Below are 57,671 nucleotides of genomic sequence, written 5' to 3' on the forward strand. Positions count from 1 at the left end.
CGCGGCCGCGTCAAGGCACGACGGTGGTCGGCACCGCTGTCAGCCGTCGGCTGAAGCTCCGCTTTCGGCACGCCCCACAGATCCGCGCCAGGGCGGACCGTACGGCCTGCCCCCGGCCCATGCGGTGACATCGCCCCTCGGGTTCCGGCACGACTTCCGTGGTGCCACCTGGACGCTCGGTACATCGGGTCTCTGCGAACGACGCCACCTCCTGCAACCACACCGTACGGCCGGCCTCCAGCTTCTCCAGCGCGTGAAGCAGCGCCGTCTCGTCGTTCCTGCGGTCACCTGCCGTGCTCAGGTGTGCCCACGTTCCGTGAAATCCGGGTGGGCAGGAGCAGCCCACCGCGTCCCTCAGAGCTCGGTAGCGCCTGCCGAAAGGGAGATCACGGTCACGAACGTGCCTGGCACACACGCGGGGACTCATGCGCTGATCATCTCTCAGCCGCCAATCGTCGATTGGTATGGCGCTGAGGTTTTGAACTGCAAGAAGACCGATTCACACCGTCACGGCTACGGATACGAGGTGGTCGATGTCCAGGCCGCGGGCGCCGTTGAGGCAGCGGTCGTCGCAGGGCGAGCACCACTCCCCACCGGTCAGCGCACATCGCACTTCCTGGACCGGTGCGATGACCGCCTCGGCCTTCGGCACTTCGGCCCGGGTGTTGCAGCCGTCCTTGTCGGCGTCGATCCAGTGCCGGAATTTGGAGCACTCGTAGCCTGTGCGGTCCTCGCCCCGCACCGGCAGCCGGTCGAGCGCGTCGCGCACGGGCAACGCCACCGTCTCCCCGGTGCGGGTCGCCGCGGGGCCTCCGCCAGCCGGAGCACCCGGACGGTAAAATATCCTTTACTGGGACGGAATGGACGAAAATGGCACTACAGGACAACGGTACTGAGGGCCGACCCGACGGCGTGCCCGAGCCGTACACCATGACGACCACCGCCGTCGCCATCGCCGACGAGCGGGGTGTGATCACGGGGTGGAGCGAGGAAGCCCGGAGCCTGCTCGGTTACGCACCCGAGGAGGTCGTCTCACGCCCCGCGGCCGATCTGCTCGTCTCGCACCTCCCCCCGTCGGCCCTGCGTCGCCTGGCGGAACAGGAGCCGTGGTGCGGTGCCGTCCCGGCTCGGCACCGGGACGGCGGGACGGTGGACGTGACGGTCCGGGCCTGTCCGTGCCCGGACAGGGACGGCCGGACCCAATGGGTCCTCACGGCCTCGGCTCCGGACCGTCCGGGCCTGCCCGGGGACAAGGACACCCTGCTGAGGGAACTCACCCTGTCCCAGCTCCCGGTCGCCGTGGCGTTCTACGACCAGGACAACCGGGCGGTGGGAGCCAACGACGTGATAGCCCGGATAGTGGGCCTGCCCGAGGAACAGATACGAGGGCGCAGCCTCATGGACTTCCTGCCCAGTCCGGCATACGACGAGTTCACGGAGCTCCAGGACCAGGTGGTGCGCACCGGGGAACCCGTACACGTGGTCCGGCACCTCCGGGCACCCAGCGAGTCACGGGGACGTTTCTGGTCCGTGTTCCTCTCTCCGTTGAAGAACCACCTCGGCCAGGTGCAGGGATCGTCCGTCGCGCTCCTCGACATCACCGAGCAGCATTCGGCCCGCCAGCGGCTGCTGCTGGTCAATGAGGCCGGCAACCGCATCGGCAGCACCCTGGACGTCACTCGTACCGCGCAGGAACTGACCGACGTGGTCGTTCCCCGGCTCGCGGACTACGCATCCGTCGACCTGCTGGAGTTCATCCATCGCGGCGAGGAGCCGCCCGACGGCCCGCCGCGCGGCCCGGTCACCATGCGCCGGACCGCACGGCAGGCGGACACCGACGCCCTCCTCGGCACCATGCTCCGGCTGGGGAGCACGGTGGAGTACCCGGCGTCCGCGCCCACGGCCGAGTGTCTGGCCACCGGCCGCTCCGCGGTGTACGAGGTGAACGACTCCTCCATGGCCCGATGGACGGCCCAGGACCCCGAGCGGGCCACCCGGCTCCTCCGGTCCGGGGCGCACTCGGTGATGGTGGTGCCGATGCGCGCTCGTGGTGTCACTCTCGGCTCGGTCTTCCTGGGCCGCACCAGGCACCCGGAGACGTTCGCACAGGACGACGTCCTGCTGGCCGAAGAGATCACGGCCAGGGCCGCGGTGTGCATCGACAACGCCCGCCGCTACACCCGTGAGCGCATCACGGCCATGACCCTGCAGCGCAGTCTGCTGCCCATGACACTGCCCTGCCAGCCGGCGGTCGAGGCCGCCTCCCGCTACCTGCCCGCCGGAGGCCGGGCCGGCGTGGGCGGCGACTGGTTCGACGTCATCCCGCTCTCCGGCGCCCGGGTCGCCCTGGTGGTCGGTGACGTCGTCGGCCACGGGGTCCAGGCCTCCGCCACCATGGGGCGGCTGCGCACGGCCGTACGGACCCTGGCCGACATCGACCTGCCGCCCGACGAGCTGCTCACCCACCTCGACGACGTCGTCATCCGCCTGTCCTGCGAGGCCGCGGCCGACGCCGACATCGCCGGAGACATCGGCGCCACCTGTCTCTACGCGGTCTACGACCCCGTCTCCCGCCGCTGCTGCCTGGCCCGTGCCGGCCACCCGCCGCCCCTCGTGGTGACCCCGGACGGCGAAGCGGCCTTCCTCGACCTCCCCGCGACCCCACCGCTCGGCCTGGGAGGCCTGCCCTTCGAGGCACGCGAGGTCGAACTGCCCGAGGGCAGCCTCCTCGCCCTGTACACCGACGGCCTCATCGAAGCCCGCGGCCATGAGATCGACGAGAGACTCGGTGCGCTGCGCCGCGCCCTCACCCGGCCCGCGCAGGCGTTGGACACGCTCTGCGACCACGTGCTCACAACGCTGCTGCCCGTCCCTCCCGATGACGACATCGCCCTGCTCCTCGCCCGCACCCGCGTCCTGGGAGCCGGTCAGGTCGCCACCTGGAGCCTGCCGTCGGAACCCGTCGTCGTCGCCCAGGCGCGCAAACAGGCCACCGACCAGCTGACAGCCTGGGGGCTGGACGAGTCCGCCTTCGTCACCGAGCTGGTGGTCAGCGAGCTGGTCACCAACGCCATCCGCTACGGCCGGCCCCCCATCCAGCTGCGGCTGATCCACGACGGCAGCCTGGTCTGCGAGGTCTCCGACGCCGGCAGCACCTCCCCTCACCTGCGCCGCGCCCGCTCCTTCGACGAGGGTGGACGCGGACTGCTCCTCGTCGCCCAGTTCGCCTGGCACTGGGGCACCCGCCGCGCCGCGCAGGGCAAGACGATCTGGGCCGAGATACCTCTGGCGGCCTGAGCGGACGTGGCCGGCCGAACCGCGTGAACAGATCCCGGGACGGACACACCGGAACTGCGAGAGGCCCGTGGCAGAGGGCTCCCGGACATGGCGCGTGCGCAGAGACGCGGGAGAGAATGCCTGATGCCCCGGCCTGCCGGCGGGCGTGGCGCCTTCGTACCGCGGCTTGAGAGGGTGGCCTGTACTTCTTCCTCCACGCGGGTGAACCCGGGCGGCATCCGGCCGGGCGGCCGCCAGGGGCCGCTGCCCCTTGATCGTGATCAAAACCCTGATGCGCTCCGTGGCGGTCTCCGCCCTGGCCCTGCTCCCCCCGGCCGCTCCTGCGCCGGCCTCCGGCGGGCCCGGCCCAGCACGCGCCGGCATCGACTGCCCGTCCGGCTACGTGTGCATCTGCCCCGAGATCGAAGCGGTGGAGACCGCCTCCACCAAGGCGTTCGTGATCCTGGACGGCACGCCGCTGCCTATCGACAGGATCGCCGCCGGCCGGCCTTTCCGCTCCGGGAAACACAAGAAGCACGGCATGAACGTGCAAGTGATCGCCTACCCGCACGGACGACTGCTGTGGGCATCTCCCGCGCCGCCCGGAGCGGTCCACGACATCGAGGCCGCGCGAACCCACGGCATCATCGACGCCCTGGAAGGAGTCGGGGTGGAGTGCTGGGCAGCATCAAGGGCTACCGAGGTGCCGGCGGCATCGTGCGAGTCCCTTGCCGGGGACGACGGGAGACACTGTCCGCTGGCCGGCAGGCCGTCGACCGCTCGCACACGAAGATCCGTGCGCTCGTCGAGCAGGCCATGGCCACCCTGAAGACCCGGCGGCTCCTGCGTAAGCTGTGATGCTCCACCACCCGTATCACCGGTCTTGTCCAGGCCGTCCTCGCCCCGCACCCGGTCTGCCCGGACACTGCCGCTGGACGAGTACGACGACCAGGGGGCCTTCAGTGCGTCGGCCGCACCGCCCCCTCGCCAAGACGGACATCTCGTCGTGGCGGTCGTCCACCGTCGGCGTCCCGGTCGGCTCGAACATGAGGATGGCGGCTCCGGACGACGGGACTTCCCGTCGAGCGCCAAGGAGAACTCGTCATCGGCTCTGTCAGCGTCCGTGCCCCCGAAGGGGCAGCTGACGGGACCGAAGCGGACGGTGTCCCGGCTGTCCGGCTGCCGGCGCCTCCACCGCCGTTACGAGCGCGAGCCGGAACACTTCCTCGCCTTCACCGCCATCGCCGCAACCCTCATGTGCCGGCGCCGGTCGGCCGAGTGCAACGGCGTCTGAAACACAGAACCGCAGAGTTCGTCGGACCGATGCGTGCTTCGGGGCCGGGGCTCCCCATGGACGCGGCCGGTCACGACTGGCTCCCCGGCGTCATCTCCGCCGTTCGAGGTCGGCGGACACCTCCCGTGCGGCGCGCGCACCCGACGCCAGGGCACCCTGCACGGAGCCGGTCGCCCGGTAGTCCCCGCACACGTATCCACCCGGGCCGAGGCGGGTGGTGCGGCTCAGGGGCCAGGGGGGAAGCATCGCCGGCAGCGCAGCCTCGACCGTGTGGGCGGCGACCTGCTGCCAGGCGCTCGTGTCGGCACCGTACAGCTCGGCGAGGCGCCGGAGCACCGCCTGCGCCCTGCCCGGGAGGTCCGTTCCCAGTACGGAGGTGGAGATCAGCCCGGTGCCGGGAGGCGCGTAGGTAGGGGCCACCGCGCTGAGTACGCAGGTGTTCAGGATCGCTCGGGTGCTGTCCACCATGAGGGTCGGTTCGGCCATCGGTGTGCTGTCGGTGGCGTGGTAGTAGGTGGTGACGGTGCGTGTGTCCGGCACGGTCAGGTCCGGCAGCAGGCGGACGGCGGTCGCCGGGTCCGTCGCCACCACGACCGTCCTGGCCGGTACTTCGCTGCCGTCCCTCAGCAGTACTCCGGCGTCGGTGACCTCCGTGACGGGCGTGTCGAGTCGCAGGACGCCGTCGGGCAGGCCGGCGGCGAGCTGGGCAGGTACGGCTCCGACGCCCTCCGCCGGCAGGCACAGGGACCCTCGCACCATGCTCCGCCAGACCAGGTGGAAGAAGCGCGCGGAGGTCTCCAGCCGATCCTCCAGGAACACACCGGACAGGAACGGTCGCAGGATGTCGGAGATCACGGCGTCCGACACCCCTGCCCGGGCCAGAGCCGCCGAGGTGGAGCCGTCCCGGCACCGTTTGGCGACGGAGGCGGGCAGCACGGCGTCCCGCACGGTGAGTGCCGCCAGGGCTGCCAGGTCGCGGGCCGAGAAGACCCGCCCCGGCAGCAGAGCCCCTGCCGCGCCGGGCTCCCTCGTCGGGTCGGCGAGACGGACCGGCCCGTCCGGTGTGTGTGCGATGATGCCCGCGGTGAACGGCCGCAGCCGCAGGCTTGCCAGGTCCAGGCGTCGCTTCACCTGCGGATACGAGGTGTTGAACACCTGGAATCCACGGTCCAGCAGGAATCCGTCCTGCCGGTCCGTGCGCATCCGTCCGCCCACGCCGTCGGACGCCTCCAGCAAGGCCACCCGCCATCCGGCACGGCACAGGTCCAGCGCGCACGCGAGGCCGGCCAACCCCGCACCGACGACGACGGCGTCCGGTGCCCGGCGGTGTTCGTCGGTCATGCTGCTCCTCGCTCGACGCGATACGTGTGGCGCACGGAGGTCGCGGACTCCTTGCTCGGCCCTCCGCCCCGGCCAGTACCCGGGACACTCCGGCACAGGCCCCTGTCCGAACACGGCACCGATCGACGGCGAGTGACGCAGCCGCGACCGCCGGTCCAGCGGACCACGTTCCGCGGGCCGATGCCAGGCGCCACGGCCAAGTGCCCCGAACGACGAGACGTCACTGAGCGGCCAACGACTCCAGGGCGGCGACGGCCTCGGCAAGTCCCACCGGACGCGCCAGGCCGGCCACCGCCTGCCCTGCCCAACCCGGTCCGAGAGTCAGGACGACCGGCCTGCGACGAGCTCCCCGCACGCCCCACTCCATGCCGGCCACGTGCTGGGCCAGCGGCCTGCTGGCGGTGGTGCGGGACTGCGCCCACAGCCCCACGGCGGCCGGCCCGGTCCTGCGCACCGCGGCGACGAGCGACTCGACGGGCAGGGCACCGCCGAACATACGCACCGGAACACCCTTCTCCGTCAGCGCGGCGGACAGCACTTCCAGCGGCAGCGTGTGGTTCTCCCCCGGCACGCAGGCGAGCACCGTGGTGGCGCCCGGGCGACCGGCGACAGCGTTGGGCGCGGTGCGCCGCAGCGCGCCGGAGACGTGCCAGGAAAGGAAGTGCTCGACCTCGACGTACTTCTCCCCTGACGTCTCCCACTTGCGACCGACGGCCTGCAGCGTCGGCACGATCACCTCGGTCCAGGCGGCGACCAGCCCATGTTCGGCGATCGCGGTGAACAGCAATTCGTCCAGCGCGGCGGCGTCAAGGCGCAGGGCTGCCCGGGCGATCCCCCTGCATTCCTGGCGTACGTCGCCGAGCCGCAGCCCGCTCCCCGCCCGGCTGCGGCCGCGGGCCGGCGACCGCGGTGCCGCGTCGGCCGTCCGTCTGCGCGGGGCCGCCGTCAGTGGCTCCCCGCTGCGCGCCAGGCGTGCGGCCTCGGCCGGCGGCAGTCCCGTCGCCGTCCATGCACACATCCGCTCCAACCGCGCCACGTCCCCCGCGGTCCAGCGCCGGTGCCGGCCGCCTGTGTGCGCCTCGGGGCCGAGCCCGTACCGGCGGTCCCACGTACGGACCGTGGTGGGGGCCACCCCCAGGCGCCGGGCCACCTCGCCGGTGGTCAGCCCGCCGGCCTGCGGACCGCCCTCGCCGTCCCGGTCTTCACCGTTTCCCGTCGTCGCGCTCATGCCTCCACTGTACGACGCACAAACGACGCATGTTGATTGCGTCGTTTGTGCGTCCAAGACTGGAAGCACGCGCACGGCACACCGGCGAACTCGCCGTCCCCGCCCGACACACGGCAGGAGGAACCAGGCCATGAGCACGAACACGCGACCGACCACCGCCCTCGTCCCGCCCAGGGAGGAAACACGGTACGAGGAGGACCTGGCCCGTGGACTCGTCGCTGCCGACGAGGAAGCGTTCGCGGCCATCTACCGGCACTGGGGCTCACTCGTCCACACCATGGCCACCCGGTCTCTCGGCGACACCCACGAGGCCGAGGACGTGACCCAGCAGGTGTTCGTCGGCGCCTGGCGCGGACGGCACGGTTTCCGGCCGGAGCGGGGCGCACTCGGCGCCTGGCTGGTCGGTATCACACGCCGCAAGATCATCGACGCTCTGGCGGCCAGGACACGGCGTCAGACCCTGGTCGAGTCGGCCGCGCACGACAGCACGCCCACCCGACCCGTCCAGGCCCCACCGGACGACGTACTGGACCGCGTGCTGCTCGTCCAGGCCCTGTCCCGGCTGCCTCACGCGCAGCGAGAGGTGCTGTGCATGGCCTTCTACGAAGACCTGACCCAGGCCCAGATCGCGGAACGCACCGGTGTACCCCTGGGCACCGTCAAGAGTCACGTCCGCCGGGGTCTGCACCGGCTGCGTCTGACGATCGACCAGGGCAGCGTGCACGGCACGGACACCTGATCGAACCGATGAAGCGATCCCACGAGCGCATCCACGGCACCCCGAACCCACGAAACACAACCGAGGCTCCGCAGTTGGCGGAGACTCCAGTCGAAGGGATGATCCCCCATGACCTCCCGGACCCCCATCGCCCTCGCCGCCTCGGCCGGCGCCTGCGCTCTGGCCCTCGGCGTGACCGCACCCGCCGTGGCGGCTTCCGCCCAGGCTCAGGACGAAGCCATGGTGTCCGTCTTCCACGGCATCCCCGGAATGACGGTCGACGTCTACGCCAACGGCGACGAACTGGTCAGCGACTTCAAGCCCGGCACGGTGACCGACCCGCAGTCCCTCGACGCCGGGACCTACGACATCCAGATCTTCGAGTCAGGCCAGGGCCCCGACGGCACACCGGCCCTTGAGAAGGAGGTGAAGGTACCCGAAGGCGGCAACGCCACGGTCGCCGCCCATCTCTCCGCCGACGGCAAACCCCAGTTGACGGCGTTCACCAACGACGTCTCGAAGGTGGACGCCGGCAAGGCGCGCCTGACGGTCCGCCACGTCGCGGCCGCACCCGCCGTGGACGTACGGGCCGGCGGACAGCCCGTCTTCACCGACCTGACGAACCCCGACGAGGACACCGCGGCAGTCGACGCGGGCACCGTGAACGCCGATGTCGTCCTCGCCGGCACGGACACCGTGGCCATCGGACCGGCCGACCTGAACCTCGAGGAAGGAACGAGCAACGTCGTCTACGCCTGGGGCAGCGCCGAGGACAAGAACCTGGCTCTGGCCACCCAGACGTTCAGCGGTATGGAATCGATGCCCAACGCCGTTCACGCGGGCGGCAGCGGCGCCGCCGTCACCCAGAACTCCTCCGACCAGTGGCTGGCCTGGGCCGCGACGGCCGGAGCGATCACGGTGACCGGCGTCCTGGTGGCCCGCCGAGTCGCCGGCCGGCGTGGCTGACGCCGCGCGACGGCTGACCGGGTCGACGATGGCGGCTGCCGCTCTGGCAGCCGTCCTCGGCGTTACGGCACAGCCGCCCGAGTCCGCCCCGGCCCCGTCCGGCTTCGGATCCGCGCCTTCGGAACAGAAGACGGCTGCGGCCCCGGTGCCCGGCACACCGGAGTCACGAGCCGAGCCGGCTCCGGATGCGCCACCCGACCACGTGCGGATCCGCCATGTGGGTCTGGACGCCCGCATACGGCCGGTCGGCGTGACCGAACGGGGAGCCATGACCGTCCCCGACGACCCCTCCGTCGCCGGCTGGTACCGCTACGGCCCGGTCCCGGGAAGCCACCAGGGATCGGCCGTACTGGTCGGACACGTGGACAGCGACACGGGTGCTCTCGGCGAGTTCGCCGCGCTCTACGAGGTCCGGCGCGGCGACCGTGTCGAGGTACGGCGAGCGAACGCAGCGCCGGTGGTCTACCGCGTCGTCTCCCGCGCCACCGTACCCAAGGACGAGCTGCCGCCCTCCGTGTTCCGCCGGACGGGTGACCCGGTTCTCACGCTGATCACCTGTGCGCCACCGTTCGAACCCGAGCGGGGAGGCTACCTCGCGAACCTCGTCGTCACGGCCGAGCCTGTGCGGGAGTGACAGCACTTCGTCACATGCGCCACCGGCTTGTACACGCAGAGACAACGAAGCCCGAGACACAGGAGGGCGCAGTGGGCCATGTCGAGCCGTCGCACCTGGTGGAGCTGGCACTCGGCCACACGAGCAGCGACGAGGACGTCGGCGCCCTCAGGCACGTCGCGTCGTGCCCCCGCTGCCGTGCGGAGCTGAAACTGATGACCCGCGTGGTGGCTGCCGCGCGCGGCGCGGAGGTGTCGGACCTGCCGGCAGCTCCGCCCGAGCGCGTGTGGCAGCGCATCGCCCATGAGCTGTCCCATGAGGCCGACAGGCCCCCGCGCCCCAGGGGGCGCCATGTCCGCGGGTCCGCCCCCGAGAGGGTCTGCCGCGTCCGGCGTGAGCGGGCAGCCGGCACCGCAACGCGCGGGGGCTTTCTCCTACTCGGTCTGGTCGCCGGCGTCCTTCTCGCCCGGTGGCTGCGATTCAGGGCCGGTCGCGGGCCCGGCCGGCGGCTGCCGTCTCCGTGGTGGCACCGCGCGTGCGGAGAGGGCGTCTGATCAAAGTTCACGCTGTTGTGACGGTCATGTCCGTTTCGATTCGCCACGTTGGCGTGGATCCCCCTTCGGCTCGCGGGGCATGTTGCTGGCCATCGCCCGGTGGATCATCGCCCGGGATCTCCGTGGGAGGGCTTCGTGGTCCCGCGCCGGACGGCGGTGCCGCATCAGCCGGCCGAGGGTCCGCTCGGTCACCCACCGTTTCGGCAACGGTTCGAATCCCTTCGTCCGTGGCCGCTGCACCACCTCCACATCGATAGCCGGACCGGCGCCGTGGTCGAAGAGGCTGCTCCGGTGGCCGTCGTCGGCCCGGGCCTTCGACACGGTGGGGTGGGCCGCGCCCAAGTCGTCGAGCAGGAGCTTGCCGCCGGTGGGGTCGTGCACGGACGCGGCGGTGACCAGCACGGCCAGGACCAGGCCGAGGGTGTCGGTGATGACGTGCCGCTTGCGTCCTTCGGTCTTCTTGCCGGCGTCGATGCCCTGACCGGTCTCGGCCACGTTCGCCGAGGTCTTGACGCTCTGCGCGTCGATCACGACCGCGGGACCGGCGGGTCCTTCGGCCGCGGACGGTCTGCCACCGCGGCCGATGCCGAGGGGCCGGTTCGTCGTCGCACGGCTCCCGGTCCGTCGCCATGAGCAGGCGCCGGGTTCTGCAGGCCAGGTCCCGCTCACGGCTCGCGTGACAGCGGCGACCCGATCAGCCACGACCGGCACCCCAGAACCCGCTCCTGCCTGTACGGACGAGGTATTCGGCAAGGGCAGGTCCTGGAGGTTGTCGACGGTCGGTGCGGCCCGGCGGCTGTCGCTGTCCGCCCGATGCCGAGCCGTCCGCGCCAACGCACTCAACAATACGATACGTATCGTCTTGCCAGTTGGCTCGTTGTGGCGTACCGTCCTGCGCATGGGTTCCCTGTGAGATCACCGGCGCCGACCGCGTAGAGCAGTGCTCCGCCGTCGCCGCGCTCGCCGTACAGCCATCCACCCCTATCCGGCCCGGGCTGAAGCCCGCGCGGCCAGGAGGGATCTGATCTTGCACACCTCACAACTCACGCTCGGCCACGTCACCAAGCGCTACCCCGGCCGCACCGTTCTGGACCAGGTCTCCTTCACGCTGAATCGCGGCGAGAAGGCCGGACTGATCGGTGACAACGGCGCCGGCAAGTCCACGCTCCTCAGGCTCGTCGCAGGTCAGGAGCGCCCGGACAGCGGCGAGGTGACCGTGACTGCCGCCGACGGCGTCGGCTACCTGCCGCAGACCGTCCCCCTGCCCCCGAACGCCACCGTCCAGGACGCCGTCGACCTGGCCCTCGCGGACCTGCGTGCCCTGGAGGCGGAGCTGCGCCGGGCCGAGCAGGCGCTCGGTGACGGCGAGGACCCGGCGGCACTCGCCGCGTACGGCGTGCTCCTCGGACGTTACGAGGTCCGGGGCGGTTACGAGGCCGACCACCGGGTGGGCATCGCGCTGCACCACCTCGGCCTGCCGGCTCTCCGCCGTGGGCGCCGACTCGGCACCCTCTCCGGCGGCGAGCGCTCCCGTCTCGCCCTGGCCGGCGTCCTCGCCGGCCGCCCGGAGCTGCTGCTTCTGGACGAGCCGACCAACGACCTGGACGATCAGGCCGTGGAGTGGCTGGAGGCGCAGCTGCGGGCGCACCGCGGCACGGTGCTCGCGGTCACCCACGACCGTGTCTTCCTGGAACGTCTGACCACCACAGTCCTGGAGGCCGAGGCGGGAAAGGTCACCCGCTACGGCGACGGCTACACCGGCTACCGTACGGCGAAGGCGGCGGAGCGCCGCCGCCGGCTACAGGAATACGAGCAGTGGCGGTCCGAACTGGCCCGCAACGAACGGCTGGCCGTCGGCCACGCCGCCCTCCTCGACGCCGTCCCCCGCAAGGCGCCACTGGCCAACTTCGGCCACGGCGGCTTCCGGGCCCGCGGCCGGGCGCACGGCGCGATGGCCCGCATCCGCAACGCCCGCGAGCGCATCGAGCGGCTGACCGCGAACCCGGTGGCACCGCCGCCGGACCCGCCGGCCTTCACAGCGCGCATGGCGACGGCACCGGCCGTCGCGGAAGGAGGCACCGGAACCGCCTCCGCGGAGCTTCCCGCCGCTCAGCTGTCGGACGTACGGGTGGGAGATCGTCTGAGCCTGTGCTCCCTCACCCTCGACCGCAGCGGCAGGCTTCTCGTCACCGGCCCCAACGGAGCCGGCAAGACAACACTGCTGAAGCTGCTCGCCGGTGAACTGCGGCCGGACGAGGGCTCGGTGCGAGTGCCCGGCCGGGTGGGCCACCTGCGCCAGGACGAGACGCCGTGGCCGCCGGATCTGACGGTGGCCGAGGCGTTCGGACTGGGGCGTGTGGGCTCTGCCGACGAACACGCCGATGCCCTGCTCGCCCTCGGCCTCTTCCGCCCCGCGGAACTGCGGTCGCGCATGGGCAAGCTGTCGTACGGCCAGCGCCGCCGTGTGGATCTGGCTCGACTGGTCTCGGAGCCCGCCGACCTCCTGCTGCTCGACGAGCCGACGAACCACCTGTCACCGGCGCTGGTCGAGGAGCTGGAGGAGGCGCTGACCGGATACTCGGGAGCGGTCGTGCTGGTCACACACGACCGCGCACTACGGACGCGGTTCCAGGGCCAGCATCTGGAACTGCCGGGGACGGCGGGAATCGGGGTCGGACGACAACCGGTCGTGCCTTTGCCGACTGTCTCCGGCCGGGGAGCGGCAGTCAACTCCGGCCGACCGCGATCGAACTGATCGCCGTTCTCCGGCCGACCGGGACGCTCAAGGCAGCCAGCCAGTCACAACAGCGTCAATTCGCCGACGGCCACCAGTGCCAGGAGGAGGAAGCGGCCGCCCTCCTCCACCTGGCCGAGGGCTCTCCCTCGAACACGTGCGGCTCGGCCTGGCCATGGCCGGCCTGCACGTGGCACCGCACGAACCGCTCACGGACAAGGACCGGGCGGTGTCGTGGTCCCGATCGGTGACGACGTCCAGGTCGTCGTCGACCGGCTGCCCCGCGCCCGGCCCGACCTCGTGGGCGCGCCACTCGCCGGCCTGGGTTCGGGTTCGGGCACCGCGCTGCAGAGCTCCGGTGGGCGGTCACCCGGCGCGGGTGCAGAGCACCAGTTCACGGGCGCAGGAGCAGCCCGCCCCGGCGGCGATGTCGCGCGCGCAGCAGGGGCTGGCGGGGCTGTGTGCGATGGCGCGGCGGAACAGGTCACGGGCGCGGTCCATCACCATGAGGCAGGCGGCCGAGGCGGCCCCGGAGGACTGGCCGGCGATGGTGACGTTGTCGGGGTCACCGCCGAAGGCTGCGATGTTCTCGCGCACCCAGCGCAGGGCGGCGACCTGGTCGAGCAGGCCCCGGTTGTCCGGGGAGGCGATGTCTCCGTCTGCTGGGACACGGCCGAAGCCCTCGAAACCGATGCGGTGGTTGAGGGCCGCCGCCCGGGACGGGCGTGGTGGCGTGCGGATCACCGTGTGCAACGCCGGGGCAAGCGGTCTCGATCTTCAGAAGGGCGTGGGAGAAGGGCACGGGAGAAGGGCGGCATGGACCGGTGTGGATTCGCGCAGTCGATGGTGCCGCTGGCGAGGGAGCTGCCGGCACGGGAATCCGTGAAGGCATTCATACGCGGTGTCCGCACTGCTGTCCGCCTGACGGAGGGAGACGGACCGCAGGGCATCGGCAGTTCGGCTTCGCGGTCGGTCACTGCCTGTGCCTCTCCCTGCGGGCCTGCTGGAAGGCGTCGGAGATCGTCTCGGCGGCTCCGGACAGAAGACCCTTCGTCGCACCGCGGGCCCCCGACTCCTTGATGCGTCCCGGCAGTTCGGCCAATCCGGCCGGCTTGCGCGGGCCTGCCTCCAGGTCGAGACGGTTGCATGCCTCGGCGAAGCGCAGATAGGTGTCGACGCTGGCCACCACGACGCGCACGTCGATCTTCACTATCTCGATGCCGACGAGTGAGATGCGTACGAAGGCGTCGATCACCAGGCCCCGGTCGAGGATCAGTTCCAGCACGTCGTAGAGACCGCTGGACCCTCCCCCACCGCCCTGCTGCGCCACTACGGTCACCGCGACCAGTCCCTTCCCTCAGGTGGTGTGGGCCCGTTCCGGCGACCTGCCGCACGCCCGTTCCGGCGGAGTCCGGGATGCGGACGGGGGCCTCGCACGGCCCACGGTTCTCGGCTGCCCGGCGGGCAGCGTCCTTCTTGCGGATTACCCCTGCTCCGCCACTCAAACGGACGTCCGGAACGGAGCCGGTCCTCCGAGCCGGCGGGAAAGGGGCGGACGTGCTCGGTTCAGCCCAGCCGTGGACGCAGGCCCGGGCCGTGGCCGGTGAGCAAAGTCGGGGACAGGCCGGTCCGCTCCTCGCCGGGCTCCAGCAGGGTGTTCGCGGCCCCGACGATCAGCGGATCGAGCCTGCCGATCACGTCCGTGTCCTTGGCCGGGCAGTCGCACCGGTGGAGCAGGCTCCGGATGGCCTCCAGCCGCCCCGCGGTGCCTGGCCGGCCGTCGCGCAGGCCGGGTCCTCCAGTTCGTCCCGCGTCGCCGCCTCTTCTCGCAGGCGCCGACGGCGTGCTGGTGGGCAGCCCCCGGCACCGACCGCGGCGTCTGTTCGCCGACCGCGGCCACGACTACGACAAGTACCGACGCCTGTTCCGCGCTCGTGGCATCACGCCGAAGACCGCCCGCAAGGGCACCGCCCACGGATCCGGCCCGGGCAGGACCAGGTGGGTCGCCGAGCGGACCTTCGCCTGGCTGCACCGGTTCAAACGCCTGCGGACCCGCTACGGGATACGAGCCGACTGATCGACAACCGACTCCGGAACCGGTCGACAATCGCTGTTCCTCGAGATGAACGAAGCCAGCTCCCTGACAACTCACCCACCGTCCTGACGCAACGGTGTTGCACTCAGCGGGACGCCATCACCGCTTCTGTCTCAAGTGTCCGCTGGAGCGGGTGGAACCAACTCCCGCCCGGTGATCCAGTTCGTGTCCGAGGACGTGGAAACCAGCATGCTTCGCGACGACGTTTCGGAGAGCGATCAGCCGCACTGGCTTGATCGCATCGCTCACCCGCTATCGGCGTCTCCTCACGGACAACCCACAGGCACCCCTCCCCCGTCCTAGGTGACGCGAGAGGCGCCCGAGACCGACGGGACGTCTGCGCACGGGGTTTTGAGGAGAGGACCATTGATCCGTGCCCGGCGAATATGTGTGACCGCCGTGGCGGTGCTGGCGGCCCTGGCGGGCTCACCCGGACTGGCACAGGCCGAACAGCCTTACAAATCAGGTTTGTTGAGCACGACGGACGACAATACGCTTCCGCCGGGGTGGCGGATCGACGGGGAGGGCGGGGCGCGTGAGCTGGTCTGGCGTACGCCGAAGGCCGTGCCCATGGGGGACGCGCGGGTCGAGTTCCGTACCGGGGACCGGCTGCTCGGGGCGCCGAAGCCGGCGAGGGACGGAAGGACCTTCCGGCTCGCCCTCGGCGGGACGCGACCCGAACAGCTGACGGACCTTCGAGTGACGGCCGCAGGGCGCCGGCTGGACGCGGCGGCCGACGACACGCACAGGTCCGGCTCGCGCGTGGCGCGGATGCCCGCGCAGGCGCCGGCGAACGGCGTCGATCCGGGCAGACCCGGCTCGTACCGCACGGTCACCGGGGAGTACGACCTCGACCCGGTGCGCCTGCCCGGGTTCGACACCCCGGTGGAGATGACCGCCGAGGTGGTGGCGCCGAAGGGGGCCGCCGGCAGTCGGCCGCTCGCGCTGTTCCTGCACGGCCGCCACGGCACCTGCTACAAGCCGGGCTCCGAGGACGACGTGACCGGCGACTGGCCCTGCGCGGACGGCTACAAGCCGATCCCGAGCCACCTGGGCTACCTGCGCGACCAGCAACTGCTGGCCTCCCAGGGCTATGTGACGGTGTCGATATCGGCGAACGGCATCAACGCCCAGGACTGGGAGGCCGAGGACGCCGGAGCGCAGGCGCGTTCCTCGCTGGTACGGCAGCACCTCGCCCGCTGGGCCGACTGGACCGCCCATCGTTCCTCCGCCCCGGCCGTCGTACGCGAGGCGGCAGAAGCGGACCTCTCCCGTGTCCTGCTCGTCGGCCACTCACGCGGTGGCGAGGGCGTCAACCGGGCCGTCATGGACAGCCTCTACCCGCCGCCGGCCGCCGAGGACGGCTACCGGGGCCCGGTGCGCTGGAAGGTGCGCGGGACCGTGCTCATCGGACCGACGATCTTCGGCCAGAACCCAGTCGCCGACGTGCCGTCCGTGACGCTGCTGCCGGGCTGCGACGGCGACGTGTCGGACCTGCAGGGCGAGAACTTCGTCGACGGGACGCGCGGGATCAGCCGGGGCACGGCCCTGCACAGCGCGGTCTACATGGTCGGCGCCAACCACAACTACTTCAACAGCGAGTGGACCCCGGGTGAGGCCGTCGCACCGGCCGGGGACGACTTCGGGACCGACCCGGAGCAGCCGGATCCGGTGTGCACGCCGGGTGCCGCGACCCGGCTGACCGCCGCCCAGCAGCACAAGGCGGGCGCCACGTACATCGCCGCCGCGGCCCGGCTCTTCCTCGCCGGGGACGATCGGGTGCGTCCGCTGCTCGACGGTTCCGGCAAGCGGGCCCCGTCCGCGGACCCGGCCCGGGTGCTCACCCACGCGGTCGGCGGCCGTCGCAGCGACGGTTTCCTGCCGGACGGCGGGGCGAAGGTGACCGGAGCCCGGCTGTGTTCGGCGATCGACCCCGATCCGGCCGTGGCCTGTCTGGACCCGGAGACCCCCGGATCGTCACCGCACTTCGCGTGGTGGGAGACGGACCAGGAGACCGGCCGCAGCGCGGTGGACCTGGAGTGGTCCGCGCCGGGCACGGCCGCGCGCATCACTCCGGCCGAGCCGCTCTCCCTCCACGGCTCCCAGAAGCTCGCGCTCCGGGTTTTCGTACCACCGAACACGACCGGCACGAAGTTCGACGTGTCCGTCACCGACTCCTCCAACCGTCGGGTGACGCTGGGCTCGGTCCGGGTGGACGGGCTCCCGGGCTCCCCGGACACCGCCTCCTACTGGGCTCAGGAGCTGCGCGTCCCGCTGTCGGCCGCGACCCGGGCAGGACTCGACCTCAGGCATGTCAAGTCCCTTGAGTTGACGCCCCGTTCGCAGTCCGGGCGGGCCTGGCTGATGGACGCCTGGGGCTGGGCGCCCGGCACTTCGGCGGTGAAGGCGGCCGCACTGCCGCGTGTCGACGTGGGTCGCACGATCGTCGAGGAGGGCGACTCGGGCACCCGCACCTACCGGGTCCCGGTCGAGGTCTCCGGGCACGGCAGCGGGCAGGTCCGTGTGTACGTCCTCGACCCGGACAGCGGCCGGACCGAGACCCGCCTCGTGACCGTACGGCCCGGCAGCGACGCGATCGACGTGCCGGTCGAGGTGAAGGGCGACACGGCCTACGGCTACGACATGGAGCACGACATCGCCGTCAAGGCCGTCCACAATGCCGTCGTCGGCAAGCACCGGGGCGGGCTCACCGTCGAGAACGACGACCCCGAGCCGGTGATCACCCTGTCGCCGGTCGCGGACCGGGTGACCGAGGGTGAGACGCTGACCTGGCGGTTGTCCGTGGATGCGCCCATGGCGGTGAACTTCTGGCAGCCGGTGCGGGTGCTTCCGGTCACCGAGGGCGCCGAGCTGTCCACCAAGGACGTGGACCCGCAGTGGCTCATGGACTGGTCCGGTGACGTGCCCGATCCCGAGCGGCCGCTGTCCGACGCGAGCCTGTGGGTGTGGTTGAACATCCCGCCCGGGAGCACCGGCGTGGACTTCGTCGTGCCGATCGTGCGGGACCAGGTCGCCGAGCCGACCGAGTCGATGCGCCTCGCACTGACCGACGACAACGCCGAGCCGCTGCCCGACGGACCGGTGCTGACAGGGACGGTGCTCGACGAGCCGTAAGCACGATGTACGAGGGATCGTGAGCGCCCTCCTGTGCGGGGTCCGGCCTGTCCGGGCCCCGCGCTTCACGAGGTCACGCGGATCCCGACCGTCCCGTCCAGCCCCCGGTGCAGCCTGCTGCCGCAGAGCGTGAACTGGCCGAGGATGCCGTACTTGCGGGCCAGGAGCTGCCGGCAGCGGGTGGTGGCCGGGAAGTCCTGGGCATCATGGTCGACGACAGCAGGACCGGGGCTCTGCGCCCGGCACCGTCCGTTCCCTTTCCCCCTCTTCGCCCCCGAGCGGTCCGGCCTGGGCGGCAAGGTCGCGTTCCAGGTCGTCCAAGGCCCTGCGGGCCGCCTCGATACGTCGACGCAGGTGTTGTCGGTCCGCCTGGTGCGGAGCCGGGTGGCGTGCCGCCGGCGCTTCTCCTTCCCCCTCGTCCATGTCCCGGGCCTCCTCGAGGGAGGTGAGGACGACGCCGATGAGGACGTTGACGAGGACGAAGGAGGCGAGCAGGACGTAGGAGGCGTAGTAGAGGAGGCTCCAGCGGGAGATCTCCAGGCCCGCGTGGATCGCGTCGCCGATGCCGTCGAGCATCATCAGGAGGAAGAGGGTGAGGACGGCGCGGCCGATGGAGCCGTAGTGGTCGGGGTCGTGGTGGCCGAAGAAGACCCAGCCGACCATGGCGTACACGTACAGAAGCAGGGCGCCGACGAGCAGAAAGCTCAAAGTGCCGGGCAGGCTGCGGGCAACCGCGACGAGCACGATGCGCAGCTGGGGCAGGAAGCGGGCCGTGCGCAGGACCCTGGCCAGTCTGAGCAGCCGCAGCACCGTGGTGTTCTCACGAACGACGGGCAGGAAGGTGCACAGGACCACGGCCAGGTCGAAGAGGTTCCACGGGTCCTTGCAGAAGTCCCGTGGGCGATCGGCGTGGGCGGTCACGCGCAGCAGGATCTCGACGGTGAACGCGGCCAGACAGGCGTGCTCGGCGAGCCGTAACCAGCGGTGCCACTCCTCGACGACTCCGGAGTACGTCTCCAGGCCCAGCAGCGCGGCGTTGGCCAGAATCAGGGCGAAGACGGTGAGGGCGAACCAGCGGGCCTCCGTGATGTCACGGCAGCAGTGTGCGAGTCGTCGGCGCCCGGGCGGGGTGATGGGTTCGGCCACGTGGTCTTGGTGCTGCGGCATCCTGCTGCCTTGTCTCCTCTGCGCCTGCAACGATCCCGTCCCGGCCGATTCGGCCGGACACGGGATCGTTGAGTGATCATGCTCCAGAAGAGACTTCTACAACACTGTAGTTACCAATGCGCGAGCACCCCGGGAAACCCGGGGCGCTCGGCCGAGGTCTGCCGTTACGCGGACTGCCGCTGCAGGAAGCGCGCCGGCAGGTCGACCGCGTCGGTGACCGAGGCGTCGTCGGCCGGCTCGGACACCGGGGGCCGGAGCACGGGCGCCGGTGGCCCGGCCCCGAGCTCGGGGCGCCACTGGCGTCAACGGCGCGAAGTTCCCCCGCTTTTCCGGTTCGGGCGGGCCCCGCCTCACGGTTGAGGCGACGTTCACTCCGGCTCCGAGCGGCCCCGGGAGGCCGGCCTCGGCAGGGCCAACGACGGTCGCGGGCTTCGGGGCGGGGTGATGTCGCGAGACGGCCGTGAGGGAGAACGGTGCGCATGACGACTTGAAGAGCACCGGCCGGGCGGCAGCTCTGGGTCAAGGCCACGACCTGGGACACGGTCAGGGACGGTGATCGCCGAGTCCGTGCTGCCTGCGGGACAGCCGTCCGCTCCTACCGGTTCCGTCTCCGTCCTCCCGAGTCCCCGATGTTCGAGCGGTGCGTCGGCTTGGCCTGGTGTCCCCGGTGCCGGATCCACTCGGGTGCGACGGTCCGCATCCCTCGGGCACGTGTCCTCGTCGACGCACTGGCCTCCCTCCCCGCAGACGAGCGTGATCGACTGCGTCGCAGCGAGACGAAGCTGATCGACCACCTCGATCGCCAGGGCAGCCGGTAGTCGTGACGCACGTCCAGACGTCTTCGTCCGGCCTCCGAAGGATCCGTTCGAGACGATGGCCACGCTGTTCCTTTCCTCTCTTCGGTCAGAACCCGGAACGGCATCTCGACGCCTCGCCGGTCCGGTCCCGGGGATCCGAACTCATCGACGCGGAGAAGGTCCACGCGGCCGTAGCGGGCGATCGTTCGGGACAGCTGTTTCTCCTCAGCGGCCTCGACGAACTCGTTGACGAGCTTCGCGACCAGGGCACAAGTTCAAGGAGCCCCTCTACGCCCCACCGCCGCCGTGCCGCACGGTCCGGGCGGGCCGGCTCGGCCGGAGGACGGGCCGCGGCTTCTGCAGCCACCCCGGTACTGCGGCATCCGGCAGGCCCTGAGGAGCCGCAGCCGGACGGGAGGCCGACCGCTCCCCCTGTGGACACCCACCTCGTGACCTGGATGTTCCCCACCGGTGCGAGCACGGACAGGGCTGCGGCCGCCCCTTGGGAAAGCGGCCCGTGCGGCAAGACGTGGACCGGTGACGCGCCGGTTTCCCCGGCAGAGCGGCAGACGCCCCGTCCTCGTGCGGGGGCCGTTCTCGATGCCCTCGTCCGCCGCCTGTCCATCTCGACCGGCAGGCCGGCCCGTCGGCCGGAAGCTCCAGGCTCTCCCGGATCAGGGCCGCCGACGGAACGGAGCGAGGGTGGCGCGGACGAGGTCGGCGGCGCCCCGGTCGGGGACGAACTGGGCGATCACGGCCAGGTGCTGGCGGAGCTGGAGGATCGGCATGCGTTCGCGCCAGTCGCGGTCGAGCCCGGTCAGCTCGGCATACAAATCGAACAGCACGTGCGCCTCGGGCGGCGGTGCCGTGGTCCACAGATGGGCCAGGTCGATCTCGGCCCACGTGTACGACACGGCCGGGTCGATCAGCGCGGGTTGCCCGTCGGGGGTGGCCATGACGTTCAGCGCCCACAGGTCGCCGTGCGTCAGGCACGCGGGTCCGACCGGCAGCAGCTCGGGCAGCCGGTCGCACAGTCGCTCCAGCGCCGCCCGGTCCTCGGGGTCCAGCGCCTCCTCGACACGAGGCTCGCCCAGCCAGCGCAGCAGACGGTGCCGGGCGAAGAACTCGAACCCGTCGTCCTCCCAGGTGTTGATCTGCCGACGGCGGCCCAGCCAGTTGTCCTGGTGCCATCCGAATCGAGGGTTGCGCGTGGTGGTGTGCAGGTGCGCGAGCGCATGCGCGAGCTGTTCCCAGAAGGCTTCGGTGCGCGGCCGGGGCCGCAGTACGGACAGCACGAGCAGGTCGCGGTCCGCGAGGACGATGTCGGGCGTGACGACGCCGCCCGTCTCGCGCAGCACGGTGAGCCCTTCGGCCTCCGCGGCGAAAGCGGCGTCTGACGGCGGCTCGCCGAAGGCCTTGGCGAACACCGATGTGCCGTCACCTCTGCGTGCGATCCCTGCGGTCGCGGCGAGCCCTCCAGCGGCCGGCTCGACCGCGACGACGTCGTGCAGACCGGCCGCGTGCAGGTGTGAGAGCAGGAAGGACGTCGGTTCTGTCACGGGTGTGCTCCTCTGTGCCAGTGTCCGTCGTGGAAGTCGGCGCGGTGCGGATCCGGTTGGCGCCGGGTCAGGTCCGCCCGCCGGTAAGCGGCGGCCGGGAGGCGTACTGGCCCCCCGTCCCTGCGCGCCACGTCGTCTTCGGTGCGACGGACGACCAGCCCTCCCGGAGGGTGCGGCGGTCTCCGCCTCCGGTTCCTTCGCCCTCTGGGCTCTGCTGCCGTACTGCCGCACCTCGCTCGGCGCCCGGGCCGCGGGATCGACGCCGTCCGATCCGGAGGGCGAGGTCACCGCACGTCCGTGTGGTGACAGGCGTGCCCCGGCGGGGATCTTCCGGTTCATGGCCCGGGAGTGTCGCCCGGATCGGGCGCGGGGTGCGCGAAGGAATGGGTGCCGTGGAACGCCGATCAGGCCAACTCGTGGATCCTCGCGCGGGGACAATGCGGTTCCGGGCTGTCACGGCGGGGCTGTCGCAGGCCGACGACGACGCCTGCCGCGACGAGCAGCGCGCCGGTGACGTCGGCAGGTCCCGCCTCCCCGGGGCCGAGCACGACGGTGGTGAGCAGCGCGCCCACCGGTACGAGGCCGGCGAAGAGGCCCGCGCGGTCGGCGCCGAGGCGGCGCAGCGCGTCGTACCAGAGGAAGAAGGCGGCCGCGGTGACGATCGCGCCGAGGTAGGCGAACGCGGCCCCTTGGCCAGGGGTGGGCAGCCGCAGCGAGGCTCTGCCGTCCAGCGCGAGACCCGCGGTCAGCAGCATGGGTACGGACAGAACGGCGGGATAGGCGGCGACCCTCAGGGGGCCGAGTCTGGGCAGGAGCGGGATGGCGAGCAGGGAGAAGGCCACCTCGCCGGCGAGTGCGCCCAGGGACAGCAGGAAGCCCTTCGGGCTGCCCGAGCCGAGGCCGGCGGCGACGGCTGCGCCGAGCGCCACCACGATCGCGGCGCCGACGGTACGGGGGGCGGGGCGCCGGCGTTCCATCAGTGGCCCGACCAGGGCGAGCACGAGGGGGACGGCCCCGACCACGGTGCCGATCATGGCGGGGCCGGCATGCCGGGTGGCTTCGACGAGGAAGAGGTTGAACCCGGCCAGTCCGGTGGCGGCCAGCGCGATGAGGAGCAGAAGGTCACGAGAGGTCAGACGGACACGGGGCGGGCGCCGGCGGCCCAGGACAGCGAGCAGGATGGCCCCGGCGAGGGCATAGCGCAAGGCCTGGCCGGTGAAGACCGGGTAGTCGGCGATGGTGGCGGAGACCGCGGTCGAGGTGCCGACGAGCAGCATCGCCGACGCCGCGGCGACGGGAGCGGAGGATCTCATGCGGTGCCTTCCGGGAGCGTCGGGGCGGTGGCCGGGGTGGCCAGGACCTTGCGGGTGATCCGTTCGGCGACGGCGGCGACCAGGGTTCGGGGGCGGCGGGGCGTCAGATGGGCGGTCAGAGCATTGCCGAGTCCGGGGGCGACATAACCGCGGTCACGCTCCAGCGCGCGCAGTGCGGCGCGTACGACGGGCTCCGGGATGGTCATGGCGCCGGTGACGGCCGCCCGGCGGGTGCCGATGGTGTCGAAGAAGGCGGTCTCGACCGGGCCGGGGCACAAGGTGAGCACGCGGATGCCGCGCCGACGGTACTCCTGCCGCAGGGCCAGACCGAAGTTCAGCACGAAGGCCTTGGCCGCCCCGTAGACGGCGAAGTACGGAGAAGGCTGGAAGGCGGCGTTGGAGGCTACGTTGACGACCGAGCCCCGGCCGCGCTCCAGCATGCCGGGCAGCAGTTCATGAGTGAGGTCCACGAGCGCGACGACATTGACCATCAGCTGGTCGTGGTCGCGGGCCCCGGATATTTCCTCGAAGCGGCCACAGGTACCGAAACCGGCGTTGTTGACCAGCAGGTCGACGGTCAGAGCGCGGGCGGTGAGCTGTTCGGCGATGCGGCGGGCCGCGTCCGGCTCGGCCAGGTCCTGAACCAGCACATGGGCGCGGATACCGTGCTCGGCGATCAGACGCTCGGCGAGGGCGACCAGCCGGGCCCCGGAACGCGCCAGAAGGATCACATCGTGTCCGCGGGCGGCCAGCTGCACGGCGAACTCCGCGCCGAGGCCGGACGACGCGCCGGTGACTAGGGCAGTGCTGTTCACGGTTTCCTCCGTCGGTCGACAGCAACTGGGATTACAAAGTATCAGTAATTCAATTAGTTGCAACAGCACTGTTTCAGATAAGAATGATGTCGCCTCAAGGATGTACTGTTTCTTCAGGCAAGTGGTCTGACAGGAGGCATGATGAGTGAGACAGCGGCACGATCACTGCGGGCGGACGCGGAGCGTAGCGTGCGCGCGATCCTGGAGGCGGCCGAGAAGGTGCTCGCCGAAGAGCCCGGCGCCTCCATGGAACAGATCGCCGCAGCCGCGGGAGTGGCCCGCACGACGATCCACCGGCGGTTCGCCAATCGGCAGGCGCTGATCGAGGCCCTGGCCGCATCCGCGGCCCGCCAGCTCGCCCGGGCGGTGGACGACGGCAGGCCGGACACCGCGCCGCCGCTGGTGGCGATGCACCGGATCACAGCCAACGTGCTCCAGGTCAAGAGCGCCTGGGCGTTCGCCCTGGAACTGCCGGCAGACCCGGACAGTGAGGCCTTCGCCCTCCACGAGGACATCGCCCGCCGCTGCACCGCCGTGCTGCAGCGGGCCCAGGCGGCCAAGCTCATCGACGAAGCCGCCGACCTCGACTGGGTACGCCGGGTCTACTACGCGCTCCTCGGTGAATGCCTGCACGGCAACACGGACGACGCCGACCCGGACGCCCTCGCCACCCGCATCATCGACACCCTGCTGCACGGCGCAGGCCCACGCGCCTGAACCGCGAACCGCGGCATCCACGGGCGACCCGCGACGGCTGCGGCGCCGTCACCCAGGCCCGCAGCGGTACTCGGGAGGCGCCCTCGTGCGCGAAGTGCACCAGCCGCGCCCCCGGCCTCTGGGGCCGCTGCCCGGTCCGCACCATCACCCGGCAGCCCCTGGAGGCTGCGGTCGGAGTTCCTGGTCTCCCGGGGAGGACTTCATCCCGACATGCCGCCCCGCTACCGCAGCGACCTGGCCACAGCCTTCCTCATGCCCCCGCAGGCCCCGTGGACACAACTGCCTGATTCGTCGACGGTGCCGTCCGCGACGGGGTTTTTCGTGCCGGGCAGTTCCAGGGGCATCAACGGATCTCGTTCCTGGCCGGTTTCCAGTGATCGCTCGCACCGGCAAGCGGCGCTACATGCCCGAGGCCGTCGTCGCGGCCGAACGGCGTCTTTCCCGCCGCCGCGAGTCCGAGCAACGAGCTCAGGAGGCCGCCCGTCCAGTGACAACCGATGACGAGGCGTGGCTGGCGTTGTCCGCAGCAGTCGAGTGCCCGGCCCGGTGACCACAGCGGCTGCGCACCCCTCACGCTCGGCTCCCGGATGCCGGCGCATGCATGGAGATGCTCGGCCTGGTGCGGGCGAACGTGCCCGACTCGTCGTGCCGGAGCGCAGCCGGTCCGCGGCCCGGCGTCCTCGTTCCGAAGTCGCTGTCGGGACGGGTCCTTCGACCGATGCCCGCTCCGGCCGACGGGGTGATCATGAGGGCTGTCCGCTCGAGCCGAGGAGGAGCCGTGCAGGAGGAGCAGGTGGACTGGGTCGAGGTCCCGGCCGGAGTGCTGCGTCGGGGCACACCGCTCGAGGAGGTGGCGGAAGCGGCCCGCCGCCACGCGGACACCGGGGTGCCGGTGGAGTGGTACCTGAAGGAGGCCCCGCGCGCGGAGATCCACGTCCCGGCGTTCCGGATCGCCCGCACACCGGTCACGGTCGGCCAGTGGACACGTTTCACGGCGGCCGCCGGCCGGCCGGTCCCGCAGGCGCGGGCGGACCACCCGGTCATCGGGGTCACCTGGGAGGCGGCGACGGCCTACTGCCGGTGGCTCGGGGAACGGCTCGGCCTCGATGTGCGGCTGCCCACGGAGGACGAGTGGGAGCGCGCCGCACGCGGTGACGACGACCGGGAGTTCCCGTGGGGCGAGGAGTACCGCACCGGCCTGGCCAACCTGGTGGACCTCGGTATCGGCACCACGACCCCGGTCTGCTCGTTCCCCGAGGGAGCCGGCCCCTTCGGGGTGCTGGACATGGCGGGCAACGCCGACGAGTGGACCTCCACCCTCTACGCCCCCTACCCGGGCGCGCCCGCCGCGGTACCGGCCACCGAGGACTGGGCCTTCGACCGGCACATCACCCGGGGCGGCTCGTTCCGCCACGACCGGGACCTGGCCCGCTGCGCCCGCCGGCACGGCGCCTACGGACCGGACCTCGAAGCGATCGGCGTGGGCTTCCGCCTGGCGGCACCGGCCGCGTAGGACCGGGCATCGTGCCGGCGCCGCATGACGCACGGCATCTCCTCGAGACCGCGCGTCCTCGGCCGTACCGGCCCGTGCACGTTCCGGGCTCCGGCAGGATCCTCGTAGCCGGAGATCATCTCGGTGACGCGGTCGACCGGTCCGCATAGCGGCGAAGGCGGGCGACCGGAACCACGCGTTGGCGGAGGAGCTGGACGCCGGCGCGTCCGGACATCAGGCGCTTCTGCAGGTTGACATCGGTGATCCGGCCCTCGTGGACGCCGGAGTCGTAAGGGGTGATGATTCCCCGCGCGACGGCGTGCCGGTCTTCATGCAGGACACCGGCGAGAGGGGCCGGTCCGCTGTTCGTGAGGTCGTTCAGCCGACTTGGCAAAGGTGCGGCGTCACGGTCGTCCAGCATGGCCGCGAAGCGGCGGGCCAGGTCGTGGGTGCGCCTGAGCTCTGGGCAGTGGTCGAGGAGCCGGGACAGGCGGTCGTTGATGTGCAGGTCGGGGTGGGTCGTGACCCAGCGGGTGGTCTCGTGTGGTGAAGGTGGTCGTTCATGTGGCTCGTCCAGGAGCTGTCGTCGAAGTGTCAGGCCGACATCATGACCGAGGGGGTGATGGCGGCCTGATCGAGGACCTGTTCCTGGGCCGTGCCGGCGGCCAGGTGGTGCGGAGGACCGACACAATCAGGTGAGGAGGTCCAGGAACAGCCGCACGGCGGCGAAGGCCCCGGCGACCCCGCCCACCGGGGATGCGAACAGGCCAGGTTCGCCGTGGCCCTGCAGACGGGCTCGGCTGGGTCGTACCGGACGTAGACGATCTCCGCTTCGGTCCACTGCCCTTGGGTGAGGAGGCGGAAGTCGGTCCACGCCTTCACAAAGGCCCCACCCGGGAGCCCTGCCGGCACAGGGATGAAAGGCGCCATGACGAGCTGGTCCAAGTTCACGTGGGCAGGCTGTAGCGCCCCTCGGACGCGACAGGCCGTACCGTCACCGCCTCCGGGTACATCGTCACGTGATTCGGGTGGTGGATCATGGCCGGGTGATACGTCGCCATGAACTGTCCGATGTGGAACGGGAGTTCGTCCGGCCACTGCTGCCGAAGTGGTTGCGGGGCCGGAAGCGGCCGGACGACCGGACGGTCCTCGGCGGGAAGGCGATCCGCACCCGGCTGCGTCGGCGGGGCGTCACTCACACGATCCCCGAGCGGGCGGACCAGGTCCGCGACCGCCTCCGGCGCGGCAGCCGCGGTGGCCGGCCCTGTCACCCGGCTCACCGTCCTGCGCGCCCGCCGCCTCACCGCCCGCCGCGCGACGCGCCTCCCGCGACTGCACACGCTCACCGGCATCCGCCTGACCTCGGTCTGCCACCGCCCCCGTCTGCCCGCCGCCCTGCGCCAGGCCCTGCAGAGGGCCGACCACACCATCACCACCGTTTTCCAGACCGCCCGCAGGGAATCAACGGGCCGGCTTGATCTCCGTGGCGCGGGTCGGCGCGGATGCGAGCTCCTCCAGTGCCTTCGCACGGGTGAGCAGCCGCCTGCCGGGGCCGTTGTCAGACAGGGACGATCCGGCCGTTGTCGATGCGGAAGTTCTCGGTCGGTGAGCAGCCGATCGACGGCGTGATCAGCACGCTGACGGCAACCGGCGCGGGTTCCGTACCGGAGGTGGAGAACTCGCACACCGCGTGACGGCCGGTCAGCGGGAACCAGAACCAGGAATCCGCCTTGCCGACCAGAGCACGGTCCGACTCCCTCCACGCGCCGTTCTCGAAGGTGAAGACCTGGAGGCGCACGGATGCCGCGAGCGGGTCGGTCCGCGACCTCAGAGCGGTGAGTGTGAACTTGAAGTCCTCGCCCAGGACCGATGAGGCGATCCGCCGGCGCTCCGCCGGCCGGGGCCCGGTCTGCGTCTCCTTCCCCTGACCGGCCGTCGGGCGGGCCTGCGGGTCGGTCGGCGACGGGTTCGGAGGGCCACCGGCGGTTGCGCCGATCGTGGCCGTGACGGCCGTGGCGGTGGCCGCCACGACGACACCCCAGCCTGTGAGCGTACGGAAGTTCTTGATCACGACGTCTCCACGTGTGGTGATGGGTGTGTGTTCCCGAGGTGCTGCGCACCGTCTTCGAACCGGCGCGCCTCACGGTCGACCGGGGCTGTGCCGGCACCGGTCCGAATGACGTCCCTCCGCCCGGTGACTCGGGGAAAGACGACCGGGAAGGGCCTGTGACGGGACTGTCCGATGCCTGGTGCGGGTCGGAACCGTCGTTCCCGTCACCGCGTCCCGGGCGGCGTCGGTACCACTACTTGCCGGGGAAGGACGGACGCACGGGCGTCGGCGCCTCGGCCGGACCGCGACCGTCCTCGGTCCGGTGGGGCCGCACGTCGGAGAGTTCGAACGTGAGTTGCCAGGTCGCCGGTGTCAACACCCGCTGCGTCACCTGACCATGAGCCCGACGGAACTCCCCGGTGCCTCCGGTGATCGCGTTGACGACCGGAACCGGTACCGGAATTCCGGCTTGCTCGCCCTGAACGGTGATCTGACCTTCCGGCAGCACCGCGGTCGACGCACACTGTCCCGCGTTGCGTTCGAGGTCGGTGATGACGCAGAACCCACCGATGCGCCCGACGACGCGTTCCTCGCGTCCCTCGGTCGACGTCAGGTTCCCGCTGAAGACGAACTGGTCGCCGACACTGCGGCCCGCCGCCCCCAGATCGAGCTCTTCGCCGACGTGCAGCCGAGCTTCTACGCGGATGGTGCGGCTCTTCGCCGAGGAGCCGTCGTCAGGGCGGGGCGCCGCAGCCGGGGCCGTCTCCGGGGGGCTCACGTCGGCCGACGCGGGCCCGATGAGGGCGAGCCCGGCAGAACAGCCGAGTACCGCAACGGCGAAGAATATGAAGGGTCGGCCGGCGAAGCCCATGGTCGCCTCCGTGTTTGTGGGAATGAACAGGGCCAGTGCCGCCAGGCTTCGTCCGAAGTCGACGCGGCCGGACGGTGGCGTGTCGGGTCGGTTGACGGGGGGAGGGGCGCCCGGGCGGTTCCCGGGGCCGTGGGCGGGAACGGACGGGAAGACCCGTGGAATCACCGGGAATCCTCGTCACGCTCACCCTGGTGGTGACGCATCTCGTCCGAGTTCGTTCATGACGGGCCCTCCGTCTGGCGGAAACGCTAACGGCGGCCGTGGCGACGTGCTCAGCAGAAGGACGGCAATGGGGCCATTGGGGTGCATTTCCCGGGGTGAAGGGAAGAGGTCTTGCGTGTGGCGGGTCCGTCAGGGCACGCGGACGAACGCCGCCCTCGCCGGGGACCGGTGAGACCTCACCGGCTCGCCCCTGTCCTGCCCGGTGGAGCGGTTCCTCGTGCGCGTCACGAGCGACGGGTGACCTCCCGGGCCGCCTTGGTCATCCGAGGACGTCGTCCACCGCGTTCTCCGGATCGGCCGCGTCCCGGGCCGGCGCATGGGCGTCGGTCACGAACCTCGCGATCGTCCGGCAGGCCGTTGTGATCCACCGCAGGTCGAGATCGCCGGCGCCTCCGGGTGGCGCAGCCTCATCGACTCCTCGTACTCCCACAGGGCCGGTGATGCGTGGACCGTGCGCCAGATCGGAGCGGCGCCGTCCCCCGCGCGATGCCGCACCAGGGCCTGGACTTCGCGGCGCAGCACGAGGACGAACGGCCCGTGCGGTGACCGCCCGGGTGAGGCGTTCCCCGCCGGTCCCGAATCGGGAATTACATCCCTGATTATCTATTCATCCCCCGGCATCAGCACGTCTCTACCGCGCTCATAGATTTCGATCGCGCCAGAGGAGTGATCCATGAATTCCTCCCAGAACCCCGGAGCTTGCCAAACAGCAGGCGCCATTGTGAGCGACCCGTCCCACTCTGTGGATACCGTCCACGATGGATGCATCTTCGGGTCGACCACTTCGAAGAGGCGCGAGTCGAAGAGGGGTGGAAGTTCGCCTCTGCGAAACTCGATCCTGAAGTAGTTCGGTCCGTCCGTCTGACAGTACGCTTCGAGGACCACGTATTCCTGCCCCTGACGCAGGACGTCCGCCCCTTGCCGAACACTCCGGTCATGCCCCTCGGCGCCGGTGAACCTTACTTTCACGGGGCGCTCCCCCTGCGGTTCATGACGACCTTGTAGTCGAAGTCGTACATGATCTCGCCGGAAACCCGGTTCATGTAGTAGTGCACTTGATAATCACCGTACGGGCTTTGGTGTGTTTCCGTGCTGTATTTGCCCCATTGTGAAGCCCCTCCACGTTCTGCGAACCGAGCCTGAAGCGCCTTGTTCTTCATTTTTGTCCCGGGCATCGCCAACCTGGAACCGGCGACGGCGTCGGGCGTCAACTGGCCGCCCTGGGTGAAAGGCGAGTTCGCTGACTCCAGCCGCAGCTTCTGAGCAAGTTTCTCCCCGTGAAGAGATCCTGACGGGACACCGCAGTTGTTGTTGTGAACGAGAACCGGCGTCTCACCCGCCAGCACATAGTACGTGTGCAGGTCGTCGACGGTGAGGTCGTGTGTGCGTTGCGGGCCTTGCTCGTCGCGGACCTCGGTCACGGCCGCGCCGGCGCCGTTCGGGGTGCGTAGTTCGTCGCCGATCCGGAGATCACCGGCGTTCCTCCACCGCTGGTCGTCCGCAAGCCGGAACGGGTGGTTGTCGGTCGCCATGACGGTGGCCGGGCCCTGCTCAGTGGTGACGGTGAGCCGGGTGAAGTCCTTGTCGCCCTCGGTGGTGAAGGTGTTGGACACCGGCCGCGTGGCGGTCGGCCCTGACCGTGGGTCACTGGCGGCGACCCGGTCCCCGATGCGTACGTCCTCGATGGCCCGGGTGGTGCCGTCCGCCAGCAGCACCTGGGTGCCGGAGGGGAAGCTGTGCGGCTTGGCGCAGGCCGCGACGTCCCGTTCCCACTTCGCCTGGTCGGCGAGCTTCTTCGCCTCGACCTCGGCCAGTGCTCGGGCGTCGATCAGGGTGTTGGCGCGCAGTGGGTAGGTGAGGCGGACCCTGCAGCCGCACGCCTGGGCGTCGGCTTCGGCCTGTGCCTTGACGCGGGCCGCGACCGAGGCGTAGAGCGGTCCGGCTCCCGGGTCGGAGCACTTCAGGGTGCCCGAGACGTCGTTGCCCCGGACGGGGAAGGTGCGCTGTGGGCTGGTGCACTGGCCGGCGGGCTTGCCGTCGATGGAGAAGGTCGCACTCATCACGGCGGTGACCTCGCCCTTGGTGACGCGTTCCTTCCGGGCGATGGAGGAGACCTCGCCGGTGAAGTTCTGGGTGGCGGTGCAGCCCGATGGGCTGCAGTCCATCTCGCCCGCGCCATCGAGGGTGAAGGTGATGCCTCTGTCGGTCGCGTCCTCGAGCTGGCCGGCGTACTCGACCAGGGTGTCGAACATCTTGTCGGCGGCGTCGGCGAGGACCGGGGTGAGGTCCATTCCCTCGCCGTCACCGGACGCCAGCGGCCCGGTGGTGACCCTGCGGGGGGCTGTCGGCACCTCTCCGTTCTCAAGCTGCTCCCTCATGTCGGAGAGGTCTTCGCGGACGTCGTAGGCTTCCAGCCGCAGCACACGGTGCGGCTTCTCCTTCGTCACCAGCAGGCGACCGGCCGAGGTGTCGATGCCGAGCGCGGGCGTTCCGTTCACGCTCAGCGGCCGCTGCCCGGACGTGCTCGACGTCTTCGACTCGTCCGCCGACGAGGGTGATCTCCCCAGGTCGTCCAGGGCCTTGGTCAGCACGGCCGCCAGACTCGAGGGGGCGATGGTGCGGGCCAGCGCCTCGTCCATGAGCTCGGAGCCGTCGTCCGTCCCCACGGTCCACTCGCTCGGCGGTGCTTTCTCTCCCGCCGCTACGTCCTCCCTGGGGGCGGGGTCGACCTGCCACCGCGTGAACGTCTTGCCGCCGATGCGCAGCACGTCCCGGCCCTGGTCGGTGCGCCCGGAGGAGGGGGTGCTGAACTGGCTGCCGCCGGCGGTGACGGTGATGTCGTTCTCGGTGATGCCGAACGCCGAGGTGTCCTTGTAGCGCAGGCCGGGGGCGTCGACCAGGGAGTCGACGGCTTCCTTGAACGGTTGCAGGTCCCGTTGTGTCCTGGCCCGCTGCTCGTCGGCCCCGGAGTCGTGCCCGCCCAGTGCCGTCAGTCCGGCGACCAGCGCCAGGACGAGGGTCGGAACGCCGCTCAGCAGCACAAGTCGCCGGCGGCTGGTCAGCTCCTGGAGCCGGCGGAACCCGGCTCCGCGTGTCTGCCTCGGCGGATGACCGGGCCGCGGCAGTGTGTCCGACGGCGGCCCGGGCTCCGCGTCTTCCCTGGGGTTCGGATCGGTCATGTCGTTCCCTTCGATCGGTCGGTGTTCCGTAGAGCCGGCAGCCCGTCGCCTATCGCCGGCACGAGGCGATGATCAGGAGCAGGAGGAGTGCGATCCCGATCATCGGGAGGCAGCCGACGGCTTCGGGATTCTTCCGGTTGATCTCGACGCTGCCGCCCGGGACGAGTCGGGGATGGCGGTCGGCGTAGTGGGCGACCGAGAGATCCTCGGCCTCGGACTCGGTGGTCCACCGTGTGGAGAAACCACATTCGCCGCACCGGTAGCGGTATGCCATGTCGGCTCCTTGATGCCGCAGGTAGGGGTGGAGGGGTGGTGTCACGCCTGCCTCGGCGTGACACGGAGAACGGGCCGGGGGCCGGCCGGTGAGGGTCCGTCATGAATGACCGGCCCGGGAGCGGCCGTGGTGAGGCCCCGTCTGCGCGGTGCCCGGTCGTCGGAGGAGCGGGTCGGGACCTGGCCGGCCGACACCGGGAGCCGGGGGTTGAGGGGCGGGGAACGGCCCGGCCGGGCCGTTCCCCGCCCCGTGCCGTTCCGCGCGAGGCGGACGTGGAGTCAGGGGCGCTGCGCCACGTCCTCGCACAGAGCCGTGTCCAGGAGTTCGTGCAGTTGGTCGGCCGGTGGGTTGACCTGGAACAGCGCGTTGGTCACGACGGACGCGTGCCGGCCGTTCTCGGCGACCATGGTCTGCGACATGTAGCCGGGCGCCCCGCCGCTGTGGCCCCAGGCCACGATGCCGCAGGACAGCTCCTTCCTGCCGATGCCGAGGCCGAAGCCGACACCGGGTCCGGCCTCCCGCACCTTCTGCATCTCGGCCAGGCCCGCGGCCGAGACGACCCTGCCCGCGAGCAGCGCCCGGTAGAAGGCGGTGAGGTCCTCCAGCGTCGAGATCATCGCCCCCGCGCTGCTGAAGAGGGACGGGTCGTAGGTGAGGACGGGCGTCCAGAAGTAGAAGCTCCCGGCGCGTACGCCGTGATAGCCGCTGACGGCCGGGGTGGGCAGGGCGCGGTCGCCGGGGGCGGGGAAGACGGTTCGGCTCAGGCCCAGCGGTTCGATGACGCGCCTGGTGACGGCCTCGTGCACCGGCTGCCCCGTCACTTTCTCCACGAGCATGCCGAGGACCAAATAGTTGGTATTGGAGTACGTGAAGCCGGTCCCGGGTGCGGAGACCGGTGCATGGCTCAGCCCCTTGCGCACCAACTCGGCCAGGTCGTACGTACCGTCCGGGTTGGATACGGGCTTGTCGACGACCGGCTGAGGGGTGTACGCGGCGAGGCCGCTGGTGTGCTGGAGCAGCTGGCGCACGGTGATGCGGGTGCCGTCGTAGCCGTTGCCGGTGACCACACCGGGCAGGTAGTCCGCGATGGCCGCGTCCAGCGAGATCTTGCCCTCGTCGACCAGTTGCAGCACCACCGCCGCGGTGAAGGTCTTGGTCTGGCTGCCGATGCGGAAGTGCTCGTCCGACCGGATGGGCCGGTCGCTGTTGAAGGTGCCCGTACCGGCCGACAGCGTCCAGGATTCGCCGGCTCCCCCGGCGTGGATCGCGGCGCCCGGGCCCGCGTCCGCCTGGAACGCCTTGAGCGCCGCGAGTGTGGCGGTGTGGTCGTCCTCGGCCGTCCGGGCATGCGCCGCCGGGGCAGCCGGCGTCAGCATCGCCGCGCACACGGCGCCGGCCACGAGGGAGAGTTTCGTCCTGTTCCGTTTGATCACCATGGTGTCCACTCCTTGGAGAAAGGTCGCTGTGACGTCAGTTCGTTGCCGCTGTCGCGAAGGCGGCCTCCAGGCGCGGGACGTAGTCCGCGAACGCGGGGGCCCAGCAGCCGTAGTTGTGGCCGCCGTCGCAATCGGGGGAGAGCGATGCCCCGTTGCCGTAGTCGACGAGCCGGCCGGGGATGCCGAGCCGGTCCAGACGGGCCTTGACGGTGGCGGCGGCGGTCGCGGTGTGGGCGTCGATCAGGCCCCGGTCCCCGGTGTAGAGCGTGACCTCGGTGTCGTGGAGCTTGGACAGGTTGGCCGAAGCGGCGGGATCGTAGGCGTTCCAGAGGTGGTCGGCACCCAGAAACGGGTACGGCGAGCCGAAGACCGCGTCGCTGTCGACGTACGGGCCGTAGCCGGTGCACTTGCCGGTGCCGGACGAGGCGGAGGAACTGCTCACCGCGCACCAGGCGCCCGTGAGGTTGAGCTCTGTGGCCAGGACCGCCGCGCGGACCTCTGCCATGGCGAAGTCGATCCCGCCGGACAGCGAAGCCGTGTGGCCGAACAGGTCGGGCCGGACCTGGGCGTAGTGCAGCGCGCCGGAGCCGCCCATGGACAGACCGACGACCGCCCGGTGCGCGCGGTCGGGAACGGTGCGCAGGTTGGCGTCGATGTAGGGGATGACCTGCTCCAGGTGGAAGGTCTCCCACCTGGCCGCTCCCACCGCGGTGTTCTGCATCAGCCAGTCGGTGTACCAGCCCCTGAGGCCGCCGTCCGGGACGACGGTGATCATCTCGTCGGAGCGCAGGGCGGGGGCGCCCACCGCGTCGTTCACGCTGCCGCCGCCTCCGTGCAAGAAGTACGTGACGGGCCACCGCTTATCCGGGTCGGCGGCATATCCGCGGGGCAGGAAGACGCGGATCCTGTGCGGGCCGGACACCTGCGGTGTGGTCACGGTGATCGTGAAGTCGGTGCTGGAGTGCACCTCGGTCGCATCGGCGACCTCCGTCAGGCCGAAGCCGTCGGTGAAGTCGGGGACGACCGGTGTGTCCGCCCGGGCGGCGGGGCCGATGAGGGCGTTCGGTAGCAGGGCCGCGAGCAGTACGCCGATGGCGCGAAGGCGGCGAGGCGTCAGAGATCTCAACCCGGCGTCTCCTCTGTGTGATGGGACCGGCGAGGCCGCCGGCTCGACAACGGTGGCGTTCGCGCAGCTCAGGGAACAGGCCAGGAGACCGGCCATGTGTGACCGGTCGTCACGCTACGCTCTAGCCGGCCTTTGGTACCCGTGCGAGCTGGGAGCCCGGATTGACGGACGAACTAGGCGCGCTCCTACGCCGGTTGCGCAAGCGCACTCGCCTCACGCAGGAGCAGTTGGCGGAGCGGTCCACGGTGAGCGTGCGCACCATTCGCAGGCTGGAGACGGGCAGGTCCACCGATCACCGGCTGAGGACACTGCACCTGCTGGCGGACGCCCTTGAGGTCGGGACGGAGGAGCGGAGGCAGCTCACGGGCACCCTGGACAGGGTGCAGCAGGGAGCGGTCGCCGAGCCGCCGGAACCGGCACCGGCCGAGTCGCCGGGACCGGCACCGGCCGCACCGGCCGAGTCGCCGGGACCGGTACCAGCCGCACCGGCCGAGTCGCCGGGACCGGTACCAGCCGCACCGGCCGATCCGCCGGCCGGCGGGCTCGCCGATGCCGCTGCCTCGCTGGCCCGTGAGGTCCGGCGCCGCTGGCAGCGCGAGGAGGGGCACCGCCGCGTCCACGATCCTTTTCCGCTCCCCGTGCGATGGCAGCCGGTTCCGGCCGAGTTGATGGACCGCCCGGAGAACATCCAGCGTCTGCAGCCGGGAGCCACGCCCCAGGGGCTGGATCTGAGCGGCGACCTGCGGAGCGTGGTCGAGACCTACCGGAGCATCGCGTCCAGGAGACTGGTGATACTCGGCCGGGCCGGCTCCGGAAAGTCGGTGCTGGCCATCAAGTTCGCCCTCGACCTCCTCACGGCCCCCGCCGCTCCGGCCCGGGTGCCGGTGATCTTCAGCATCGGGTCGTGGGACCCGACCACCACCACGTTGCGCGACCTCCTGGTCGACCGGCTCCTACGGGATCATCCGCACCTGGCCCGCCAGGTTCCCAGCGGCTCGACGCTGGCCGCCGCGCTGGTCGACGCCGACCTGATACTGCCGGTCCTGGACGGGTTCGACGAGATCGCAGAAGCCCTGCGCGCAGCGGCTCTCGAAACGCTCAACGCCACCTCGCTTCCGCTGGTCCTGACCAGCCGCAGGGACGAGTACGCCCGTGCGGTCCGCGCGGTGCACGCACCGTTGGTGTGGGCCGCCGGCATCGAACTCACCGACCTCACCGTCGAGGACCTCGCCGCCTATCTCCCCCGGACCGACCGGCTCGTCGCCCACGGCGGCGAGGACGGTGGTGGGGGTGTGTGGGATGCCGTCCTGGAGCGGCTGCGGGTCCGTGACACGCCGGCGAGCACCCGGCTCGCCAAGGTGCTGCGCACCCCCTTGATGGTCATTCTGGCGCGGACGATGTACAGCGAGGCACCTGGGAAGGACCCGGCGGAGCTGCTCGACACCGCACGCTTTCCCACCGCGAGCCACCTTGAGGAACACCTGCTGGCGGGCTTCGTACCCACGGTCTACCGGCGCCGCGCCCCCGAACGGGTCGACGTCGGCCGCAGGCGGCGGGACCGGGACCCGGGCCAGGCCCAGCGCTGGCTCGGCTATCTGGCGCACAGTCTGGCCCAGGGCACGCACGACCAGCAGGACCTCGCCTGGTGGCGGCTCGGTCAGAACCTGCGGGTCTCCACACGCGTCCTGCACACCGTGCTGGTCTCCGCGCTGTGCATGGCCATGGCCACCTGGCTCGTGCAGCTGCTCGCCACCGCCTCCGGGCACGTCGAACCGGCAGGGCCGGGACCGTCCTTGTTGTACGGGGTGCTGGTCGGGGTGTTCTCCGGTACCGCCTTCGGCATCACGTACTTTGCGCTGGCCGTGTTCGGCCGGACCACCGCCGTTCCGTCCCGGGTGCGGCTCAGACTGTCCGCCGCGGACCGTCGGGCCGGACGGAGACCCGTCCGCACGTTCTTCACCCGCTTCGGGTTCATGCTGCTGGGGGGCTCGGTGCTGGGAATCGGGTACTCCTGGGCCGTCGCCCTGGTGAGTGTGCTGGACAGCGAACTCACCCTGTCGCACACGGAACTGATGAAGATCGTGCTCATCAACACGCTGCTCTACGGGCTGATCATCGGCCTGACGGCCGGGCTGGTCTTCGGGCTCCTGGCGGCGTTCGAAGCGCCCATGGACATCACCGCCGCGGCCACGCCGATCCGGCTGCTGTCCGTCAACCGTACGACGGCGGGCCGACAGCTCCTCGTGCTCGTTCCGGCACTCGGTCTCGGAGTCGTCCTGTGCGGGTACGCCGTGGTCCATCTGTTCCAGGGACTGCTGGGAACACTGCGCTGGCCGCTGCAGGAAGCTGTTCTCCTCGGGGCGGCCGGAGGGCTGGGCGGGTCGACGTCCTACGTGCTCGCGTTCACCGCGTGGGGACAGTGGCTGACACTGTCCCGGGTCTGGCTGCCGATGACGCGCAGACTGCCCTGGGACACGGTCGCCTTCCTGGAGGACGCCTACCAACGGGGTGTGCTGCGCCAAGCCGGTGCCGTCTATCAGTTCCGCCACATCAGGCTGCAGCGGCACCTCGCCCGGTCCTACCGTCATCGGCACACCGACCGCACGCCGGACGACGCCGGTCAAGCCCGCTGACGGGCACTGCCACGTCGACTGACCGGGCGGGACGGTCTTCCGGCCGGTCGTACTGGGAGGGGTCGTCCGAAACGGTCCCGGACATCAACGAACGGCCAGGTCCTGTCCGTAGCGACCGGCCATGCCCATGGGGGTACGGCCGTCCGGGTCTGCGAGCTCCGGATCAGCCCCGAAGGCCGGCAACCCCAGCACATTCAACGACGTGGAAGCCATCACGACCCGCGCCCTCCCGGTCAGCATCCGTCCGGCGGCCGCCGACACTCCGACACACGCCTGAACTCCCGGTGACGGACGCGGGCGTCATCAGAAGCCGTATCTCAACCGATCCCGAAACGTGAGCTCCTCCGTTCCTCACCGGGCCGGCCAATCACACGCGGGGCCGCTGTCCTGGCCGTTCAGGTGCCGGCACCGGGAACCGCCGAGGACCGACACGAGCGGCGGGCCGGACGTGACGGATCGGAACTTACCGGCGCAACACACCACTTGACGGGTGAAAGGGTGGTAAAGCAGGGTGTGGAAGACCTGTTCATTTCGTGGGGTGCTTCACCGGAACGACACGATTGGCAGGCGGACTTCCGTACAGTGTTCCCGCTGCACGCCGGGCCGTCCGCCGTCCCGGCAGGTGCACGTCCGTTCGGGCCGCCTCCGCGGCCCTCGGACGTGAGGGGGATGTCGATGTCCGTGGAAGCGGAACGGCGCGGGGCGATGGCGGTCCCGTCCGGCGAGGAGGGCCCGGCCGGGCCGCCTGACCTGCACAAGGAGTTACGACTGCTGGCCGGTGAACCGCAACTCGCCTTCCAGCGGGCCACGCTGGAACAACTCGCCGTGGCCGTCGAGCACGGGAAGGGCCTTACCGCCTGGTCCGGCGGCGGGCTGGTAGCCGCCTACGCGGGCGAGGGCGCCCTGGCCCCGCGGACGGAGGGCGCGGCCGTATGGGCGCGACGGCTGGGCTCCGCCACAGCCGTACTGGCGTACGCCCCGCTGGTCCTGACCTGGTCCGGGCTCGGTCTGGCCATGTACGCCCACCACGAGGCACGGCAGGACCCTTCGGCGCGGCTGCGGGGTACCTTCCTGGAGATGTGACAGCAGGGCTTCGCCGGCCACCTGCCCGGTTTCCTCCGGTTCGACGCCCTGGTCTGGTACACCATCACCCTGCTGGTGCTGGTGGTGGCCGTCACGCTGGCGTGGCGGAGCACGCAGCACCGGGCGGACGAGCAGGACCGCGGGCTGCTGCGGCGGCCGGCCCACGCGCTGGCGCGGGTCGAGGCGGCGGCGGTGGCGGCGGCCCACACCGAGCCCCGGCGGTTCACCGAGGAGTTGCAGGGGGCGGCCGCGGAACTGCGGGCGCTGCTGGGGTTGTCGGACCGCGCCGGGGAACTCTCGCAGAAGCTGCTCGGCCAGGCCGTGGCCGCATCCGCCGAGGCGGTCTCGGCGACCCGGACCATGGACGCGTCGGCGGCCGCGCTGCGCGAGGCGGTGACCTCGGTCGCGGCCGCCTCCCGGCAGACGGCCGCGGCTGCCGGACACCTGACCCGCGGGGCGGACGGCTTCGGGGAGGCGGTCCAGGCCTCGACGGCCACGCTCACCACCGGCATGGTGGCCGCCGCGGAGGAGGCCGCCCGGCGGATCGTCGAGGCGGTGACGACGGCGTCCGGACATCTCACCGAGACGAGGAGGCCGCCCGGGAGGTGCTGGCCCGGGCCGCCGCGAAACTCGGGGCGCGGGTCGCGGCGCCCGTATCGCTCGCCGTCGTCGGTGAGTTCACCGTCGGCAAGTCCCTGCTGCTGGGCGCGCTGCTGGGCCGCCCCGACCTGCTGCCGGTGGAGGAGCGTCCCGCCACCGGCAACATCACCGTGCTGCGGCTGCGCGAGGGCACGGCGGGGGCGGGCACCCGCCTCGGGGACACATCGAAGATCCACTTCATGACCCGTGACCGGCTCGCCTCCTGCGTCCGGGGAGTCGGCGATGCGGTCTGCGGTGCCGAAGGCGGTCGTGTCACCGCCGGTGGCGGCCAGGAACTCGGCGCCGAGGATCACGCCCGGGCCCGGCATGCTGGTGATCACCTCGAAGTCGCGTTGCTCGTGCAACCGGGCTTCGATCGCTTTGTCGATCTCGGCGGTCTGGCGGTTGGGGACCACTGGGTTAACGCAGCGAAGGCCGTGTCCACCTTCTCCGGTGTCTCGCTCCCGCAGGGCAGCTGATGCTGCTCGCCCGGCAGGAGGTTCGGGTGTCTGTCTCGGTTGGCGAGCGTCGACGTTGCGCTGCCCGGTTCGTCCCTGTGGGTGAGGATGATGCCCCATGTCACGAACCCCCACCGTCGACCAGGCCGGTCTCGTTAAGTACAGCCTCCGCAACGCCGGACCGCGCCCAAGGCGCTCCACGGACGACGCCGTCTGAAGTCTTCCGCTGACGGCGTCGTCCGTCGCTCGTTGCCCACCCCGTGGCCAGGTCCCGCTCGAGTGGAAAGACTATGGAACGGCTGGAATCCTAGGAGGGGGAACCCGTCGCTCAGGTTGAGGAGCGGACCATGGGCCTGTTCACCGGACAGAGTTGGCATCAGTGCGGCAAGGTGATCACCGCGATGCGACACGAGGGTGCAGATCCGGCGCACAAGGACTAGGCGGACGAACCACGCGCCGCGACAACTCACAGCGCTGCCCTGAAGGCCAGCTTCAACATCGAGCCGTACTTATCGAGAACTTCGATCAAGCGAGTATGGAAGATGCCAAATGGCCGAGATACATATCGATACCAGCAAGCTTACTTACACGCACTTTGCGATACCTGAGCAGAATACGGGGTGGATCGAGGGGGTCAACGCTCCGAGTCTCATTTTGAACCCAGGAAGATACAGCTTCCAGGTAGCCTCACGATTGCCAGCAAGCTTTCAATTTACGGTCACCCCCGATGGGTTGATTGACTATCCCGTACTGAACGATGGCTTTCTCGATGGTCGCGGTACGACCACCCTGGGAGTCAAGGGCTTCACGATAACGCTGGATGGGACATCCCTCTCGCATGCCCTCTTGCCGCTCAACGTAGCTGGGGTGGGTACCTTAAGCCGAGAGCAGGCTCACGAGCTGACCCTTCCACCGGCGGTTGGGTACGGATTCCAGCCGACCTCGCGAACCGTTGCTGATTTCCGGTTCGATGTGACCACGGACGGCAAGGTGGTCATTGATCCACGCTATTCCGGGTTCGCGCAGGCCAGCGGGCGCAACCTGACCATTCGCGGGTATACCGTGTCGGTCGACGGACGGCAACTGTCGCATGACTTGTTGATGGCGAACATGTATGGCCCTTCGACCGTCCTACACCGGGACCGAGTGGAGGCATTCACCTGCATACCAGCGGCTGGATATGGGTTCCAGCCGACCTCGCGAATCGAGGCTGATTTCCGGTTCGATGTGACCACGGACGGCAAGGTGGTCATTGATCCACGCTATTCCGGGTTCGCGCAGGCCAGCGGGCGCAACCTGGTGATCAACGGCTATCGGGTCTGCTTGGACACTAGCGAGCTCACGGAGAGCCTCAGCCCGTCACTACTCAACTACACAGGTGGGCCACTCTTGCCCGGGCTGTCCACATTGACCGTTATACCCGCCAACGGCTACACACTTTCGGAGCAAGACGGTAGGGTCTTCCAATTCAGCCTCGACGCCATGGGGATTACCCAACTCACAAACGCACCCGGCGGGGTGACCATAATGTCAGATCGCAGAATCTGTGGCGTCCCAGACGACATTGTCACTGACCTTCAAATTAAGTTGTATGGTTCTCCGAAGAGTCGGTGGTCGCGGAGAAATCTTACCTATTCGATCGATCCCGCGAAGGCGATGGGGCTCACACCTACCGAGATTTACGACATCGTGGGAAACGCCTTCTGGCAATGGGAGGCAGCAGATTATCCATTGATCACCCTAGAACCCGCAGCTGGCACCGCTGATATCCAGGCTTCATTCGGCGGCGCCGAGCTGAATAAGGATTTCGGCACCCCATTGGGAGTGTTGGGGTCTGGCAAATTTCCCGAAATTGGAAGGCTGTACTTCGACTCCGCAGAACAGTGGACAACGGAGAGACTTAGGAACGTCGCCCTCCATGAAATCGGCCATACCCTCGGCCTGAGGCATTCGAACGATCCCGCGTCGATCATGTTTCCTGTCAGCACGGAAGCACAATCGATAGACCCAGAGTCTCGCGATGCGCTGCGCCGGCTCTATGGATGGCACGACCAGGTACACCTCAGCGATCGGGCAACGAGCGATCGGCCGGCGCTAGCAGCAGCGGGGCGTGTGAGTTTCACTGTCTCAACCGTAGCGCTACATATGGTCTGGAAAGGCAGCAGGGATGACCATAGTTTCTATGAGTCAACGCTCGTGAATGGTGACTGGAGCCCACAGAGCCCTATCCCAGGACCATTTAGCTCGACGCACAGCCCCGCGCTCACGAGCTACGCCGTCGGCGACGGAGTCTCAGGATTGATTATGACATGGAGGGGCAGTGAGGGTGACGATAGCCTTTACTGGGCCAAGAACGACGGCACTGAGTGGACAACGCCCCAGCCTATCCCGGACGTCGGATCGAGCCACCGCCCAGCCACCGCCAGCTTCGGCGCATCGATCCATATGGCCTGGAAGGGCGTCGAGGACGATGGCGGCATCTATTGGTCGAGGCTCACGGAGGCGGGATGGGAACCGCAACGAAATGTATCCGGTGTCGGGACCTCTGATTCGCCTGCCCTAGTCGCCTTCCGCGGCAAGCTATTCATGTTCTGGAAAGGCTCTCGTGACGATACCAATATTTGGTTTTCGTCGCTTGATGAGGATAGTACCGAATGGCAGGCGCAACAGGTCGTTTCCTATGTGAGCTCAGAAGCACCCGGGGGTACCTCTGTCAGCACCCCTGTTCATGTTGGCACGAGTCGCGGGCCATCTGCCACAGTGGATGGGAATCGAATCATGCTGGCGTGGAAAGGAGCCAAGGATGACGGGGGGATCTATTTCAGCATGTTCGATGGCAACGGGTTCACAGGACAGATCAACGTCTTCGGAGTAGGGACATCCCAGGGCCCGGCAGTGTGCAGCTTTGGCGAAACACTATTCATGGCGTGGAAGGGAAGTGAAGCCGACAATACTATCTGGTGGTCGCAGTTGTAGACGGGGTCAGCCCGGCCCTTGCTGGTGAGCTCGCGTACTGGTGCAGACGCAGCTGCAGATGACCTGAATGCCGTGAACGCCCCAGATGACACGGCCAGTTCGATACACCCAAGCAAACCCACGTCTGTAAGGGAGGGCCACGGCCGCGTCGCCCGTTGGTTCGGCATCGAGCGCCCTCCGCAAGGCGCGAACCCGCAGCCTTTTGCCAGTGGTGCCAGAAAATGAAGAGCCGCTGGTCAGCCGCCCGATACTTTCTGCTGCGGCCTTTGTCGGCAGTGAGCCGGTGGCCGAGGCCCGGGACGCTGCCCGGCGCTTTCTGATCGAAGTGCAGGCCGGTCACGGCATCCCGGTACGACCCGTACCATGGGCATGGTGCAGCTGGTGGTCAGTGAGCCGGTGACGAACGCATACAAATACGCGTTAGGACCGTGTCTGCTGGACCTGGAGGTCGACGGCGGCGCCGTGGAGATCAGCGTCTGGGACTCCGACCCGACCATGCCCAGAGCCCGCGCTGCTGACCCCGGGCCGGGTCGGACAGCACGGGCTCGAAATCGTGATGGGCGTGTGCCAGAGCTTCGAGGTGCGTCGCGAGCCGGTGGGCAAGCGCATCAAGGCCGCGGTCGTGCTGGCCGACGATCCCGGCGGAGACTCGGCCGGTCGCCAGCCCTGACATCAGCGCCGGGGCAGGGGGACGACTCCCTGGGCGTCGTCCCCCTGCCCTTGATCCAGGACCGAAGCGACCGTACTCAGCTCGCGGCGGAGCCGCTGGACGTCGTCGTCCTTGGCCGCCAGAATCGACAGCAGCAGTTGGTGACGTTCCTTGAGCTGCGTGAGCTCGGTGTGGGTGCGGGCGAGTTTGCCGGTGAGCCGCTGGTTGAGATCACGCAGCCGGGCGATGCGGGCCTCGCGCGGGTCGGGCTGCTGACCGGCTGCCCAGGCGGCTGCCCGCCGCTTCTCGAACTCGTCCTTGAGGTGGCCCCAGGTCCGATAGAGGGATGCGCGGGAGATGCCCGCCTCGCGAGCGAGCGTCTTGACGTCGCAGGCGCCGCCGGGCGGGATCTGCCCGGCCAGTAGCCGGTCGATGGCCGCGCGGATGCGCCGCTCGATCTGGTCGCGCTGCTGGTGGCTCAGTGCCATGTCATCCGGCCTTTCCGGCTGCCGTGTCGATCTCTTCGAGAACCCGCATGGACCGCTCGTGCTCGGCCCGTAGCCGGGCCTTCTCCGCGGGCGGGATGCGCGGGCTGGCCACCAGGACGGCGCCGTTGTCAGCTGTGGTCTGCCAGACGGAACGGTGAACGAGGTGGTGGGTGGCCTGGGGGCAGCGGGAGCTGTCACACAGCCCGGTCAGCGGAGCTGCGGCGGACTTGGTGCCGGCAAGCTTGAGACACAGGGCCTTCGCCGGGTCCTCGAACCAGCAGTAGTTCGCCGCGGACAGGTGCAGGGCCGACGCCTTCTTCTTCAGCAGCAGCTCGATCTGCCGGTCGGTGACCACCTTTGCCGGGCCCGGCTCGTGGTTGGCCAGTTCCTGCTCGACGGCGCAGAAGGAAGCCAGGAGCGTGTCGGCTCCCGGGCCGGCGGGCATCTGGCCTTGTTCGAACTGCCGGTATGCCTCGACGGTCCGCTTGAGCTTCTCCTTGGCCTCCTCCTTCTTCCATTCGTGGTGGAAGACGGCCTGGGCGCCGCCCGGCCGACCGGCGTATCCCTCGCTGGTGGCCACCTGAAGGTGCTTGAAGTGGACCTTGGTGGCCAGGAGTCCCCCCGGGCGGGCGGCCATCTCGACAGACAGCGTCCGCCGCAGGCGGCGGGGGTGCACCGGCTCGTCGGGGATCGGCTCCAGGCCCAGGCGGCGTCCGGCGGGCGAGGCGACCCACTGCCGCAGCCAGGTCATGGCCCCGTTGGAATTGAAGCCGTTGAACGCGCCGAACAGCGGCTGGCCAGGTCCGGAGTCGGTGAGCTGCTCGGCCAGGGCGATGACACGTACGACTTCCTCGACGACGACCCACTCGTCGACCTCGCCGCCCCATAGGCGCCCTTTGACGACCTTGCTGACCAGGCGGTGCCGGGCCAGGCCGGTGCCGTCGGTCTCGTCCGTGCGGCGGCAGCCGACCGTCAGCTCCATCAGTTCGCTGGACCGCATCCCTGTCAACGCGGAGGTGGCGACGGTGCAGGCGTGAGCGGCGATCCGGATCAAGGCATCCGAGGACCTGTTCGACAGGGGCAAGGACCAAGGGATCAACTCGCCGGTGTCCGCGCGAGGGGCGTCGGCAGGGTCGCGACACCACAGGTACTCGGTGCCGACCTCGGCGACCGCCTCCTCCAGCAGTGGCCGGGCCTGGGCGAAGAGGGCCTTGTGAATGTCGCGGTGTCCCGTCGGCCGCAGCAGGTGCTGGAAGTTGGCTGCCAGCAACGGATCCTTCGGGTCCCACCCCGAGCGCAGGCGCTTGGTCACCTGGAAGTCCTCAATCCGCGGCAGCGGCTGGCCCGTCCGCAGATGTTCCTCGACGAGCGCGCCAAGCCGGTCGCCGTCCCGCAGATTCCTCGACCACTCGACGTTACGCCAGGACTCGCGTTCGGCCTGCAGCTGTGTCCGCAGGTCCACGATGTGCGGTCCGAGCACGTCGACCAGGTGCAAGCACGCCGTCAGCAGCGGCCGCAGGACCTCGTCACCCAAGGGCTCGGTTTTGATCACCACCTGCGGCCGGGACGGTGCCCCGGTCACGACGCGGGGCGATCGTGGGCCCCAGGGCCGGAAACCGGGCCGGTGTCGGTCGGCCGACAGCAGTTCGCCGTAGTCAGTGATGTCCTGCATGGCGGAGACCACCGTCCGCAGCGAGGAGCCGGCCTTGTTCCGCAGGACAGCGCCGGTCTCCTTGTCCCGGACGACGCCGTACTCGCGCAGGAACGCCTCGCAGTGGTCCTGGGTGACCGCGGCGAGCGTGGTGAGGCGGCGCTCGTGCAGCCAGTTCAGCCAGAACGTGAGGTGGTAGACGCGGGCATAGATGGTGCGAGGGTGCCGCGGGAGCCGGCGGGCCCGCGGCAGGGCGAGGACGCGCTCGTCCTGGGTGGCGATCCAGGCCAGGGCGAGTTCCTTGGCGACCACGCGCCAGGGCCGGTGGGTGATCCGGTCGAACAGCACGTTCTTCTCCGTCACCTTCATCTGCACCGGTGCATCGGCCCAGCCGACGAACGACCACACGTCGTCCTCAAAGCGCGGCCGCGGGCAGCCGCTCAGCCAGTTCAGACGGGCGATGGCGGCGATGTCGGCGCCGGCGAACACCGACCCGTGCGCAGGCTCGGCGGAGACAGGAAGCAGGCTCATGACGTTGTCTCCTCGGCTCGCAGCGGCAGCTCGGCGTCCTCGTCATCGACGTCGCGCTGTGCCGCCGCAAGGGCGGCCTTCTCGAACCGCGGCAGGATGTCCGCCGAGAGGCGACGGGCGTAGGGGGCGAAGACGGCGGCGAACTGCTCACGCGGCATCTGGCGGAACTGCCGCGCGAAGAAGGCCTTCAGCCGCAGCAGATTCGGCAGGTGACGCGGGGAGAACAGCGCCAGCGGGCAGAGCAGGCAGACCCAGGGCCGGGCCGGACACGGCTGCCCCTTCGGTCCGTGCAGGCCGGCGAAGTGGTCGGCGCAGGCCCCGCTGAACACGTCCCGCTCACCCGACAGCAACTCGGCCAAGGCGCCCTCGGCCAGCCCGAGGCGGCGTGCTTCCTCCGGCAGCCCGGCGGCGCTGGCCGCCTCGTCGACGACCATCGGGGCACTCGCGCGGCGCAGCAGATCGCCCTGCGCGTCCCGGGCGATCTCCTCGACCACCGCCTTCTGCGCCGGGGTCGCGGCCGACAGGTAGTGATCACCCTCGACCTGCGGCGAGTGGTTCGGATCGACCGTCGCCCGCAGGGACCACTGCCGCTGACCCCGCTGCGCGATGAACGTCGTCCGCAGACGCCGGCGGTCGATGCGCAACAGATTGCCGTCATCCCCGCGCAGATCATGGGCCTTGACCCAGCCGCGCATCATGTACTCCTCGAAAGCCGCGCGGGCCAGCCGGCCTTGCCGCGTCACCAGCCACACGTGCTCGGCCAGCTCGGCCGGAGCATGCCTGCGCAGCAGAGCGCTGTGCTGCAGCCACTGCTCCAGCAGCCGCGACGCCCGCGGCGACAACACCAAGCTCTCGTCCGCCGTGCGGCCCTTGGCGTAGGACAGCAGCGTCGCCTGCCGCCCGGTCCAGCGGATCCCGGGCACCTGAAGGCCACTCAGCCCGTCCGGGACGATGCCGGTCCAGGCCGCCAGCAGCAACATGTAGGAAATCGCGTCCTTGTGGGACGGGAACAGCGCCGCCCTGGCCCGCTCGATGCCCCGGTGCCTCCCGGTGAACGTCCTCGGCATCAAGCCCAGGTGAGCGGCAACCTCCGTCCGCGTCACCGGGCCCATCCGCAGCATCAGCCAGGCCCCGTTCACCTCGCTCCAGCCGTCGACTGCCGGATCCTGCCCGCCCTCGGCGAGCGCGACCATCGCCCGCTGTGCCTCCCCCAGGCGGCGTACCTCCCGCTTGCAGAGGTCGATCAGCCGGTTCCATTCGGCCGGTGTGTAGGGCGGAAGCGGACCGTTGACGGTGGGGCGCGTGTAGTTCTTGCCGAACACCATCTGCCGCACCGGTTCGGGCAGCACCTGGTGCCGGGCGTCCAAGGCGCGCAGGATCGTGCGGGTGCGGTATTCGACCAGGTAGTGCGAGCGCAGCCAGAACGCACCGAGCACGGATCTGGTCAGCTCGGTCGCCGAACCGGTGAAGCCGTCCTCGGCCAGGTCGCGGACCATGCGACGCAGGGTGTAGGTGAAGCTCTTCACCGTGGTCAGCTTGGCGAGCGGTCCGTGAGGATGGATCGAGGCGGCAAGGCCCTCGGTCAGGTCGGCCGCCAGCTGCGGGTTGGGCAGGTCACCGATGACGATGACCGTCGACGTCCCGCCGGGCAGGGACAGCTTCAGCGCGAGCGGACCGCGCAGGACTTCGGCCGGCATCAAAGCTCCTCGGCGAGCTCGGCGTCGGCCTCGGCGAGCGCGGCCGCATCGACGACAGCGCGGGTCCGTTCCCAGGCCGCGCGGTAGATCCGATGGACATCCAGGCGTTTGAGGTAGACCTCCGTAGTGACCACGCTGGAGTGCCCCAGCAGGTCCCGCAGGATCAGCAGCGGATCGGCTTTCAGCAGGTAGAGCGCGAGCCCGGACGCATCTGCGGTCGCCGCGGCGAGCTGGGCGGCCTGCCGGTAGTGGCCCTCCACCAGCTTCTCCAGGGTGGCCATGGCGAAGGTGTGCCGGCACCGGTGCGGCGCGACGTCCGGAAACCGCGGCTCGAAGCGCTCACGGATCCGGCGGGCCGTGCGGCGAAACAGCGTGCCCCAGTCCACAAACGGCCGCCCGTCGTAGCTCAGCGCCAGCAGCAGCGACCCGCCCTGCGGACCGACCAGCCGCAGCCGTTCCTCCGGCCGAAGCGCCGCCCAGCGTGTGCGCCGGCCGTTGACCCGGCCACCGTAGAAGTCCGCCTCCTCCACCACCAGCGGCCTCCGCGGCCGCCACGACCCTTGCGACATCTCCCTGTCCAGGTCGATGTAGGAGTGCACCGCCGCCAGCGAGGCGTAGTCGATCCACGTCGTGCGGAACTTCCGCCCCTTGGCCGCCAACTCTGGGACCACCCACGGGATCGGCACCTCGGTCGGCTCAGCGGGCAGCGGCGGAACCTCATGAACCAGCAGGTGAGTGAACTCTCGGCTCCGCATCCCGGTGCCCAGCACCAGGTCGCCCATCGCCGCATTCCGGCCCGGGAACCGGCCGCGGAACGTCGCGTCCTCCAGCCCGTCCGGGCCCAGCCCGGCCAGGCCGTAGCGGAACAGATCGGCGAAGTCCGACTCCAGGTACTGCACCTTCACGTGCGGCTTCGGCCGCCGTAGCCGGGCCCGGTTGTGCCGGGTCTCCACCAGCCGGCCCTGCACCATCCGCTTGCCGGTGGCCACCGTGAACGGCACCGCCGCGGCCAGACCCTCGCCCTCGGCCCAGTCATAGAACCGGCTCAGCGCCGTGACCTGCAGCTCCCATGACGAGAACTCCAGCCGCTCGTCCAACGACCCCGACAGTCGACGGTCTGCGTATGTACCGAGCGCGGCCACCAGTTCCTGCCGCGTACCGAACACGGAGACACGGTGTCGCCGCAGATGCGTCAGCCAGTCCCGGGCCGCCAGCGCGTACGCCCGCCACGAATTCGGCGACGGCGCCCCGCTCGACGGCAGCGTACGAAGCCAAGCGTTCACCGCCCGCGTCGCCCGCGGGCCGCCCTCGTCCTCGAACAGGAAGTCGTCGTCGAACAACACCGGCATCCGCTCGGGGATCAACGGCTCGCCATCGAGCCCCCAGGACTGCCAGCCCTCAGCAGAGAAAAAGTGCACCAACACGCGGCGGGACGGTACGTCCGCGACACGACACTCATCAACTGCTAACCCCACGCCTGATCAACGGGAGTTGAGGAATGTGAGACACGCCAAGAAAGCAGCGACAAACAGGGTGCAGGTCGCGGCGGACGCGGACCCGGTCGGCGATGACGGCGGCATCCTCGGCATCGGTCTTGCCTCGCCGCGGTGGCTCTCCGAGGCGCGGTGGACGACCCGGTCGGAGATGTGGTGCACCGTCGGAGATGTGGTGCACCGACTGCTCGAGATCGAGAAGGATCGCGATGGCCAGGGTGACCCCGCCGTCGGCCAGGTCGGCACCCCAGGTCACCTCGTTGCCCGGGGCCAGCTTTCACGAGCCAGCCTCTCCGGGGCTTGATCGAGCGAGTGGAGAGCGGATCCGACCTCCAACGACGGGGGCTTGTCCGGGTCCTGTCCGCCGTCAGGAAGGAAGCACTCCCCAGGTGTGGAAGCGCAGTCGGGCGTGCCCCTCCACCCGTTGTGAAAGCGCTGGTCGCGGGTGCGGACTGTCAGGGATCCCGGGCCCATGCCTCGACGCCCGGGCTTCCGACGGCAGCGCTTGGTCGGCCTTGTCCGGAACGGTGCAGCGGATCCTGCGGCGGCGCAGGTGGGCGCAGGGTCTTACGGGGAGACGGACGCCAATCACTCGCTCCCTGTCGTGGTCGTGGGGATGTCCATGTCTTCACTGGCGGTCGGCGATCCGCCCGTGGTGTGCGGAGTCGGATGCAGACCGTCGAGCAGGACGCGGATCAGGGCGCCGGGGAAGTCCGGGCCGTTGTCGATGCCGGCGAGCGCGACGAGGCCGTCGAGGATCTGTCCGAGAGAGACGTCGTCGCGTACTTCTCCGCTGCGTTGCGCGGCGCGGAAAAGGGGTTCGCCGGCCGCGATCGTACGGGAGCGGCTGGCGCGGAGGATGGGGGTGCCATTGGCGGATTCGGAGAGGAGGACGGAGGCGAGAGGTCCTTTGCGGGTGCCGAGGGCGTGGAAGCGCATGAGCCAGGCGAAGAAGGCCTCGCCAGGCGTGTCGCCACTGACGGATTCGGCGGCTTGGCACATGTCGTCGACGGTGTGACGGAAGAGTTCCTCGACCAGTTCGAGTCTGCCGGGGAAGTTGCGGTAGAGCGTGGCCATGCCGACGCCGGCACGTCGGGCGATCTCGGCCATCGACGGTGCGGCACCGGGTTCGGCGAAGGCCTCGCGGGCGACCGCGATGATCTTCGACCGGTTGCGCTCGGCGTCGGCACGTCGGGCAGGGGCGGGCTCAGCGCTCATGGCGGATGCTTCCTTCCTTTTGCGTCCGGAACCTCAGCGTACCGGATACCCTTCTCACTTCTCCTTGTAAACGGACAGCCTGTCCGCTACGTTAAGTGGACAGGCAATCCGCTTAGGACGGATCTGCTGATCAGGACACCAGGAGAGGAACAACCATGACCGCAACCGTGAGCGTCCCGCCCGTCGCCGACACCGCCCGCCGTGACATCCCCGCGTTCGTACGGGCCGGGGAGCGGATGATGTGGATCGGAGGCCGGCAGGTCACCGCGGTCTCGGGACGAACTCTGCCGAACACCGACCCGGCCACCGAGGAGGCGCTGGCCGGTGTGGGGCGCGGCGAGGCAGCCGACGTCGACGCCGCGGTCCGCGCCGCGCGCGCGGCGTTCACCGATCCCGCCTGGGCGGGAATGAGCCCCGACCGGCGCGGCCGGATCCTGAACCAGATCGCCGACGTCATCGAGGAGCACGCCGACGAACTGGCCACCATCGACTCGGTCAACATGGGCGCACCCCGCATGCTGACCGCGCACATGCTGGCCGAGGCGAGTGAGGTCTTCCGCTACTACGCGGGCTGGCCCACCAAGCTGTCCGGCGTGAGTGTTCCCGCAGGCAAGGACCGCATGGCCTACACCCGTAAGGAGCCCCTCGGTGTCGTCGGCATCATCTGGGGCTGGAACGGTCCGATGGGCCAACTGCCCGGCAAGCTCGCCCCGGCCCTGGCCGCCGGTAACACCGTCGTGCTCAAGCCGGCCGAGACCGCCTCGCTGAGCACGCTGCGCCTGGCCGAGCTGCTGGCCGGCACCGACCTGCCGGCCGGTGTCGTGAACGTCGTCACCGGCCTGGGCGCCGAGGCGGGCCAGGCGCTGGTCGCGCACCCCGGTGTCGCGAAGATCGCCTTCACCGGATCGACCGCGACCGGCAAGCTGGTCCAGCGCCAGGCCGCCGACACGCTCAAGCGCACAACGCTCGAACTGGGCGGCAAGTCGCCGTCGGTCGTCTTCGCCGACGCCGACCTCGACGTCGCGGTCCGCGGCGTGGCGGCCGGCTTCCTGGGTAACGCGGGACAGGTCTGCGTCGCCGGATCACGGGTGTTCGTCGAGGAGAGCATCCGCGAGGAGTTCGTCGAGAAGTTGCTGAGGACGATGGAGGCGTTCACCCCGGGCGACCCGCTGACCCAGGGCACGCTGGTGGGACCGCTCTCCACCAAGGCGCAGTTCGACCGTGTCAGCTCCTGCCTCGACATCGCCCGCGAGGAGGGCGCGAACGTGGTGACCGGCGGCGGGCGCTTCGGTGACCACGGATACTTCTTCGCCCCCACCCTCCTCGACGGCGTCCGCTCCGACATGCGCGTCGTCCGCGAGGAGATCTTCGGCCCCGTCGGCGTGATCACCACCTTCACCGACATCGACGACGCCGTCGCCCAGGCCAACGACACCGACTACGGACTGGCCGCCTCCGTGTGGACCACCAACCTCACCACCGCACACCGCATGGCCGCAGCCATCGAGGCCGGCACCGTCTGGATCAACACCTGGGCCGAGATGAGCACCGGCAACCTCCCCTTCGGCGGTTACAAGCAGTCCGGCCTGGGCCGTGAAGGCGGCCTGGAAGGACTCGACACCTACACCCAGGTCAAGACCATCCGCATCGCGCTGTGACCATGCCACCCCGCGCCTGAGCGGCCTGGCCGTCCTCGAGCGCGACACCGGCGTGCGCGGCCGTCTCGGACGGGCGGATGGTTCCGCGTGGGCTTGTCCGGGTCCTGATCAACCAAACGGAGAACGCCTCCGAACCGGGACGACAGGGCTTGTCCAGGGTCCGGTCGCCGCTGGGAAGAAGCACTCTCCAGGTGAAGAGGCGCAGTGGGTTCTCTCCGCGTCCGCGTCCGCGTCCGTGTCCGGGGCGGTGGGGCTGGTGCTGTCTCGCAGGCCGGCGCGGTGCTGATGGTGGAGACCGTCCGCCGGACCGGCCTGGACGCCGCGTTGCCGACGGCGCTGGAGCCGTGGCGCAGGCCGCGGGCGGTGCACGGTCCCGGCAAGGTCGTGCTCGACCTCGCCCTGGCCGTCGCGCTGGGCGGGGACTGCCTGTTCGACGTGGCCATGCCGCGGGCCGAGCCCGGCCTGTTCGGCCCGGTCGTCTCCGGCTCCGCCTGGCCCGCCACTGGCCCTGGACCCGGGTGATCACCACCGCAGTCGAGCGACTGCAAGCACTTCCGGTCCCCGGCCGGCCGGCAACGACGTCCTGTCCCGACGAGACATCCCGGCCGGAGCCGTGGAACCCGGTGCCCACCCGACGCGAGAGCCGGGCCGTCGGCCTGCCCTCCACCGGCCCGAACAGCCGAAACGGCGCGCCGGGCAAACCGGCGCACCGTCACGAAACTTCGAGGCTGACGGTTATTCCTTCTGTGCAGCGCGAGAACGATCATTATCCCCACGACCGCGCCGATGACGGCGAGGACGAGCCGAGTAGGCAGAAACCCGCCACCCTTGCAAGCGATGGTGCGCATCACATCGGCGGAGTACACGCCCTTCCCTGGAGTTGCTCACGACGGGTCACATCGCCGGTCAGAACGGCATGCGGCCACGGGCCCGCCGACCGGCCGAACCGCTGCGGCCAACAGCCTTGGAACTGCTGCGGAAGGGCTTGCTGAAAGCGCGACCGAGGATGCCGGGAGCCTTCCCTCCGGCTCGTGAACCGACGCCGAGCGTGCGCTGGGTCCCCCGTTGCGGGCGGTGGGAGAGGCGCGGCAGGAGGAAAGCAAGAACGGCGAGAACGACGCACACAGCGACAACTCCTACGATCACCATGAGGCAGCTCCTAAACGTGAGACGTGTCTGTCGGTTGCCCTGGAGACGGGAGGCCATGCGTCGAGCCACGCCTGCCCCCCCGGGGATCGAGCGCCTCCTTCGCGACCCGGGAGCGGTCGGCATCGCCGGTGCCGGCGTGCGAGCCGCGTCAGAGCAGGGCGCCTGGTGGCAGGTCCCGTACCGGCGCCGTGGCCAGTGGCGGCGGCCCGCGTTCTCCGGAACGGCGGCTGTGTCGGCGACCTTCGCGGGCTGTGATGTCCGCGAAGAGGGCGACGGACTCGTGCACGGTCGTCGTATCGCTCACTCGGCGTCTCTCCTTGATCAGCAGATCCGCCGTCGATCGGACACTCCCCCTCACTGCACAGCCGCCCTCGTCTGGGTCGTCCTGCGCGCCCGCGAGAAGGCCGCACACCGGCAAACCGCCGAAGACGACGACTTCCAGGGCAAGTCGGACGACACAGCGCCTGCCGGGCCCTGCGGCGCCAGGGCGAACGCCGGCGACCACTTGCTTCAGACGGGGTCGCTGGAGTGGATGGTGAAGATCTGGTCCAGGCCGACCAGGGTGAGGATGCGCATCAGGTTGAGGGGAACGGCATGCAGGGCGATGTCGGCGCCTGAGGCGTGGGCGTGCTGGCGGGCGGCGAGGAGAGCGGTGATGCCGGTGGAGTCGCAGAACTCCAGGCCGGACAGGTCGATGGCCAGGCACTGCCCCGGAGCGAGGGGGAGTTGCTCGGCCCGGTGGCGCAGGGCGGCGGCCTGGGCGTAGTCGAGTTCGCCGGCCACGTGCAGGACGGGGCCGGTTGCGGTGTCGTCGTGTGTGATGTTCAGCGGGCTCATCGTGGGTGGTTCGTTGCAGGGCGGGTGCGGGGATGGGTGGCGGGGACGCCGAGGGCGAGCAGTGCGGTGTCGTCGTCGAGACCGTCGCCGAGGCTTTCCAACAGCCCGGTCAGTGCGGTGATCACTTCCTGAGGTGTGGCGGGGGCGTGGCCGGCGGCGAAGGCGTGCAGGGCTTCTTCGCCGTACAGGTCGTCGCGGCGGGGGCCGGTGCGGGCCTCGGTGAGGCCATCGGTGTAGAGGAGGATCGTCTCACCGGGGGCGAGGGTGGTCTGGACGGTGCCGGTCGGGGCGGTGGGCAGGACACCGACGAGCAGTCCGCCGGGGGTGGGCAGGAAGTCGGCACGGCCGTCGGTACGCAGTACGAGAGCCGGCGGGTGGCCGCCGGAGGCGAGACGGACGGTGGCTTCGCCGGTTCCGGGATCCGGTTCGATGGTGCCGAAGACGCAGGTGCAGTAGCGGGGATCGCCGCTGGCGGCATACCGCTCGTGCAGGACGGCGTTCAGCGTGGTCAGCGCGGCGGCGGGCTCGGGGTCATGAAGGGCTGCGGCGCGCAGGGTGTAGCGGGTCAGCGAGGTCAGCGAGGCGGCCTCGGGCCCCTTGCCGCACACGTCGCCGAGGAAGAACGCCCAGCGCTTGCCGTCGAGGGGGAACAGGTCGTAGAAGTCGCCGCCGAGGCGGTCCGGCGCGGCGGTGTGGTAGTAGGCGGCTGCCTCCAGTCCCGGCACAGCGGGGAGGGTGTCGGGCACGAGGGACTTCTGGAGCACGGCGAGCGCGTCGGCCAGCCGTTCCCGGTCGGCCTCGGCCTGCCGCCGGGCCTTTTCGGCCTGGGCCCGCGCCTGCTCGGCGTCCTCGCGTCGGCGCAGCAGTTCCTCTTCGTAGGCGCGGCGGTCGGCGGCGTCGAAGACGGTGGTGCGGATCAGCAGCGGATCGCCCTCGCTGCCGTGCTTGACGACGGAGGAGACCAGTACCGGCAGCCGGCCGCCGCCCACCGTCTTCATCTCCAGGGCGATGCCGCGCAGCTCGCCCTGCATCCGCAGCAGCGGAGCGAAGTGGGTCTCGTGATACAGCTTCCCGCCCACGGAGAGCAGGTCCACGAACCTTCGGCGTCCGACCACGGCCTCCCGCTCCAGGCCCAGCCAGTCCAGCAACGTGGTATTGATCTTGGCGATGGTGCCGTCCATCAGCGTGGAGAGGTAACCGCAGGGCGCCGAGTCGTACAGTTCCTCGGCGCTGTCCTCCAGCAGCGCGGTGAACGCCGCGTCCGTACGCTCCCCGTCCCCTGTGCCGGTCGGCTCCTGCCCACCGTCCGTGCGGCACATCACGACAGTTCCCGCAGAAAGTCCAACAGCGCCGCCGTGGTGGCTTCCGGGGCGCTCAGCTGCGGACAGTGACCGGTCGCCTCGAGAGTGACCAGCCGGGAGGAAGGAATGGCGGCCTGTACGTAGGCGCCGACCTCCCGCGGCGCGATGACGTCCTGCGAGCACTCCAGAACCAGTGTCGGCACATCGACGCGCTTCAGGTCGTCGCGGCTGTCGGAGAGGAACGTGGTCCGGGCGAAGACCCGGGCGATGTCGGGATCGGTGGCACAGAAGCTGTTGGTCAGCTCCTGACCCAGCTCCGGCCGCTCCGGATTGCCCATGATCACCGGGGCCATGGCCGAGGACCAGCCCAGATAGTTCGACTCCAGCGAGGCCAGCAGCTCGTCGATGTCCTCCGTGGTGAACCCGCCGCGATACCCGTCGTCGTCGATGTAGCAGGGCGAGGGGGCCACCATCACCAGCACCCCGATCCGCTCCGGCGCGGCCTCGACCGCCAGCACTCCGACCATGGCACTGACCGAATGCCCCACGAACACGGCCCGCTCGAGATCCAGCTCCTCGCAGACCTCCACCACGTCGCGGGCGTAACCGTGCAGGGAGGAGTAGCGCTCCTCGCTCCAGGCGGACAGGTCCGAACCGCCGGAGCCGACGTAGTCGAACAGCACCACCCGGTACCGCTCCGCCAGCGCAGGCACCACCAGGCGCCACATGTTCTGATCACAGCCGAACCCGTGCGCCAGCACCACCACCGGCCCATCGGCACGGCCGGTGACCATCACGTTGTTCCTGCGGCGGATGTCCATGTCCATACCCACCATCCTCACATCCGGCCCAGCGCGCCCGGAAGTCGGTTCACGATCACCTCACACATCCGCGCACGCCACGGGAGCGGGCCAGGTCCACGGTGTTCATCGACGAGGTCTTCCGGGACACGCCCACCGAGACCGCGGCGGCGGGTCGGCCTGCGCGCACCGTCGAGAACGCATGGGCGGGACCGACGTACCCGCGCACGGTGTTCGCGGGTCTGGCCGCAGGCCGCGGCACCAGCGACCTCATGACCACGAGCCCGGAAGATGTCACCTCCCTGGAGGTGGTCCACGCCCACAACCGCTGAACCGTCGACGAGCTGCTCCGGCGCGGACAGGAGCAGGGCACCATCCGCCCGGACCTCACCACCGAGGACCTGCTCTTCAGCCCGGCGGCACCGGGCCGGGCTGTTCCCGCGCTCACCACGGTCGCCCCGGACGCCTGGCTCCGCCCGCTCGCCCTGCTCCTCGACGGCCTCCGCCCCCGCCGGCCCTCGCTTCCGGCCGGCTCGGCGAGGTGCTGCTCGGTCCGGGCCCGCACAGGCGACGTCGAGAGGTCCCTGACTCACGCGGCTGCCCTGGTGGCCCGGCCCTTCACCAGGATTCTCTCCGCCTCGGCATCGCGATCAGGTGGGAAGAGGGATCAGCAGATCGTCCGGCATTACCGGTCGGTCAGCTGCTGGACGGCTTTGAAGACTTGGCCCGCTCCGTCCTCGGCCGCCATGTGAGCCGCCGCGGCCGCAGCGGCTCGTGTGTATGTCTGCTGCTTCACCACACGGTCGAGGGCGTCGGCGAGCCGTTCGGCGGTGAGGGACCGGAAGGGAATCGGGCCGGCCGCGGCGCCGAGGGCGGCAAGTCGTTCCGCCCAGAACGGCTGGTCGGCGGTCACCGGCACGGTGACCGCCGGCACCGCGGCACGCAGTGCGGCGGCCGACGTGCCGGCACCGGCGTGGTGGACCACCGCGGCCAGCCGCGGGAACAGCAGGGCGTGCGGTACGTCCCCGATGGTGAGCATGTCGTCGCCGTCGGCGGTGAGCCCGGCGCTGCCGGTTTGGAGGATGCCGCGCAGCCCGGCGCGGCGCAACGCGTGCACCGCGATGTCGCTCAGTCGTTCTCCGTGGCCGGCCGCCATGCTGCCGAAGCCGATGAGGACGGGCCGGGGCCCGGCGTTCAGGAAGTCCTCCACCTGCGGAGGGAGTCGTTCGGTCGCCTCGTGATGGGGCCACCAGTTGCCCACGACCTGCAGGCCGGAGCGCCAGTCGGAGGGGCGGGGCACCAGTGCGGTGCTGAAGCCGTACAGGATGGGCCAGTTCGCCTGCTCCTGCCGTCGGCGCATCCGGGCGGCGGAGAGGGCCGGCAGTTGGAGTCGGTGGCGCAGTTGCGCGACGGCCTGTTCGTAGAGGCGGTCGGTCAT

43 protein-coding genes and 9 pseudogenes (1 of these 52 running past the window's edge) are annotated in these 57,671 nt (G+C 70.3%); 21 read left to right on the forward strand and 31 right to left on the reverse strand.

Going from position 1 to position 57,671, the window contains the following annotated elements; translation table 11 throughout:
- Nucleotides 1-499 precede the first annotated feature (499 nt).
- Nucleotides 500-769, reverse strand: a complete 270-nt coding sequence (locus tag ACFV5H_RS29195; protein ID WP_385197971.1) for a hypothetical protein — start codon at nt 767-769, stop codon at nt 500-502.
- Nucleotides 770-870: 101 nt separating this feature from the next.
- On the opposite strand from ACFV5H_RS29195, the gene ACFV5H_RS29200 reads away from it, so the two are divergent.
- Both ACFV5H_RS29200 and ACFV5H_RS29205 read left to right on the forward strand, forming a co-directional pair.
- The gene (locus ACFV5H_RS29200; protein WP_385197972.1) at nt 871-3,297 is read left to right on the forward strand and encodes a SpoIIE family protein phosphatase; all 2,427 of its coding nucleotides are present in this window, start codon (nt 871-873) and stop codon (nt 3,295-3,297) included.
- Nucleotides 3,298-3,700: 403 nt separating this feature from the next.
- A pseudogene (locus tag ACFV5H_RS29205) lies at nt 3,701-4,131 on the forward strand (transposase family protein); the annotation flags it as partial.
- Nucleotides 4,132-4,660: 529 nt separating this feature from the next.
- Here ACFV5H_RS29205 and ACFV5H_RS29210 read toward each other — a convergent pair.
- Both ACFV5H_RS29210 and ACFV5H_RS29215 read right to left on the reverse strand, forming a co-directional pair.
- Nucleotides 4,661-5,911 (reverse strand): NAD(P)/FAD-dependent oxidoreductase, encoded by a 1,251-nt coding sequence (locus ACFV5H_RS29210; protein WP_385197974.1) that lies wholly within the window; start codon nt 5,909-5,911, stop codon nt 4,661-4,663.
- 220 nt (nt 5,912-6,131) lie between these two features.
- Complete coding sequence (locus ACFV5H_RS29215; protein ID WP_385197976.1) at nt 6,132-7,139, reverse strand: MerR family transcriptional regulator; 1,008 nt, start codon at nt 7,137-7,139, stop codon at nt 6,132-6,134.
- Between the two features lie 130 nt (nt 7,140-7,269).
- Here ACFV5H_RS29215 and ACFV5H_RS29220 point away from each other — a divergent pair, with 130 nt between their 5' ends.
- The 3 genes from ACFV5H_RS29220 to ACFV5H_RS29230 all read left to right on the forward strand — a co-directional run bounded on the left by ACFV5H_RS29220 (nt 7,270) and on the right by ACFV5H_RS29230 (nt 9,457).
- Nucleotides 7,270-7,878 (forward strand): RNA polymerase sigma factor, encoded by a 609-nt coding sequence (locus ACFV5H_RS29220; protein ID WP_385197978.1) that lies wholly within the window; start codon nt 7,270-7,272, stop codon nt 7,876-7,878.
- Between the two features lie 108 nt (nt 7,879-7,986).
- On the forward strand, nt 7,987-8,823 hold the full coding sequence (locus tag ACFV5H_RS29225) for a DUF4397 domain-containing protein (RefSeq protein ID WP_385197980.1): 837 nt from the start codon (nt 7,987-7,989) through the stop codon (nt 8,821-8,823).
- A gap of 217 nt (nt 8,824-9,040) precedes the next feature.
- Nucleotides 9,041-9,457, forward strand: a complete 417-nt coding sequence (locus tag ACFV5H_RS29230) for a class F sortase (protein ID WP_385197982.1) — start codon at nt 9,041-9,043, stop codon at nt 9,455-9,457.
- A 557-nt stretch (nt 9,458-10,014) separates the two neighbouring features.
- Here the strand turns inward: ACFV5H_RS29230 and ACFV5H_RS29235 are convergent.
- Complete coding sequence (locus ACFV5H_RS29235; RefSeq protein ID WP_385197984.1) at nt 10,015-10,521, reverse strand: transposase; 507 nt, start codon at nt 10,519-10,521, stop codon at nt 10,015-10,017.
- Between the two features lie 496 nt (nt 10,522-11,017).
- On the opposite strand from ACFV5H_RS29235, the gene ACFV5H_RS29240 reads away from it, so the two are divergent.
- Nucleotides 11,018-12,745: a TlrC/CarA/OleB/SrmB family ABC-F type ribosomal protection protein gene (locus ACFV5H_RS29240; protein WP_385197986.1), complete on the forward strand. Its 1,728-nt coding sequence runs from the start codon at nt 11,018-11,020 to the stop codon at nt 12,743-12,745.
- Nucleotides 12,746-13,144: 399 nt separating this feature from the next.
- Here the strand turns inward: ACFV5H_RS29240 and ACFV5H_RS29245 are convergent.
- The 3 genes and pseudogenes from ACFV5H_RS29245 to ACFV5H_RS29255 form a co-directional block, all read right to left on the reverse strand.
- Nucleotides 13,145-13,429, reverse strand: a pseudogene (locus ACFV5H_RS29245) (carboxylesterase family protein); the annotation flags it as partial.
- Nucleotides 13,430-13,697: 268 nt separating this feature from the next.
- On the reverse strand, nt 13,698-14,063 hold the full coding sequence (gvpJ, locus tag ACFV5H_RS29250; protein ID WP_385197987.1) for a gas vesicle protein GvpJ: 366 nt from the start codon (nt 14,061-14,063) through the stop codon (nt 13,698-13,700).
- Nucleotides 14,064-14,290: 227 nt separating this feature from the next.
- Nucleotides 14,291-14,485: pseudogene (locus ACFV5H_RS29255) on the reverse strand (polyphosphate kinase 2); the annotation flags it as partial.
- 37 nt (nt 14,486-14,522) lie between these two features.
- Here ACFV5H_RS29255 and ACFV5H_RS29260 point away from each other — a divergent pair.
- Together ACFV5H_RS29260 and ACFV5H_RS29265 are read left to right on the forward strand one after the other, a co-directional pair.
- A pseudogene (locus ACFV5H_RS29260) lies at nt 14,523-14,798 on the forward strand (transposase); the annotation flags it as partial.
- 387 nt (nt 14,799-15,185) lie between these two features.
- Entirely contained in the window at nt 15,186-17,954 is a 2,769-nt protein-coding gene (locus tag ACFV5H_RS29265) for a hypothetical protein (protein ID WP_385197989.1), read from the forward strand.
- Between the two features lie 65 nt (nt 17,955-18,019).
- Here ACFV5H_RS29265 and ACFV5H_RS29270 read toward each other — a convergent pair.
- The 3 genes and pseudogenes from ACFV5H_RS29270 to ACFV5H_RS29280 form a co-directional block, all read right to left on the reverse strand.
- A pseudogene (locus ACFV5H_RS29270) lies at nt 18,020-18,139 on the reverse strand (PPOX class F420-dependent oxidoreductase); the annotation flags it as partial.
- A gap of 19 nt (nt 18,140-18,158) precedes the next feature.
- The gene (locus tag ACFV5H_RS29275; RefSeq protein WP_385197990.1) at nt 18,159-19,121 is read right to left on the reverse strand and encodes an ion transporter; all 963 of its coding nucleotides are present in this window, start codon (nt 19,119-19,121) and stop codon (nt 18,159-18,161) included.
- 836 nt (nt 19,122-19,957) lie between these two features.
- Nucleotides 19,958-20,184: pseudogene (locus ACFV5H_RS29280) on the reverse strand (ATP-binding protein); the annotation flags it as partial.
- Between the two features lie 5 nt (nt 20,185-20,189).
- Between ACFV5H_RS29280 and ACFV5H_RS29285 the strand changes: the two are divergent.
- Nucleotides 20,190-20,315 (forward strand): annotated as a pseudogene (locus ACFV5H_RS29285) (3-hydroxybutyryl-CoA dehydrogenase); the annotation flags it as partial.
- 277 nt (nt 20,316-20,592) lie between these two features.
- On the opposite strand, the gene ACFV5H_RS29290 reads toward ACFV5H_RS29285, so the two are convergent.
- The 3 genes from ACFV5H_RS29290 to ACFV5H_RS29300 all read right to left on the reverse strand — a co-directional run bounded on the left by ACFV5H_RS29290 (nt 20,593) and on the right by ACFV5H_RS29300 (nt 23,605).
- Nucleotides 20,593-21,477 (reverse strand): fructosamine kinase family protein, encoded by an 885-nt coding sequence (locus tag ACFV5H_RS29290; protein ID WP_385197992.1) that lies wholly within the window; start codon nt 21,475-21,477, stop codon nt 20,593-20,595.
- A gap of 404 nt (nt 21,478-21,881) precedes the next feature.
- Nucleotides 21,882-22,790 carry a DMT family transporter gene (locus ACFV5H_RS29295; protein WP_385197993.1) on the reverse strand — a complete coding sequence of 303 codons (909 nt, stop codon included), beginning with the start codon at nt 22,788-22,790 and terminating at the stop codon, nt 21,882-21,884.
- On the reverse strand, nt 22,787-23,605 hold the full coding sequence (locus ACFV5H_RS29300) for an SDR family NAD(P)-dependent oxidoreductase (RefSeq protein ID WP_385197995.1): 819 nt from the start codon (nt 23,603-23,605) through the stop codon (nt 22,787-22,789). The genes ACFV5H_RS29295 and ACFV5H_RS29300 overlap by 4 nt, the downstream gene beginning before the upstream one ends.
- A gap of 138 nt (nt 23,606-23,743) precedes the next feature.
- Between ACFV5H_RS29300 and ACFV5H_RS29305 the strand changes: the two genes are divergently transcribed.
- The 3 genes from ACFV5H_RS29305 to ACFV5H_RS29315 all read left to right on the forward strand — a co-directional run bounded on the left by ACFV5H_RS29305 (nt 23,744) and on the right by ACFV5H_RS29315 (nt 26,364).
- Entirely contained in the window at nt 23,744-24,322 is a 579-nt protein-coding gene (locus ACFV5H_RS29305) for a TetR/AcrR family transcriptional regulator (RefSeq protein WP_385197996.1), read from the forward strand.
- Between the two features lie 745 nt (nt 24,323-25,067).
- Nucleotides 25,068-25,835, forward strand: coding sequence for a formylglycine-generating enzyme family protein (locus tag ACFV5H_RS29310; protein WP_385197998.1), 768 nt, complete (start codon nt 25,068-25,070; stop codon nt 25,833-25,835).
- 178 nt (nt 25,836-26,013) lie between these two features.
- Complete coding sequence (locus tag ACFV5H_RS29315; protein ID WP_385197999.1) at nt 26,014-26,364, forward strand: hypothetical protein; 351 nt, start codon at nt 26,014-26,016, stop codon at nt 26,362-26,364.
- A gap of 1,008 nt (nt 26,365-27,372) precedes the next feature.
- On the opposite strand, the gene ACFV5H_RS29320 is transcribed toward ACFV5H_RS29315, so the two are convergent.
- The 6 genes from ACFV5H_RS29320 to ACFV5H_RS29345 all read right to left on the reverse strand — a co-directional run bounded on the left by ACFV5H_RS29320 (nt 27,373) and on the right by ACFV5H_RS29345 (nt 34,972).
- Nucleotides 27,373-27,885: a hypothetical protein gene (locus tag ACFV5H_RS29320; protein ID WP_385198000.1), complete on the reverse strand. Its 513-nt coding sequence runs from the start codon at nt 27,883-27,885 to the stop codon at nt 27,373-27,375.
- 232 nt (nt 27,886-28,117) lie between these two features.
- Complete coding sequence (locus tag ACFV5H_RS29325; RefSeq protein ID WP_385198001.1) at nt 28,118-28,735, reverse strand: dirigent protein; 618 nt, start codon at nt 28,733-28,735, stop codon at nt 28,118-28,120.
- A gap of 1,187 nt (nt 28,736-29,922) precedes the next feature.
- Entirely contained in the window at nt 29,923-32,136 is a 2,214-nt protein-coding gene (locus tag ACFV5H_RS29330) for a polymorphic toxin-type HINT domain-containing protein (protein ID WP_385198002.1), read from the reverse strand.
- A 49-nt stretch (nt 32,137-32,185) separates the two neighbouring features.
- Nucleotides 32,186-32,410 (reverse strand): hypothetical protein, encoded by a 225-nt coding sequence (locus tag ACFV5H_RS29335; RefSeq protein ID WP_385198004.1) that lies wholly within the window; start codon nt 32,408-32,410, stop codon nt 32,186-32,188.
- A gap of 278 nt (nt 32,411-32,688) precedes the next feature.
- Entirely contained in the window at nt 32,689-33,846 is a 1,158-nt protein-coding gene (locus tag ACFV5H_RS29340; protein ID WP_385198006.1) for a serine hydrolase domain-containing protein, read from the reverse strand.
- Nucleotides 33,847-33,880: 34 nt separating this feature from the next.
- Nucleotides 33,881-34,972 carry an alpha/beta hydrolase gene (locus ACFV5H_RS29345; RefSeq protein WP_385198007.1) on the reverse strand — a complete coding sequence of 364 codons (1,092 nt, stop codon included), beginning with the start codon at nt 34,970-34,972 and terminating at the stop codon, nt 33,881-33,883.
- A 161-nt stretch (nt 34,973-35,133) separates the two neighbouring features.
- On the opposite strand from ACFV5H_RS29345, the gene ACFV5H_RS29350 reads away from it, so the two are divergent.
- From ACFV5H_RS29350 to ACFV5H_RS29370, 5 genes and pseudogenes are all read left to right on the forward strand, one after another.
- A complete protein-coding gene (locus tag ACFV5H_RS29350) occupies nt 35,134-37,605 on the forward strand; it encodes a helix-turn-helix domain-containing protein (protein WP_385198009.1) in 2,472 nt (823 codons plus the stop codon).
- Nucleotides 37,606-38,280: 675 nt separating this feature from the next.
- Entirely contained in the window at nt 38,281-38,688 is a 408-nt protein-coding gene (locus ACFV5H_RS29355; RefSeq protein WP_385198011.1) for a hypothetical protein, read from the forward strand.
- Between the two features lie 605 nt (nt 38,689-39,293).
- The gene (locus tag ACFV5H_RS29360; protein ID WP_385198012.1) at nt 39,294-39,806 is read left to right on the forward strand and encodes a dynamin family protein; all 513 of its coding nucleotides are present in this window, start codon (nt 39,294-39,296) and stop codon (nt 39,804-39,806) included.
- 528 nt (nt 39,807-40,334) lie between these two features.
- Complete coding sequence (locus ACFV5H_RS29365; protein ID WP_385198014.1) at nt 40,335-42,761, forward strand: matrixin family metalloprotease; 2,427 nt, start codon at nt 40,335-40,337, stop codon at nt 42,759-42,761.
- Nucleotides 42,762-42,972: 211 nt separating this feature from the next.
- Nucleotides 42,973-43,431 (forward strand): annotated as a pseudogene (locus ACFV5H_RS29370) (ATP-binding protein).
- 2 nt (nt 43,432-43,433) lie between these two features.
- Here ACFV5H_RS29370 and ACFV5H_RS29375 read toward each other — a convergent pair.
- The 6 genes from ACFV5H_RS29375 to ACFV5H_RS29400 form a co-directional block, all read right to left on the reverse strand.
- Nucleotides 43,434-43,898 (reverse strand): hypothetical protein, encoded by a 465-nt coding sequence (locus ACFV5H_RS29375; protein ID WP_385198015.1) that lies wholly within the window; start codon nt 43,896-43,898, stop codon nt 43,434-43,436.
- Nucleotide 43,899: 1 nt separating this feature from the next.
- Entirely contained in the window at nt 43,900-46,080 is a 2,181-nt protein-coding gene (locus ACFV5H_RS29380; protein ID WP_385198017.1) for a hypothetical protein, read from the reverse strand.
- Entirely contained in the window at nt 46,077-47,777 is a 1,701-nt protein-coding gene (locus ACFV5H_RS29385) for a hypothetical protein (protein ID WP_385198019.1), read from the reverse strand. The genes ACFV5H_RS29380 and ACFV5H_RS29385 overlap by 4 nt, the downstream gene beginning before the upstream one ends.
- Entirely contained in the window at nt 47,777-49,201 is a 1,425-nt protein-coding gene (locus ACFV5H_RS29390; RefSeq protein WP_385198020.1) for a site-specific integrase, read from the reverse strand. Before ACFV5H_RS29390 ends, ACFV5H_RS29385 begins: the two co-directional genes overlap by 1 nt.
- 34 nt (nt 49,202-49,235) lie before the next feature.
- Nucleotides 49,236-49,526, reverse strand: coding sequence for a hypothetical protein (locus ACFV5H_RS29395; protein ID WP_385198022.1), 291 nt, complete (start codon nt 49,524-49,526; stop codon nt 49,236-49,238).
- Between the two features lie 332 nt (nt 49,527-49,858).
- Complete coding sequence (locus ACFV5H_RS29400; protein WP_385198023.1) at nt 49,859-50,488, reverse strand: TetR/AcrR family transcriptional regulator; 630 nt, start codon at nt 50,486-50,488, stop codon at nt 49,859-49,861.
- 155 nt (nt 50,489-50,643) lie between these two features.
- Between ACFV5H_RS29400 and ACFV5H_RS29405 the strand changes: the two genes are divergently transcribed.
- Nucleotides 50,644-52,146 carry an aldehyde dehydrogenase family protein gene (locus tag ACFV5H_RS29405; protein ID WP_385198025.1) on the forward strand — a complete coding sequence of 501 codons (1,503 nt, stop codon included), beginning with the start codon at nt 50,644-50,646 and terminating at the stop codon, nt 52,144-52,146.
- 285 nt (nt 52,147-52,431) lie between these two features.
- Nucleotides 52,432-52,629 (forward strand): annotated as a pseudogene (locus tag ACFV5H_RS29410) (IS1380 family transposase); the annotation flags it as partial.
- A 423-nt stretch (nt 52,630-53,052) separates the two neighbouring features.
- On the opposite strand, the gene ACFV5H_RS29415 reads toward ACFV5H_RS29410, so the two are convergent.
- The 5 genes from ACFV5H_RS29415 to ACFV5H_RS29435 all read right to left on the reverse strand — a co-directional run bounded on the left by ACFV5H_RS29415 (nt 53,053) and on the right by ACFV5H_RS29435 (nt 56,254).
- Nucleotides 53,053-53,295 (reverse strand): DUF6411 family protein, encoded by a 243-nt coding sequence (locus ACFV5H_RS29415; protein WP_385198027.1) that lies wholly within the window; start codon nt 53,293-53,295, stop codon nt 53,053-53,055.
- Between the two features lie 148 nt (nt 53,296-53,443).
- The gene (locus tag ACFV5H_RS29420) at nt 53,444-53,599 is read right to left on the reverse strand and encodes a hypothetical protein (RefSeq protein ID WP_385198029.1); all 156 of its coding nucleotides are present in this window, start codon (nt 53,597-53,599) and stop codon (nt 53,444-53,446) included.
- 206 nt (nt 53,600-53,805) lie between these two features.
- Entirely contained in the window at nt 53,806-54,132 is a 327-nt protein-coding gene (locus tag ACFV5H_RS29425) for an STAS domain-containing protein (protein ID WP_385198030.1), read from the reverse strand.
- Complete coding sequence (locus ACFV5H_RS29430) at nt 54,129-55,451, reverse strand: PP2C family protein-serine/threonine phosphatase (RefSeq protein ID WP_385198031.1); 1,323 nt, start codon at nt 55,449-55,451, stop codon at nt 54,129-54,131. Before ACFV5H_RS29430 ends, ACFV5H_RS29425 begins: the two co-directional genes overlap by 4 nt.
- Entirely contained in the window at nt 55,451-56,254 is an 804-nt protein-coding gene (locus tag ACFV5H_RS29435; RefSeq protein ID WP_385198048.1) for an alpha/beta fold hydrolase, read from the reverse strand. Before ACFV5H_RS29435 ends, ACFV5H_RS29430 begins: the two co-directional genes overlap by 1 nt.
- A gap of 101 nt (nt 56,255-56,355) precedes the next feature.
- On the opposite strand from ACFV5H_RS29435, the gene ACFV5H_RS29440 reads away from it, so the two are divergent.
- Together ACFV5H_RS29440 and ACFV5H_RS29445 are read left to right on the forward strand one after the other, a co-directional pair.
- Nucleotides 56,356-56,565 carry a hypothetical protein gene (locus ACFV5H_RS29440; protein ID WP_385198032.1) on the forward strand — a complete coding sequence of 70 codons (210 nt, stop codon included), beginning with the start codon at nt 56,356-56,358 and terminating at the stop codon, nt 56,563-56,565.
- A 42-nt stretch (nt 56,566-56,607) separates the two neighbouring features.
- On the forward strand, nt 56,608-56,985 hold the full coding sequence (locus ACFV5H_RS29445; RefSeq protein WP_385198049.1) for a hypothetical protein: 378 nt from the start codon (nt 56,608-56,610) through the stop codon (nt 56,983-56,985).
- Here ACFV5H_RS29445 and ACFV5H_RS29450 read toward each other — a convergent pair.
- Nucleotides 56,919-57,671: the 3' portion of a glycosyltransferase gene (locus tag ACFV5H_RS29450; protein ID WP_385198033.1), read on the reverse strand. 462 nt of this gene lie beyond the right edge of the window; 753 of the gene's 1,215 nt are visible here — the last part of the coding sequence; its start codon lies beyond the right edge, outside the window; the stop codon is at nt 56,919-56,921. The two genes, ACFV5H_RS29445 and ACFV5H_RS29450, sit on opposite strands and share 67 nt — an antisense overlap.

The sequence above is a fragment of the Streptomyces sp. NPDC059787 genome (assembly GCF_042732315.1).
GTDB lineage: Bacteria > Actinomycetota > Actinomycetes > Streptomycetales > Streptomycetaceae > Streptomyces > Streptomyces atrovirens.

Bases quoted from the DNA above. Each gene is read 5' to 3' on its own strand.
- ACFV5H_RS29415 (WP_385198027.1), bottom strand. From the start codon at position 53,295: ATGGTGATCGTAGGAGTTGTCGCTGTGTGCGTCGTTCTCGCCGTTCTT.
- ACFV5H_RS29275 (WP_385197990.1), bottom strand. From the start codon at position 19,121: ATGCCGCAGCACCAAGACCACGTGGCCGAACCCATCACCCCGCCCGGG.
- ACFV5H_RS29340 (WP_385198006.1), bottom strand. From the start codon at position 33,846: ATGGTGATCAAACGGAACAGGACGAAACTCTCCCTCGTGGCCGGCGCC.
- ACFV5H_RS29215 (WP_385197976.1), bottom strand. From the start codon at position 7,139: ATGAGCGCGACGACGGGAAACGGTGAAGACCGGGACGGCGAGGGCGGT.
- ACFV5H_RS29400 (WP_385198023.1), bottom strand. From the start codon at position 50,488: ATGAGCGCTGAGCCCGCCCCTGCCCGACGTGCCGACGCCGAGCGCAAC.
- ACFV5H_RS29305 (WP_385197996.1), top strand. From the start codon at position 23,744: ATGATGAGTGAGACAGCGGCACGATCACTGCGGGCGGACGCGGAGCGT.
- ACFV5H_RS29355 (WP_385198011.1), top strand. From the start codon at position 38,281: ATGTCCGTGGAAGCGGAACGGCGCGGGGCGATGGCGGTCCCGTCCGGC.
- ACFV5H_RS29335 (WP_385198004.1), bottom strand. From the start codon at position 32,410: ATGGCATACCGCTACCGGTGCGGCGAATGTGGTTTCTCCACACGGTGG.
- ACFV5H_RS29365 (WP_385198014.1), top strand. From the start codon at position 40,335: ATGGCCGAGATACATATCGATACCAGCAAGCTTACTTACACGCACTTT.
- ACFV5H_RS29380 (WP_385198017.1), bottom strand. From the start codon at position 46,080: ATGAGCCTGCTTCCTGTCTCCGCCGAGCCTGCGCACGGGTCGGTGTTC.
- ACFV5H_RS29435 (WP_385198048.1), bottom strand. From the start codon at position 56,254: ATGGACATCCGCCGCAGGAACAACGTGATGGTCACCGGCCGTGCCGAT.
- ACFV5H_RS29375 (WP_385198015.1), bottom strand. From the start codon at position 43,898: ATGGCACTGAGCCACCAGCAGCGCGACCAGATCGAGCGGCGCATCCGC.
- ACFV5H_RS29310 (WP_385197998.1), top strand. From the start codon at position 25,068: ATGAGGGCTGTCCGCTCGAGCCGAGGAGGAGCCGTGCAGGAGGAGCAG.
- ACFV5H_RS29325 (WP_385198001.1), bottom strand. From the start codon at position 28,735: ATGGGCTTCGCCGGCCGACCCTTCATATTCTTCGCCGTTGCGGTACTC.
- ACFV5H_RS29225 (WP_385197980.1), top strand. From the start codon at position 7,987: ATGACCTCCCGGACCCCCATCGCCCTCGCCGCCTCGGCCGGCGCCTGC.
- ACFV5H_RS29430 (WP_385198031.1), bottom strand. From the start codon at position 55,451: ATGTGCCGCACGGACGGTGGGCAGGAGCCGACCGGCACAGGGGACGGG.
- ACFV5H_RS29330 (WP_385198002.1), bottom strand. From the start codon at position 32,136: ATGACCGATCCGAACCCCAGGGAAGACGCGGAGCCCGGGCCGCCGTCG.
- ACFV5H_RS29200 (WP_385197972.1), top strand. From the start codon at position 871: ATGGCACTACAGGACAACGGTACTGAGGGCCGACCCGACGGCGTGCCC.
- ACFV5H_RS29405 (WP_385198025.1), top strand. From the start codon at position 50,644: ATGACCGCAACCGTGAGCGTCCCGCCCGTCGCCGACACCGCCCGCCGT.
- ACFV5H_RS29210 (WP_385197974.1), bottom strand. From the start codon at position 5,911: ATGACCGACGAACACCGCCGGGCACCGGACGCCGTCGTCGTCGGTGCG.
- ACFV5H_RS29295 (WP_385197993.1), bottom strand. From the start codon at position 22,790: ATGAGATCCTCCGCTCCCGTCGCCGCGGCGTCGGCGATGCTGCTCGTC.
- ACFV5H_RS29220 (WP_385197978.1), top strand. From the start codon at position 7,270: ATGAGCACGAACACGCGACCGACCACCGCCCTCGTCCCGCCCAGGGAG.
- ACFV5H_RS29385 (WP_385198019.1), bottom strand. From the start codon at position 47,777: ATGCCGGCCGAAGTCCTGCGCGGTCCGCTCGCGCTGAAGCTGTCCCTG.
- ACFV5H_RS29425 (WP_385198030.1), bottom strand. From the start codon at position 54,132: ATGAGCCCGCTGAACATCACACACGACGACACCGCAACCGGCCCCGTC.